The 53,867-nt window shown below is 64.5% G+C and carries 58 protein-coding genes (2 of these 58 running past the window's edge); 18 read left to right on the top strand and 40 right to left on the bottom strand.

Annotated elements, in window-relative coordinates:
* Together nrdR and ACTJKQ_RS14670 are read left to right on the top strand one after the other, a co-directional pair.
* On the top strand, nt 1–326 hold the 3' portion of the coding sequence (gene nrdR / locus ACTJKQ_RS14675) for a transcriptional regulator NrdR (RefSeq protein WP_015013541.1). Its footprint begins 124 nt before the window's first position; the window shows 326 of its 450 coding nt (coding positions 125–450); the start codon falls outside the window, past its left edge; it ends in the stop codon at nt 324–326.
* A 270-nt stretch (nt 327–596) separates the two neighbouring features.
* Entirely contained in the window at nt 597–1,499 is a 903-nt protein-coding gene (locus ACTJKQ_RS14670) for a DMT family transporter (protein ID WP_436078500.1), read from the top strand.
* Nucleotides 1,500–1,547: 48 nt separating this feature from the next.
* Here ACTJKQ_RS14670 and ACTJKQ_RS14665 read toward each other — a convergent pair whose 3' ends face one another.
* Together ACTJKQ_RS14665 and aroC are read right to left on the bottom strand one after the other, a co-directional pair.
* Nucleotides 1,548–3,353: a bifunctional metallophosphatase/5'-nucleotidase gene (locus ACTJKQ_RS14665; protein WP_440597279.1), complete on the bottom strand. Its 1,806-nt coding sequence runs from the start codon at nt 3,351–3,353 to the stop codon at nt 1,548–1,550.
* A 36-nt stretch (nt 3,354–3,389) separates the two neighbouring features.
* Entirely contained in the window at nt 3,390–4,487 is a 1,098-nt protein-coding gene (aroC, locus tag ACTJKQ_RS14660; RefSeq protein WP_440597278.1) for a chorismate synthase, read from the bottom strand.
* A gap of 204 nt (nt 4,488–4,691) precedes the next feature.
* On the opposite strand from aroC, the gene ACTJKQ_RS14655 reads away from it, so the two are divergent.
* Nucleotides 4,692–6,929 (top strand): sensor domain-containing protein, encoded by a 2,238-nt coding sequence (locus ACTJKQ_RS14655; protein WP_440597277.1) that lies wholly within the window; start codon nt 4,692–4,694, stop codon nt 6,927–6,929.
* A gap of 63 nt (nt 6,930–6,992) precedes the next feature.
* On the opposite strand, the gene ACTJKQ_RS14650 is transcribed toward ACTJKQ_RS14655, so the two are convergent.
* Entirely contained in the window at nt 6,993–7,442 is a 450-nt protein-coding gene (locus ACTJKQ_RS14650; RefSeq protein WP_440597276.1) for a CBS domain-containing protein, read from the bottom strand.
* Between the two features lie 158 nt (nt 7,443–7,600).
* On the opposite strand from ACTJKQ_RS14650, the gene ACTJKQ_RS14645 reads away from it, so the two are divergent.
* From ACTJKQ_RS14645 to ACTJKQ_RS14635, 3 genes are all read left to right on the top strand, one after another.
* Nucleotides 7,601–8,911, top strand: a complete 1,311-nt coding sequence (locus ACTJKQ_RS14645; RefSeq protein WP_056743725.1) for an O-acetylhomoserine aminocarboxypropyltransferase — start codon at nt 7,601–7,603, stop codon at nt 8,909–8,911.
* 2 nt (nt 8,912–8,913) lie between these two features.
* Nucleotides 8,914–9,732, top strand: coding sequence for an alpha/beta fold hydrolase (locus ACTJKQ_RS14640; protein ID WP_440597332.1), 819 nt, complete (start codon nt 8,914–8,916; stop codon nt 9,730–9,732).
* Between the two features lie 161 nt (nt 9,733–9,893).
* Nucleotides 9,894–10,241 carry an Mpo1-like protein gene (locus ACTJKQ_RS14635; RefSeq protein WP_440597275.1) on the top strand — a complete coding sequence of 116 codons (348 nt, stop codon included), beginning with the start codon at nt 9,894–9,896 and terminating at the stop codon, nt 10,239–10,241.
* A gap of 104 nt (nt 10,242–10,345) precedes the next feature.
* On the opposite strand, the gene ACTJKQ_RS14630 is transcribed toward ACTJKQ_RS14635, so the two are convergent.
* The gene (locus tag ACTJKQ_RS14630) at nt 10,346–11,596 is read right to left on the bottom strand and encodes a YihY family inner membrane protein (RefSeq protein ID WP_056067158.1); all 1,251 of its coding nucleotides are present in this window, start codon (nt 11,594–11,596) and stop codon (nt 10,346–10,348) included.
* A gap of 21 nt (nt 11,597–11,617) precedes the next feature.
* On the opposite strand from ACTJKQ_RS14630, the gene ACTJKQ_RS14625 reads away from it, so the two are divergent.
* From ACTJKQ_RS14625 to ACTJKQ_RS14610, 4 genes are read left to right on the top strand one after another with little or no spacing between them, the layout of a single operon-like run.
* Nucleotides 11,618–12,058, top strand: coding sequence for a DUF2069 domain-containing protein (locus tag ACTJKQ_RS14625; RefSeq protein ID WP_116749480.1), 441 nt, complete (start codon nt 11,618–11,620; stop codon nt 12,056–12,058).
* A gap of 57 nt (nt 12,059–12,115) precedes the next feature.
* Nucleotides 12,116–13,531, top strand: a complete 1,416-nt coding sequence (locus ACTJKQ_RS14620) for an FAD-binding oxidoreductase (protein WP_440597274.1) — start codon at nt 12,116–12,118, stop codon at nt 13,529–13,531.
* Nucleotides 13,532–13,550: 19 nt separating this feature from the next.
* The gene (locus tag ACTJKQ_RS14615) at nt 13,551–14,018 is read left to right on the top strand and encodes a GNAT family N-acetyltransferase (RefSeq protein ID WP_056067153.1); all 468 of its coding nucleotides are present in this window, start codon (nt 13,551–13,553) and stop codon (nt 14,016–14,018) included.
* Between the two features lie 20 nt (nt 14,019–14,038).
* Nucleotides 14,039–14,659 (top strand): hypothetical protein, encoded by a 621-nt coding sequence (locus ACTJKQ_RS14610; protein ID WP_440597273.1) that lies wholly within the window; start codon nt 14,039–14,041, stop codon nt 14,657–14,659.
* Nucleotides 14,660–14,803: 144 nt separating this feature from the next.
* On the opposite strand, the gene ACTJKQ_RS14605 is transcribed toward ACTJKQ_RS14610, so the two are convergent.
* The 11 genes from ACTJKQ_RS14605 to ACTJKQ_RS14555 form a co-directional block, all read right to left on the bottom strand.
* A complete protein-coding gene (locus ACTJKQ_RS14605) occupies nt 14,804–15,292 on the bottom strand; it encodes a GNAT family N-acetyltransferase (protein WP_440597272.1) in 489 nt (162 codons plus the stop codon).
* Nucleotides 15,289–15,564: a hypothetical protein gene (locus ACTJKQ_RS14600; RefSeq protein ID WP_440597271.1), complete on the bottom strand. Its 276-nt coding sequence runs from the start codon at nt 15,562–15,564 to the stop codon at nt 15,289–15,291. Before ACTJKQ_RS14600 ends, ACTJKQ_RS14605 begins: the two co-directional genes overlap by 4 nt.
* Nucleotides 15,565–15,594: 30 nt before the next feature.
* Complete coding sequence (locus ACTJKQ_RS14595) at nt 15,595–16,671, bottom strand: PfkB family carbohydrate kinase (RefSeq protein WP_440597270.1); 1,077 nt, start codon at nt 16,669–16,671, stop codon at nt 15,595–15,597.
* A gap of 28 nt (nt 16,672–16,699) precedes the next feature.
* Nucleotides 16,700–18,184 (bottom strand): xylulokinase, encoded by a 1,485-nt coding sequence (gene xylB, locus ACTJKQ_RS14590; protein WP_440597269.1) that lies wholly within the window; start codon nt 18,182–18,184, stop codon nt 16,700–16,702.
* A gap of 126 nt (nt 18,185–18,310) precedes the next feature.
* Nucleotides 18,311–19,246 carry an AraC family transcriptional regulator gene (locus ACTJKQ_RS14585; protein WP_440597268.1) on the bottom strand — a complete coding sequence of 312 codons (936 nt, stop codon included), beginning with the start codon at nt 19,244–19,246 and terminating at the stop codon, nt 18,311–18,313.
* A 29-nt stretch (nt 19,247–19,275) separates the two neighbouring features.
* Nucleotides 19,276–20,679, bottom strand: a complete 1,404-nt coding sequence (gene dalD / locus ACTJKQ_RS14580) for a D-arabinitol 4-dehydrogenase (protein WP_440597267.1) — start codon at nt 20,677–20,679, stop codon at nt 19,276–19,278.
* Between the two features lie 19 nt (nt 20,680–20,698).
* A complete protein-coding gene (locus tag ACTJKQ_RS14575) occupies nt 20,699–21,433 on the bottom strand; it encodes an SDR family oxidoreductase (RefSeq protein ID WP_440597266.1) in 735 nt (244 codons plus the stop codon).
* Nucleotides 21,434–21,450: 17 nt separating this feature from the next.
* Nucleotides 21,451–22,494, bottom strand: coding sequence for an ABC transporter ATP-binding protein (locus tag ACTJKQ_RS14570; protein ID WP_440597265.1), 1,044 nt, complete (start codon nt 22,492–22,494; stop codon nt 21,451–21,453).
* Nucleotides 22,495–22,543: 49 nt separating this feature from the next.
* Nucleotides 22,544–23,389: a carbohydrate ABC transporter permease gene (locus ACTJKQ_RS14565; protein ID WP_436075461.1), complete on the bottom strand. Its 846-nt coding sequence runs from the start codon at nt 23,387–23,389 to the stop codon at nt 22,544–22,546.
* Between the two features lie 15 nt (nt 23,390–23,404).
* A complete protein-coding gene (locus ACTJKQ_RS14560) occupies nt 23,405–24,268 on the bottom strand; it encodes a carbohydrate ABC transporter permease (protein ID WP_056743676.1) in 864 nt (287 codons plus the stop codon).
* A 157-nt stretch (nt 24,269–24,425) separates the two neighbouring features.
* Entirely contained in the window at nt 24,426–25,757 is a 1,332-nt protein-coding gene (locus ACTJKQ_RS14555; protein ID WP_436075462.1) for an ABC transporter substrate-binding protein, read from the bottom strand.
* Between the two features lie 438 nt (nt 25,758–26,195).
* On the opposite strand from ACTJKQ_RS14555, the gene ACTJKQ_RS14550 reads away from it, so the two are divergent.
* Together ACTJKQ_RS14550 and ACTJKQ_RS14545 are read left to right on the top strand one after the other, a co-directional pair.
* Nucleotides 26,196–26,489 (top strand): DUF4148 domain-containing protein, encoded by a 294-nt coding sequence (locus ACTJKQ_RS14550; RefSeq protein ID WP_099729858.1) that lies wholly within the window; start codon nt 26,196–26,198, stop codon nt 26,487–26,489.
* A gap of 56 nt (nt 26,490–26,545) precedes the next feature.
* On the top strand, nt 26,546–26,839 hold the full coding sequence (locus ACTJKQ_RS14545; protein ID WP_056067132.1) for a hypothetical protein: 294 nt from the start codon (nt 26,546–26,548) through the stop codon (nt 26,837–26,839).
* 106 nt (nt 26,840–26,945) lie between these two features.
* Here the strand turns inward: ACTJKQ_RS14545 and ACTJKQ_RS14540 are convergent, their stop codons facing one another.
* On the bottom strand, nt 26,946–27,458 hold the full coding sequence (locus tag ACTJKQ_RS14540; RefSeq protein WP_440597264.1) for an N-acetyltransferase family protein: 513 nt from the start codon (nt 27,456–27,458) through the stop codon (nt 26,946–26,948).
* A 112-nt stretch (nt 27,459–27,570) separates the two neighbouring features.
* Here ACTJKQ_RS14540 and ACTJKQ_RS14535 point away from each other — a divergent pair, with 112 nt between their 5' ends.
* The 5 genes from ACTJKQ_RS14535 (at nt 27,571) to ACTJKQ_RS14515 (ending at nt 31,562) form a co-directional block, all read left to right on the top strand.
* Nucleotides 27,571–28,440 carry a thymidylate synthase gene (locus ACTJKQ_RS14535; RefSeq protein WP_108498839.1) on the top strand — a complete coding sequence of 290 codons (870 nt, stop codon included), beginning with the start codon at nt 27,571–27,573 and terminating at the stop codon, nt 28,438–28,440.
* Between the two features lie 74 nt (nt 28,441–28,514).
* Complete coding sequence (locus tag ACTJKQ_RS14530; protein ID WP_056743682.1) at nt 28,515–29,123, top strand: DUF4337 domain-containing protein; 609 nt, start codon at nt 28,515–28,517, stop codon at nt 29,121–29,123.
* Nucleotides 29,124–29,155: 32 nt separating this feature from the next.
* Nucleotides 29,156–29,644, top strand: coding sequence for a dihydrofolate reductase (locus tag ACTJKQ_RS14525; protein ID WP_108498840.1), 489 nt, complete (start codon nt 29,156–29,158; stop codon nt 29,642–29,644).
* 269 nt (nt 29,645–29,913) lie between these two features.
* On the top strand, nt 29,914–31,191 hold the full coding sequence (locus ACTJKQ_RS14520; RefSeq protein ID WP_440597263.1) for a tyrosine-type recombinase/integrase: 1,278 nt from the start codon (nt 29,914–29,916) through the stop codon (nt 31,189–31,191).
* 104 nt (nt 31,192–31,295) lie between these two features.
* Nucleotides 31,296–31,562: a hypothetical protein gene (locus ACTJKQ_RS14515; RefSeq protein WP_440597262.1), complete on the top strand. Its 267-nt coding sequence runs from the start codon at nt 31,296–31,298 to the stop codon at nt 31,560–31,562.
* Nucleotides 31,563–31,635: 73 nt separating this feature from the next.
* On the opposite strand, the gene ACTJKQ_RS14510 is transcribed toward ACTJKQ_RS14515, so the two are convergent.
* The 14 genes from ACTJKQ_RS14510 to ACTJKQ_RS14445 form a co-directional block, all read right to left on the bottom strand.
* Entirely contained in the window at nt 31,636–31,911 is a 276-nt protein-coding gene (locus ACTJKQ_RS14510) for a hypothetical protein (protein ID WP_440597261.1), read from the bottom strand.
* Nucleotides 31,912–32,042: 131 nt separating this feature from the next.
* Nucleotides 32,043–32,885, bottom strand: coding sequence for a Gp49 family protein (locus ACTJKQ_RS14505; RefSeq protein WP_440597260.1), 843 nt, complete (start codon nt 32,883–32,885; stop codon nt 32,043–32,045).
* Nucleotides 32,886–32,892: 7 nt separating this feature from the next.
* The gene (locus ACTJKQ_RS14500; RefSeq protein ID WP_440597259.1) at nt 32,893–33,438 is read right to left on the bottom strand and encodes a DUF2514 family protein; all 546 of its coding nucleotides are present in this window, start codon (nt 33,436–33,438) and stop codon (nt 32,893–32,895) included.
* On the bottom strand, nt 33,435–33,632 hold the full coding sequence (locus tag ACTJKQ_RS14495) for a hypothetical protein (protein WP_440597258.1): 198 nt from the start codon (nt 33,630–33,632) through the stop codon (nt 33,435–33,437). The genes ACTJKQ_RS14500 and ACTJKQ_RS14495 overlap by 4 nt, the downstream gene beginning before the upstream one ends.
* Entirely contained in the window at nt 33,632–33,847 is a 216-nt protein-coding gene (locus ACTJKQ_RS14490; protein WP_440597257.1) for a hypothetical protein, read from the bottom strand. Before ACTJKQ_RS14490 ends, ACTJKQ_RS14495 begins: the two co-directional genes overlap by 1 nt.
* Nucleotides 33,844–34,482, bottom strand: a complete 639-nt coding sequence (locus tag ACTJKQ_RS14485) for a glycoside hydrolase family protein (protein ID WP_440597256.1) — start codon at nt 34,480–34,482, stop codon at nt 33,844–33,846. Before ACTJKQ_RS14485 ends, ACTJKQ_RS14490 begins: the two co-directional genes overlap by 4 nt.
* Nucleotides 34,479–34,778 carry a holin gene (locus ACTJKQ_RS14480; protein ID WP_015013505.1) on the bottom strand — a complete coding sequence of 100 codons (300 nt, stop codon included), beginning with the start codon at nt 34,776–34,778 and terminating at the stop codon, nt 34,479–34,481. Before ACTJKQ_RS14480 ends, ACTJKQ_RS14485 begins: the two co-directional genes overlap by 4 nt.
* 71 nt (nt 34,779–34,849) lie before the next feature.
* Complete coding sequence (locus ACTJKQ_RS14475) at nt 34,850–35,317, bottom strand: hypothetical protein (protein ID WP_440597255.1); 468 nt, start codon at nt 35,315–35,317, stop codon at nt 34,850–34,852.
* Between the two features lie 467 nt (nt 35,318–35,784).
* Nucleotides 35,785–36,666 (bottom strand): LamG-like jellyroll fold domain-containing protein, encoded by an 882-nt coding sequence (locus tag ACTJKQ_RS14470; protein WP_440597254.1) that lies wholly within the window; start codon nt 36,664–36,666, stop codon nt 35,785–35,787.
* Between the two features lie 12 nt (nt 36,667–36,678).
* On the bottom strand, nt 36,679–37,059 hold the full coding sequence (locus ACTJKQ_RS14465; RefSeq protein ID WP_440597253.1) for a hypothetical protein: 381 nt from the start codon (nt 37,057–37,059) through the stop codon (nt 36,679–36,681).
* 9 nt (nt 37,060–37,068) lie between these two features.
* Nucleotides 37,069–37,341, bottom strand: coding sequence for a phage fiber-tail adaptor protein (locus tag ACTJKQ_RS14460; protein ID WP_440597252.1), 273 nt, complete (start codon nt 37,339–37,341; stop codon nt 37,069–37,071).
* Nucleotides 37,342–37,550: 209 nt separating this feature from the next.
* The gene (locus ACTJKQ_RS14455) at nt 37,551–38,426 is read right to left on the bottom strand and encodes a hypothetical protein (RefSeq protein ID WP_440597251.1); all 876 of its coding nucleotides are present in this window, start codon (nt 38,424–38,426) and stop codon (nt 37,551–37,553) included.
* A gap of 88 nt (nt 38,427–38,514) precedes the next feature.
* Nucleotides 38,515–39,006: a YbjN domain-containing protein gene (locus ACTJKQ_RS14450; protein WP_440597250.1), complete on the bottom strand. Its 492-nt coding sequence runs from the start codon at nt 39,004–39,006 to the stop codon at nt 38,515–38,517.
* Nucleotides 38,999–39,799 (bottom strand): hypothetical protein, encoded by an 801-nt coding sequence (locus ACTJKQ_RS14445; protein ID WP_440597249.1) that lies wholly within the window; start codon nt 39,797–39,799, stop codon nt 38,999–39,001. The genes ACTJKQ_RS14450 and ACTJKQ_RS14445 overlap by 8 nt, the downstream gene beginning before the upstream one ends.
* A 612-nt stretch (nt 39,800–40,411) precedes the next feature.
* On the opposite strand from ACTJKQ_RS14445, the gene ACTJKQ_RS14440 reads away from it, so the two are divergent.
* Entirely contained in the window at nt 40,412–40,639 is a 228-nt protein-coding gene (locus ACTJKQ_RS14440; RefSeq protein WP_440597248.1) for a hypothetical protein, read from the top strand.
* Nucleotide 40,640: 1 nt separating this feature from the next.
* On the opposite strand, the gene ACTJKQ_RS14435 is transcribed toward ACTJKQ_RS14440, so the two are convergent.
* The 10 genes from ACTJKQ_RS14435 to ACTJKQ_RS14390 form a co-directional block, all read right to left on the bottom strand.
* A complete protein-coding gene (locus tag ACTJKQ_RS14435; protein ID WP_440597247.1) occupies nt 40,641–42,740 on the bottom strand; it encodes a hypothetical protein in 2,100 nt (699 codons plus the stop codon).
* A complete protein-coding gene (locus tag ACTJKQ_RS14430) occupies nt 42,740–45,151 on the bottom strand; it encodes a hypothetical protein (RefSeq protein ID WP_440597246.1) in 2,412 nt (803 codons plus the stop codon). The genes ACTJKQ_RS14435 and ACTJKQ_RS14430 overlap by 1 nt, the downstream gene beginning before the upstream one ends.
* A 73-nt stretch (nt 45,152–45,224) precedes the next feature.
* A complete protein-coding gene (locus ACTJKQ_RS14425) occupies nt 45,225–46,658 on the bottom strand; it encodes a hypothetical protein (RefSeq protein ID WP_440597245.1) in 1,434 nt (477 codons plus the stop codon).
* Between the two features lie 2 nt (nt 46,659–46,660).
* Nucleotides 46,661–48,685, bottom strand: a complete 2,025-nt coding sequence (locus ACTJKQ_RS14420; RefSeq protein WP_440597244.1) for a hypothetical protein — start codon at nt 48,683–48,685, stop codon at nt 46,661–46,663.
* A 1-nt stretch (nt 48,686) separates the two neighbouring features.
* Nucleotides 48,687–50,648 (bottom strand): hypothetical protein, encoded by a 1,962-nt coding sequence (locus ACTJKQ_RS14415; protein ID WP_440597243.1) that lies wholly within the window; start codon nt 50,646–50,648, stop codon nt 48,687–48,689.
* Between the two features lie 5 nt (nt 50,649–50,653).
* On the bottom strand, nt 50,654–51,097 hold the full coding sequence (locus ACTJKQ_RS14410; protein WP_440597242.1) for a hypothetical protein: 444 nt from the start codon (nt 51,095–51,097) through the stop codon (nt 50,654–50,656).
* Between the two features lie 13 nt (nt 51,098–51,110).
* Nucleotides 51,111–51,632: a hypothetical protein gene (locus ACTJKQ_RS14405; RefSeq protein WP_440597241.1), complete on the bottom strand. Its 522-nt coding sequence runs from the start codon at nt 51,630–51,632 to the stop codon at nt 51,111–51,113.
* Entirely contained in the window at nt 51,629–52,882 is a 1,254-nt protein-coding gene (locus tag ACTJKQ_RS14400) for a hypothetical protein (RefSeq protein ID WP_440597240.1), read from the bottom strand. The genes ACTJKQ_RS14405 and ACTJKQ_RS14400 overlap by 4 nt, the downstream gene beginning before the upstream one ends.
* Entirely contained in the window at nt 52,882–53,544 is a 663-nt protein-coding gene (locus tag ACTJKQ_RS14395) for a hypothetical protein (protein ID WP_440597239.1), read from the bottom strand. Before ACTJKQ_RS14395 ends, ACTJKQ_RS14400 begins: the two co-directional genes overlap by 1 nt.
* Nucleotides 53,545–53,593: 49 nt before the next feature.
* On the bottom strand, nt 53,594–53,867 hold the end of the coding sequence (locus tag ACTJKQ_RS14390; RefSeq protein ID WP_440597238.1) for a phage adaptor protein. 398 nt of this gene lie beyond the right edge of the window; 274 of the gene's 672 nt are visible here — the last part of the coding sequence; the start codon falls outside the window, past its right edge; the stop codon is at nt 53,594–53,596.

The following is a 53,867-nucleotide window of genomic DNA, read 5'->3' as shown; positions in this document are numbered from 1 at the left end:
AGCGGCCGGAAGTGAACTTCCCGGCCATCGTCAAAAAAGACGGCCGGCGCATTGAATACGACCGCAGCAAGCTGCTGGGCTCTTTCAACCTGGCGTTGCGCAAGCGCCCGGTCAGCACCGACCAGATCGACAGCGCCATCGAGCGCATCGAAGAAAAGCTGCTCAACCTGGGCCAGCGCGAAGTGATCTCCAGCCGCATTGGCGAGCTGGTGATGCGCGAGCTCAAGAAGCTCGACAAGGTGGCTTACATCCGCTTTGCCAGCGTGTACCGCAGCTTTGAAGACATCGACGACTTTCGCGCCATGGTGGATGAGGTGCGCAAGTAGCCACGCCCCCCAGGGTGGCCGTCACGCGGATGACCGCCCCTTTGCAGCCCCCGCCCCTGCTACCTCGTCTGGCCAATGCAGAGCGCGGCACCGTTGGCATACATTGCGCACTCCCAAGTTCTGCCATGGCCCCTGCGCATGTCGCGCAAGCTACTGTGCAATTGCTACTAATTTGATAGCTATCGCAGTATGATGGACTGGCGCTTCAAGCAGTTTTTGCATCAAAACTGCCATCCCACACTCCGGCAAGCACTGCGCAGGTGCCTGACAATGCGCGCGGTGAAAACCCGCCATTTCCTGCAGCTGGTGCTGCTGTCTGCCCTGTGGGGCGCTTCCTTTTTGTTCATCCGCATCGCCAGCCCGGTACTGGGTCCGAATGTGATGGCCGCGCTGCGCATTGGGCTGGCCACTCTCACGCTGATCGGCATCATGCGCTGGGTGGGTGAGCCCTGGCCCTGGCGCCACTGGCGGGAGCTGCTGGGGCTGGGTGTGCTGACGGTGGCAGTGCCTTTTCTGCTGTACGCCTGGGCGGCCCTGCACCTGCCTGCGGGCTACAGCTCTCTGCTCAACACCATGGCCGTGCCGTTTGGCGTGATCGCCGCCGCCTGGATGAAGGAAGACACGCTGAGCACGCGCAAATGGGCGGGCTGCCTCTGCGGCTTTGCAGGAGTCGCGCTGATCGTGAAGCTGGGGCCTGTGGCGCCCACCTCGGCGGTACTGCTTGCGGCAGGCGCGTGCGTGACCGCTGCGGCGTGCTACGGCCTGTCTCTCACCTGGATGAAGCGGGCGACCACCCGCATGTCACCGCTGTCGATCGCGGCCGGCATCCACGCCGCTGCCCTGGTGCTGCTGCTGCCCGGGGCGGCCTGGACATTGCCCACCGCACGTTTCACTCCCGAGGCGCTGGCTGCCGTGGCCGTGATGGGCATCGTGACCTCGGGGCTCGCCTACTGGCTCAACCTGCGGGTCCTCAAACATGTCTCGCCCGTGGCCGCCATGAGTTCCGCCTTCATGATCCCGCTGTTCGGCGTGGCCTGGGGCCATATCTTTCTGGGCGAGGCACTGGGGCCGGGCATGCTCTGGGGCGGCGCGCTGGTGCTGGTGGCGACCGGGCTGGTCACCGGCTTCAACCCGCTGCAATGGCTGGGTGCGCTGCGCCGCACAGACGACTAAGCGGCGGACTCCCCCAAGGCAGCGTGCACCCAACGCCTTTGGTGCTCCTCAGCGCGCGGCAGGCGCAACGCGGGTGATGCGGTGGGTAGCGGGTGGTGCCACCGGGCTCTGCAGCCGGAAGTACGCCTCCAGCGCATCCAGGTCCAGCTCACCCACGCGCCGGTCCTGGCCTTGCGTCAGCACCGTGAAGTTGTCACCACCGCTGTCCAGAAAGCTGCTCATCACCACACGCACGGACTGCATGTCTGTCACCGGCGCACCATTCAGCACCATGTGGCTGATGCGCGCCCCGGCGGGCTGGCTCAGGTCGTAGCGGTAACTGAACCCGCCGGACACCGACAACACCCGGGGCCGCTGCACCGTGTTGCCCCCGCTGGCGAACTGCTGCTCCAGCACCGCGCGGATCTGCGCACCCGTGAAGGTCTTGATCACCAGCTGGTTGCCAAAAGGCTGCACCGCATACAGCTGGCCGTAACGCACCAGCCCTTGCTCATCCGGCACCAGGTCAGCGCGCAGGCCGCCCGGGTTCATGAAGGACAGCTGCGCACCACCATCCGCAGGCGCTCGTGTAGCCAGCAGCTGGGCGTCCGCCACCAGATTGCCCAGCACGCTCTCCAGCGCCGCGTTGGGCTGGCGGCGCATGGCCCCTTGGGCCTGCCCCACTGGACGCCGGGCCAGCGGAATGGCGGCAGCGCGGTAGGTGTCGATGATCTTTTGCACGCCGGGATCCGCAGGGAACGTCGGCACGGCCGTGGTCAGCGGCACCGGCCCCTGGGCGCCCGTGAAGGCCTCGCCCTGCACCACCACATTGCGCGCCGTCTTGCTCACCACACGGCGGGTCTGCGTATCCACGCGCAGCTGGATGTCGGTGAGCAGCGTGCCGTACTGGCCTGCGCTGGTCAGCAAAAACGGCTTGGCCGGGTTCACGCGGCTGTAGTCGCACACATAGGCCTGGTGCGTGTGGCCCGAGACCACCACATCCACGGCCGGGTCCAGGCGCTCCAGGATGGGCACGATGTCGCCCGACAGACCTGCGCAGCTGGTCTCCTGCACGCCCGCCGTGGTGCCCCCGCCTTCATGGATGGCCACCACAATCACATCGGCGCCTTGGGCCTTGAGCTGAGGGATCAGCGCGTTGGCCGTGGCCGCCTCGTCCTCAAAACGCAGCCCAGCGACCCCGGACGGGCTGACCATGGTCGGTGTGGCCTGCAGCGTGAGGCCGATAAACCCCATGGTGACGGTGACACCGCCTTCGGTAAACCGCTTGAGCCCTGTGGCGGGCAGCAGGGTGCGCCCGTCTTCACGCACCGTGTTGGCCGCCAGCAGGCCAAATTGGGCGCCCTCAAAAGGCTTGCTGATGCGGCAAGGCTCGCGCGAGGTGAATTTCTCGCAGCCACCGTTCTGCAGCCGCAGCAGCTCGCGCCAGCCCCGATCGAACTCGTGGTTGCCGACCGCGTTGAAGTCGATCTGCATGCGGTTGACGGCTTCAATGGTGGGCTCGTCCAGGAACAGCGACGACACCAGCGGCGAGGCACCCACCATGTCACCCGCCGACACCACCGCATGGTGCGGCGACTGGGCCTTGAGGGCTGCCATGGCGCTGGCGAAATACGCCATGCCCCCGGCAGGTGCCAGCACCGGGCCTGTGGGCCCCTGCACCCGATGCGCCATGTGGGGCGGCTCCAGGTTGCCGTGCAGGTCGTTGAAGCCGATGAGGGTGATGTCGATGTGGGCCAGCGCGCTACCCACCGCAGGGGCGGTGGACGCAATGCCGCTACAGCCAGCCAGCCACAGCGGCACCGCCAAGGCGGCCAGCGCCCTGCGGTAAAAGGCCCGGAACAAGCGGTTGCTCATACGGAGGCACCGCCCCAGGGACGGTGGGATTTGGTGTTACAGAAACGAGGCCTGGATCGGCGGCACAGGCGGCACCACATCGCCGCACTGGGCACGGTGGCGCAGCGCGTGCTCCATCACCACCAGCGCCAGCAGCGCCTCAGCAATCGGCGCGGCGCGAATGCCCACGCAGGGGTCGTGGCGGCCCTTGGTGATGACCTCGGTGCTGTTGCCATGCACATCGATCGATTCACGCGGGCTGATGATGGAACTGGTGGGCTTGATCGCAATGCTCACTTCCAGGTCCTGCCCGGTGCTGATGCCGCCCAGCACACCACCGGCGTTGTTGGTGCGAAAGCCCTGGGGCGTCATCGAATCACCGTGCATGGTGCCCCGATGGGCCACGCTGGCAAACCCAGCGCCGATTTCCACGCCCTTGACAGCATTGAGGCCCATCATGGCGTGGGCGATGTCGGCGTCGAGCTTGTCATACAGCGGCTCGCCCAGGCCCACCGGCACGCCCGTGGCCTGCACACGGATGCGGGCGCCGCACGAGTCACCGGCCTTGCGCAGGGCGTCCATGTAGTCCTCATACTGCTGCACGTCGGCCACGGGGGCAAAGAAGGGGTTGGCGCGTACGTGATCCCAGCTCTCGAAAGGGATGGGCAGCTCGCCCAGCTGCGTCATGCAGGCGCGGAACTGGGCGCCATACTGCTGTGCCAGCCACTTCTTGGCCACGGCGCCTGCGGCCACCGTGGGCGCCGTCAGGCGGGCCGACGAGCGGCCGCCACCGCGCGGGTCGCGGATGCCGTACTTGTGCCAGTAGGTGTAGTCGGCATGGCCGGGGCGAAAGCTCTCGGCGATGTTGCTGTAGTCCTTACTGCGCTGGTCGGTGTTGCGGATCAGCAGGGCGATGGGGGTGCCGGTGGTCTTGCCCTCGTACACGCCAGAGAGGATCTCCACCGCGTCGGGCTCGTTGCGCTGCGTGACGTGGCGGCTGGTGCCAGGGCGGCGCCGGTCCAGGTCGGCCTGGATGTCAGCCTCGGTGAGCGGCATGCCGGGCGGGCAGCCGTCGATCACGCAGCCAATGGCCGGGCCGTGGGATTCACCAAAGTTGGTGACTGCGAATAGGGTACCGATGGTGTTGCCGCTCATGGGGCGGGATTATCCCAGAGCCCCGGGTGCCCGACGCACGGCCACACCGGTTTGCTGTGGTGTACTCCCCAACAGCTCCTACGTCACCTCACACCCGAGGTACCAAACGCCCGATACGTGGCGCCTTTGCACAGGCATGACATATCCTGCTTGGCAGGGTTCTGGACGCTTGTTAGCATGTAAACATCGATTTTTGGGATCTCCATGCCCGCCCTCGCGCCACCCTCTCCGGGTCCGACATCACCTTCCCGCACCCTTCTGACTGCCGCCCTGGCAGATGCTCCCCTTCGCCGCGCACTGGACGCCAGCGACAACGCTGTGGTAATGACCAACAGCTCCAAGTGTGTCGTCTATATCAACGAAGGGTTCACGCGGTTGTTTGGTTACCAGCCCGCCGAAGTGCTGGGCCGGCACCTGAGCGAGGTCTTGCTGGGCCCCCACTCTGATCCGGACCTGCTCGAAAGCATCCGGGGCAATGTGCTGGCCAAAGGCAGTTTTCGTACGGACACCCTGCTTTACAGCAAGGCGGGGCAGCCCCGCTGGGTGTCCCTGGTGATCAATGCGTCCGACGAAAGCTCCGGCGGACCGGGGGGCAGCATTTCGATCCTGACCGACATCACGCTCACCAAGATGCACGAGGTCCTGCAGACGCATGTGCTGGAGGGCATGGTCAACGAGTTACCCCTTCCCGAGCTGATGGCCCTGGTCTGCCGCGAGGTCGAACGCATCGCGCCCGAGGTCACCGCCTCCATCCTGGCGGTAGATGCACAAGGCCGGTTGCACCCGCTGGCAGCGCCCAGCCTGCCAGCCACCATCAGCCGCGCGCTGGACGGACTGGCGATTGGCCCCAAGGTAGGGTCGTGTGGCACCGCCGCCTTCCGCAACGCGCCCGTGGTGGTCACCGACATGGCCACAGACCCCCTCTGGGCTGACTACCAGGAATTGTTTGCCCCGAGCGGCATGCGCGCCTGCTGGTCCAGCCCCATTCGCGACCACCGGGGCCAGCCGATTGGCACCTTTGCGTTTTACTTCCGCGAACCGCGCGCACCCGACGCGCTGCATCAGCGCCTTGTCGATGTATGCCTGCACCTGTGTGCGCTGGCCATCGAACGCAACAGCACGCACGAGCGTATCCACCAGCTCGCGTTTTTTGATGTGCTGACCGGGCTGCCCAACCGGGCCCTCTTTCGCAGCAGCGGAGAGCGGGCGCTGGCCGACCTGCAGCGAGGGCGCCATACCGGCGCGCTGCTGTTCCTCGATCTGGACCGGTTCAAGCAGGTCAACGACACCCAGGGGCACGCCGCAGGCGATGCGCTGCTGAGCGAGGTGGCCCAGCGCCTGACCCAAGGCCTGCGTGCGCGTGACCTGATCGCGCGCCTGTCGGGCGATGAATTTGTGCTGTTGCTCTCCGAATGCACCACCGAACAGGCCGTGCAAAGCGCCCAGCGCGTGCTGCACGACATTGCCCAGCCGCTGGACATCTTCGGGCAGACCCATGTGCCCCACGCGAGCATCGGCATTGCGATGTTTCCGAACGATGGAGACACCATCGACACCCTGCTGCGCCATGCCGACCAGGCCATGCACCAGGCCAAAAGCGACCATCGCCACAGCCTGCAGCTGTTCAGCGCCGAGATGAACCGCCGTGCCCAGGAGCGCGCCTCGCTGGAGCGCGCGCTGCAGCAGGCGCTGTCCGACCGCAGCCTCACGCTGCACTACCAGCCGCAGGTTCTCAGCAGTTCCCCCGGCACCTTGCACGGTGTGGAGGCTCTGGCGCGCTGGAACCACCCGCAGTGGGGCATGGTGCCGCCGTCGCAGTTCATCCCCGTGGCCGAGGACGCCGGGCTGATCCATGAACTGACCCTGTGGCTGCTGGACGAAGCCTGCCGCCAGCTGGCGGCCTGGCGTGCTGCAGGCCACGACGTGCCCTGCGTGGCCATCAACCTGTCGGGCCGCAGCTTCCACCGGCCGGAGTTTGCGCAGGAGATCAGCGATGCACTGCAGCGCCATGGCCTGCGCGCCAGCGATGTGCTGCTGGAGATCACAGAGAGTGTGATGATGGATGCGCGGCCCGTCACGCTGCAGAACATCGAGGCCCTGCACCACCAGGGTTTCAAGCTGTCGCTGGATGACTTCGGCACCGGCTATTCCAGCCTGAGCTACCTGCACCGCCTGCCCATCAGCGAGCTCAAGCTCGACATGGCTTTTGTGCAGGACCTCACCACCAGCGCCACGGCGCGCGCCCTCACGGTGTCGGTGCTGAGCATTGCGCACAGCCTGGGCATGGTGGTGGTGGCTGAGGGGGTGGAGACCACCGGCCAGCAGCAGTGGCTGCAGGCCCACGGCTGCCCGGTCATGCAGGGCTACCTGTTCGGCAAGCCGCTACCACCCGATGAGATCGAGGCCTGGCTGTGCGCCCAGGCGCCTCGCCCCTATCGCTGACCTGGCTAGAGGCACATCTGTGCCGTCACGCTGGGGCGCGGGCCTCGCGCCCCGCCCACAACCTCAGCTACGGGGTTCTTCTTCCGGCCAGTCGCGGATGTAGGCCTTGAGCATTTTGTTCTCGAAGTTCTGGCTGTCCACCACGGCCTTGGCCACGTCATAGAAGCTGATCACGCCCATCAGCATGCGGCGGTCCATCACGGGCATGTAGCGTGCGTGGCGGTCCAGCATCATGCGGCGCACTTCGTCCATGTCGGTTTCGAGGGTGCAGGTCAGGGGTGCATCGTCCATGGCCGTGCGCACCAGCATCGTACCCACGCTGCCGCCGTTCTTGACCAGCGCCTGGATCACTTCGCGGAAGGTGAGCATGCCCACCAGGTCGCCATGCTCCATCACCACCAGCGAGCCAATGTCGCGCTCTGCCATCAGGCTCACGGCACCCGCCAGCGGCTCGTCCGGCGATGCGGTGTAGAGGGTGTTGCCTTTGACGCGAAGGATGTCGCTGACTTTCATGGTGCGGAGTCTCCGGGGGATCGGGAAGAATCGGAAAGAGTATGTGTGGGCCCGCACACACCAGCACATCCGCTGGGGTTGCCCAGGTGCTGCAGGCTGTTTGTCAGCAAATATAGCCCACAATGCCCGCCTGCATTGACAACATGGGAGACACACAGATGCCCGGTTACTCCGACCCCGGCTTTGACACGCTGGCGCTGCACGCAGGCGCCAGCCCCGACCCCGCCACCGGCGCGCGCGCCGTGCCCATCCACCTGACCACCTCGTTCGTCTTCGAGTCGAGCGACCACGCCGCGTCCCTCTTCAACCTGGAGCGCGGCGGCCATGTGTACAGCCGCATCAGCAACCCCACCAATGCGGTACTGGAGCAGCGCGTGGCCGCCCTGGAAGGCGGCGTGGGCGCGATCGCCACCGCCAGCGGCCAGGCTGCACTGCACCTGGCGATTGCCACGCTGATGGGCGCAGGCAGCCACATCGTCGCCAGCACGGCGCTGTATGGCGGTTCGCAGAACCTGCTGCACTACACGCTGTCGCGTTTCGGAATCGAGACCACCTTCGTCAAACCCGGCGACATCGACGGCTGGCGCGCCGCTGTGCGCCCCAACACCAAGCTGTTTTTTGGCGAGACTGTGGGCAACCCTGGCCTCGACGTGCTGGACATCCCCACCGTATCCTCCATCGCGCACGAGGCCGGCGTGCCGCTGCTGGTGGACTCCACCCTCACCTCGCCCTGGCTCATCAAGCCCTTCGAGCATGGCGCCGACCTGGTCTACCACTCGGCCACCAAATTCCTCTCGGGCCACGGCACCGTCGTGGGCGGCATCGTGGTGGACGGCGGCAGCTTTGACTGGGACGGTCCAAAGTCGGCCGGCAAATTTGCCGAGCTGACGCAGCCCTACGACGGCTTTCACAACATGGTGTTCACCGAAGAGAGCACCGTGGGCGCCTTTCTGCTGCGCGCGCGGCGCGAGGGCCTGCGCGACTTTGGCGCCTGCATGAGCCCGCACACCGCCTGGCTCATCCTGCAAGGCATCGAGACCCTGCCGCTGCGCATGGCACAGCACATGCGCAACACCGAGAAGGTGGTCGAATTTTTGGCCGCGCAGCCGTTTGTGTCGCGCGTGGGCCACCCGTTGCTGGAGTCTCACCCCAGCCATGCCTTGGCGCAAAAGCTGCTGCCACGCGGTGCGGGCTCGGTGTTCAGCTTTGACCTCAAGGGCAACCGCGAGCAGGGCAAGAAATTCATCGAAACCCTCAAGGTCTTCAGCCACCTGGCCAACGTGGGCGACTGCCGCAGCCTGGTGATCCACCCGGCCAGCACCACGCATTTCCGCATGAGCGACGAAGCGCTGGCGGGCGCAGGCATCAGCCAGGGCACGATCCGCCTGTCCATCGGACTCGAAGATGCCGACGACCTCATTGACGACCTGAAACGCGCGCTCAAAGCCGCAGAAAAGGCGGGGGCATGACCATGCACATCCAAGTCAACGGCGCCGCCATCTACTGCTACACCGGCGGCAAGGCATTTGATGCCGCCAAACCGACCGTGGTGTTCATCCATGGCGTGCTCAACGACCACAGCGTGTGGGCCCTGCAAAGCCGCTACATGGCCAACCACGGCTGGAACGTTCTGGCCATCGACCTGCCCGGCCACTGCCGCAGTGGCGGCGATGCCCCCGCCACGGTGGAGCAAGGCGCGGACTTCATCGGCGCGCTGCTCGATGCCGCGGGCGTGCAGCGCGCGGCGCTGGTGGGCCACAGCTGGGGTTCACTCATTGCCATGGAGGCGGCCGCGCGCCTGAAAGACCGCATCAGTCACCTGGTGCTGGTGGGCACCGCCTTCCCGATGAAGGTGTCGCCCGCACTCATCGAGGCCTCGCAGACCGACCCGGAGAAGGCGATGCGCATGGTCAACGTTTTCTCGCGCAGCACCCTGTCTGCGCCCCCGTCGGCCCTGGGCCCGGGCACCTGGGTGTTTGGTGCAGGCATGGCGCTGGGGCGCAAGGTGCTGCGTAGCAACACGGCAGTCAACGTGTTCCACCGGGGATTTGTGGCCTGTGACAGCTATGCCGGTGGCGAAGCGGCCATGGCGCAACTGACCTGCCCCGTGCTGTTTGCGCTGGGCAGCCAGGACCAGATGACGGCGCCCAAGGCGGCACAGGGTCTCGTCAAGGCTGCCCAGGCGGCGGGCAAGCAGGTGCAGATCACCCACCTGCCCGTGGGCCACAACCAGATGACCGAGGCGCCGGAAGAAACACTGGCCGCCATCCGCGACTTCCTGGCCCGGTGAGCCCCCAAACCCCGGCGCGCAGGCAGCCCGCCGGGGTTTCAATAGCCGGTTCAGGGTGGCAGACCCGTTGGCGACAGCACACCCGCACTGCCCCGCTGGTGCGCACCAGGGTCACGGCGTATAACGCGGGCAGAGCCCCAACGCCGCCCGGAGACAACGCCATGACCACCCAGACTGCCACCCCGCAACCAGCGCCCAGCACGGACCCTCGGGCCTTCAAGCGCTTCGCGGGCTTCTACCCGTTCTACCTGAGCGAACACAGCAACCGCACATGCCGCCGCCTGCATTTTGTGGGCTCCACGCTCACGCTGGTCTGCCTGGCCATGCTGGTGGCCACGGGCAAGCCCCAGTACCTGCTGTACGGCCTGCTCTGCGGCTACGGCTTTGCCTGGGTGGGGCACTTCGGCTTTGAAAAGAACAAGCCCGCCAGCTTCAAGCGCCCGCTGTACAGCTTCATGGGCGACTGGGTCATGTACAAGGACATCTGGACGGGTAAAGTACCCCTGTGAGATGACTTGGAGCCCCAGAGGCTGGAAGCGCTAGTGCAACATGCCTTTTTAGCTATTATTTGTATAGCAATGAGCCGCTATTTGAAGGCAGTCATTCACCCCGGTCAACGCGCCTGCAGCACATCCGCCATGTGCAAGCTTTCGAGCCTGGCGTTGACCCACAGCGGCCCGAGGCTGTCCACGCGCTGCAGCAGCAAGCGCTGCACCAGGGGCGCAAGCAAGGTACTTTCCGGGTCGGCCAGCAGCACATAGCGGGACTCGGGCACGTCGGCCGCACTCACCGCAGCATCGGCCACCTGTCCGACCCAGTCCAGCGCGGTCAGGGCTTCCAGCACGGGCTCCAGCTGCAATCCATCGACCCGCAGCAACTGGGCCAGCTGGCTGGGGCGCAGGCCCTTGATGGGCTGCTGGCGCGCACGGTGCAGCGCCTGCAGCACCTCCACCGCCAGCTGAAACGTCCAGCCCGCCACCGTGCCGCGCCGCGCCACCCCCGCCAGCAGGCTGGGCAGGTACGCGGTCACCACAGCACCCAGCAGCACGATGACCCAGGCCACATAGATCCAGACCAGCAAGATGGGCAGCGTGGCAAACGCGCCGTACACCACCGAGTAGGTGGGCACCTTGCCCAGGTACACCGCCAGCACCTTCTTGGCCAGCTCGATGCACACCGCGACAAAAAAGCCGCCCGTCCAGGCGTGCCGCCATTTCACCGGCGTGTTGGGCACATAGTGGTACAGCGACGCCATGCCGCCCGCCAGCACCACAAACTGGATCGAATCGAACAGCAACTGCACGCCATCCGGCAGGCGCTTGACCAGCCCGCCGGAGGCCGACATCACATACGAAGTGAGGGCCAAGCTCGCGCCCATCAGCAACGGGCCGAGCGTGATGGCCGCCCAGTAGATCAGCACACGCTGTCCCAGCGGCCGCAGGCGCTGCACGCGCCAGATGTCGTTGAGCGTACGGTCGATGGTCAGGATCAGTGCCAGCGCCGTGGCCAGCAGGATGCTGAACCCCGCCACCCCCAGGCTGCTGGCCTTGGCCGCAAACTGCGTGAGGTAGCCCAACACCTGCCGCGAGATGCTGTCGGGCACCAGGCTGCTGACCAGCCAGCCCTGCAGCGCGTCCTGCAGCTTGCCGAAGATGGGAAATGCGGTGAACACCGCCAGCGCCACCGTAAAAAACGGCACCAGCGCCAGGATGGTGGTGAAGGTGAGGCTGCTGGCCGTGAGGCCCAGGTGGTCCTCACGAAAGCGCTCACGCAGCGTCTGGGCCGTGGTCTTCCATGGGAAGTGCGACAGCTCATTGATCAACGCCTCGGTGCGCGACGCTACTGTCTGTATGGAAAAAGGCATGGCCGATATGATGCCACCCCAATGACCGACTCTCCCACCGCCCCTGCCTCCCCTCTCACACCGTCCGACAACGGCGTTGCCGCCACACGCTGGGTAGCCACCGGCAGCCTGCTCGCCCTGATTGTTCTGTGCCTGGCCTGGGAACTGGTGCTGGCCCCCTTGCGCCCAGGCGGCACCTGGCTGGCGATCAAGGCCCTGCCGCTGTGCATCCCGCTGGCAGGCATCCTGAAAAACCGCATGTACACCTACCGCTGGGTCAGCCTGGTGATCTGGCTGTACTTCACCGAAGGCGTGGTGCGCGGCTGGGGCGACAAGCCCCCATCGCAATGGCTGGCCTGGGGCGAAGTGGCCTTGTGCCTCGTGCTGTTCACCGCCTGCACGCTGCATGTGCGCGTGCGCCAGCGCAACGCCAAGGCAGCCGCCGCTGCGGCGGAAGCCAGCGCAGCGCCACCCGCCCCCTGATGCCCATGTCGCAGCCCTCCGCTACCCGATCAACCCACTGAACCCGTCGCTTCACCCATGACCACCTTGCTCGACACCCTGCGCACCATCGTCGGCCCCGCCCATGTGCTCAACGAAGGCGATCTCACCGCCTGGGAACAGGACTGGCGCCGCCGCGTGCGCGGCAAGGCCCTGGCCGTGGTGCGCCCCGCCAACACGCAAGAGGTGGCCGCTGTGGTCAAGGCCTGCGCAGCGGCGGGCACCGCCATCGTGCCCCAGGGCGGCAACACCGGCCTGGCCGTGGGCTCCACGCCCGACGACTCGGGCACGCAGATCGTGCTGAGCCTCACGCGCATGAACACGGTGCGCAGCGTGGACACCGACAACCTGACCATGACGGTGGAAGCCGGCTGCATCCTGCAGAACCTGCAGGATGTGGCGCAGAACGCGGGCGTGCTGTTCCCCCTGAGCCTCGCGGCCGAGGGCAGCTGCACCATCGGCGGCAACCTGGGCACCAACGCAGGCGGCACGCAGGTGGTGCGCTATGGCAATGCGCGCGACCTGTGCCTGGGCCTCGAAGTGGTCACCGCCCAGGGCGAGGTGTGGGATGGCCTCAAGGGCCTGCGCAAGGACAACACGGGCTACGACCTGCGCGACCTGTTCATCGGCAGCGAAGGCACGCTGGGCATCATCACCGCTGCGACGATGAAGCTCTACCCCCAGCCCGCCGCCAACCTCACGGCCTGGGCCGCCGTGCCGTCGATGGAACACGCCGTGGCCTTGCTGGGCTTGGCGCACAAGCAGCTGGGTGCGGGCCTCACGGGCTTCGAGGTGATGGGCCAGTTTGCGCTGAGCCTGGTGGGCAAACACATGCCGCAGCTGCGCGTGCCGTTTCTGGGCGACGACAACGCACCCTGGTGCGTGCTGCTGGAAAACTCCGACAGCGAATCCGAAGAACACGCGCGTGCACGGTTTGAGTCGCTGCTGGAGACCGCGTTTGAAATGGGCTGCGTGACCGACGCCGTGGTGGCAGAGAATCTCACGCAGGCCCACCAGCTGTGGCACATCCGCGAGAGCATTCCGCTCGCCCAGGCCGAAGAGGGCCTGAACATCAAGCACGACATCTCGGTGCAGATCTCGCGCATCCCCGCCTTTGTGGCCCACACCGACGCGGTGCTGCAGCGCGAGATCCCCGGCGTGCGCCTGGTCAACTTCGGCCACCTGGGCGACGGCAACCTGCACTACAACGTGCAGGCGCCCGCCGAGGGCGACCCCAAGGCCTTTCTGCGCGAGCACGAAGCCCATGTGAACCACCTCGTCTATGAGGCCGTGGCCGAGTTCGGCGGCTCATTCTCGGCCGAGCATGGCATTGGCGAACTCAAGGCCGACAAGCTCGCCAAGTACCAGTCGCCCGTGGCGCTTGGCATGATGCGCGCCATCAAGCAGGCGCTGGACCCGCAGGGCATCATGAACCCGAAGCGCGTGCTGCAGTAAACCCACAGAAAGCTGACCCATGACCGCTGCCGTGACTGTGCGCCCGGTTCAACCCGAAGACTACGCCGCCTGGCGACCGCTCTGGGACGGCTACAACGCGTTCTACGGCCGCTTTGGCGCCACCGCGCTGCCTGAGCACATCACGCAAGCCACCTGGCAGCGGTTTCATGACGCGGCAGAGCCCATGTTCTGCCTGGTGGCGCAGGACGATGCCACCGGCGAACTCCTGGGCCTCACGCACTATCTGTTTCACCGCAGCATGACGCGCATCGAGCCCGTGTGCTACCTCAGCGACCTGTTCACCCGCGAAGCCGCGCGCGGCCGGGGCGTGGGACGGGCGCTGATCGAAGCGGTGTACGGCGCAGCGCGCGCCGCCCGATCTTCCCGCGTGTACTGGCAAACCCACGAGACCAATGCCGCCGGGCGCCAGCTATATGACAAGCTGGCCAAGCACCATGGTTTCATCGTGTACGCACAAGAACTTTGACAGCCACACAATGTCCGCCCATGACACTGCCTGATCTGCACTGCGCCATCGCCGAACACAAAGGCACGTTCTCCTGTGAGCGCATCAACAAGCCGCAAGAGACCAAAACGGTGAATTTTCAGCACCACATCCAGCCCCCCGCTGCGCTGGATGCCCCCCTGCCCGGTGTGGGCCAGCTCGCCGCTTTCTACGCCACGTTCGGCGGCGTGCTGCTGTACCACGATGCCGACTCGGGCGACGCCGCCCGCTACATCGCCCCACCCGCTGAATGGCCCACGCTGCAAGAGGCGTTTGAGGGCTGGACAGAACACCTGAGCGACGAAGAACGCGAAGAGATCCTGCCCGACTGGATCGAGCACTGCCAAGTGATTGGCGAGACACCCCATTCGGGCAACTACATCCTGATGGCGACCGATGGCGAGTGCGCCGGCCAGGTGTTCGAGTTCGACCACGACGGTTTTGAATTCACCCACGTGGCTGACGACCTGGTGGACTATGTGCAGCGCCTGCTCCACCTCGACAGCCCCACGCTGGCCAACATCGCTTCGCACATGCGCTTCATCGACAAGAACACGGGGGCACAGTGGTGGATTCTGGAAATGAGCGACAACCAGGGCCACCGGGTGCGTACCGACGTGTGAACTGCGACAGAGGTGAGAGCACCCATCGCTATAAAAAGAAGAGCTTTCAGCGCATATAAATTGGGCGCCAGAGGCCATTTTTACTAGAACATTCGCCCTCCCGTCCGTGACACGAAGGGCGACGCCACGGCAGAAAAGGTGAAGTCACAACACCTTGCGCATTGGCTGTGCCTGTAGCCCCGCCCAGGTTTGCACTGCTCCATGCGGCGCATAGCCATGGCGGCGATAAAAGGCCTCTGCAGTGCGCGTGCTCTCCAACCCCAAAGCTGCGAGCCCCACCTCGCGTGCATGGGCCTCGACGTGCTGCAGCAGGCCCCGCCCCACCCCTTGGTGCAAGGCCTCTGGCACCACATAGCAAAGCGCCAGCGTGGGCCGCGCCAGCAGCGCAAAGCCCACCATCGTGTCGCCTCGGTATGCCCCCCATGCTGCAGCGCCCGGCGCGGAGATCCACGCAGTCAGGTTCTCGGGCGTCTTGTTGGCCAGCCAGGCCATCAGGATGGTGGGGTCATGGCCGTGGTCAAGTGCGCAGCAGTGGGTGATGGATTGGCGGATGACCGTGCAGGCGGCTTCTGCGGCATCGGGGCCCACAGGGGTGATGCGGAGGGCTTCGGAGGCTGCGTTGTCGGGCCTCATGCCGATGCGGGCCGCGACAAGCCCATCAGCAACACCGCCAGCAATACGTAGAACAAAGATCCGGCGATGTACAGGCCGCTCGCAGTCACCACGCGTTGACCCTCGCGCCGAAACGACAACGCTCCGGCGGGAGCAAACATGCGGGCTTCCTTGTGGCGCACATGCTCTGTGCGCCAGCGACCCAGGCTGAGCACACGCACCACCAATGCGCCAGTGAATATCAGCAGCGCATCGACGGCTGACCACAGCACCGCAACCACAAGATCAGTCATTGGCATCCCCAGCGAATCGGCGACGTTGGATCATAGACGGCCCGCCTCCAAGGGTGCGGGCGCAACCCCATGTCGGCGCGGGTCTTGGGCTGCGGGATGCTGCTGGCTCCATGCGCGGGCAGCCTCCCAGCCCGGCGGCACGCAGCCTTGCTCCATCACGCACAAACTGGCGCTGGCCAGCGCATGGCACAGCGCCTGCTGGCACGCATCGGCCGCCAGCGCTTCGACAAACCGCACAAAGCTCGCACTACCGGCAGCCTGCAATTGCCGCAGCAAATGCGTCAGCAGCCCGGCCAGAAAGCTGTCGCCCGCGCCCACGGTGTCCACCACTGGCAGCGGCTGGGCCTCTTTGGCAAAACGCTGCACGCCGTTGCGGTGCAGCAGCCAGGCGCCTTCCGCGCCCAGCGTGAGCGCCAGCAGATGGGCCTGTGGGTTGGCGGCCAGCAGGTGCTGTGCGCGGGCCAGGGCATCCACACCAGGCACGGCCAGATGCTCCAGGTCTTCGTCGCTGGCCTTGATGATGTGGGCGTGGGCCAGCGCGGCGTGCACCGTGGTGCGGTAGGCCGGCAGGTCGGGCATGACGGAGGGGCGCAGATTGGCATCGACCACCACACAGCGGCCTGCGGCGCGCTGGGCGGCCAGCCACGGCAGGTAGATGGCAGTGTCACGCGCGTCGAGCGCCAGCGCGCCGGTGCACACCAACTGCAGCCCGGGCAAGGCGGCGCAGCTATCGCCCAGACCTGCGGCGGACACGGCGCGGTCGGCCACGCCTTCACGGTAGAAGGCGTAGTCGGGGTGGCCATATGCGTCGAGGTTGACCACGGCCAGTGATGTGACCTGCTGCACGGGCTCGGGCTGTGCCAGCACCACGCCGTCAGCCACCAGTTGCGCAGCCAGTTCACGCCCAAAACGGTCGCGCGACAGGGGGTTGAGGTACTGGGTGCCCACACCCTGTCGCGCCAGCGCGCGGCACAGGTTGTAGAGCGCGCCGCCGAGGCACGGCAGGTAGCTGCCATCGGGGCGGCGGATCAGGTCGATGAGGGCCTCGCCGGCAATGGCGGCGTGGATGGGCGCTGTGCCGTTGGAAATCGTGGATGCGGAAGTCATGGATGTTTGGGAGGAAGCAGACAGTGCGTCAGAACTGCGATTGCAGCGCGGGGTACAGCGCGACAAAGCGGGCATAGCGTTCGGCCAGCTGGGCTTGTTGTGCGGGCTGTGGCATGAAGGTGTCGTCAGCGGGCAGGGGATGGCACCAGTGGGCTTCGTCACCACCGCAGGCCATGGCCGCCAGGCGCGCGGCCCCCAGGGCGGCTGCGGCGTGTGCTCCCTGCGGGCGCTGCAGCGGGGTGCCCAACGCGCTGGCCAAGAGCTGCGCCCAGGGGTTGCTGCGGGCACCGCCACCGACCAAGGCAAGGCCTACGTCATCCCGGCGGGCAGCGCCGCCCTGCCCGGCCCCGGTGGCACGCATGGCATTGAGGCCATCCAGCAGGCCAAAGCCCACGCCTTCCATCACCGCATAGGCCAGGTCGGCCGCTTCGTGCTCGGCCCGCAGGCCCATGAATACGCCGGAGGCAGCCGCGTTGTTGTGCGGTGTGCGCTCGCCACTCAGGTACGGCAAAAACAGCGGCGCCTGCGCCTGGCGGGTGGTGTTGAGGACGCTGACGGCGTCAGACAGTTGCGCCTCGTCGCCACGCCCTGTGAGCCGGGTGACCCAGCCAAACGCACTCGCTGCACTGAGCATGACCGACATGTGGTGCCAGCGCTGCGGCAGCGCATGGGCAAAAGCATGCACGGCGCGCTCGGTGGCAGGCGCAAAAGCGTCGGTCACGCGAAAGACCACACCCGAGGTGCCCAGCGACACAAAGCCCTGCCCCGCAGTGCGGGCGCCCACGCCCACGGCACTGGCGGCGTTGTCGCCCGCGCCAGCAGCCACGACGATGCTGTCACCGAGCCCCCAGCGGCGTGCCACATCGCTGCGCAGTGTGCCGGTGGGCGCACTGCCCTCGGCCAGCGTCGGCATGTGCGAAACATCGAGCCCACAGGCTTGCAACATGGCCGGGCTCCAGGCGCGCGCCTGCACGTCCAGCCACAGCGTGCCCGATGCGTCGGACATGTCGCTCACCATATCGCCAGTGAGTTGCAGGCGCAGCCAGTCCTTGGGCAGCAGCACGGTGCGGATCTGGTCAAACACGGCGGGCTCGTGCGTGCGCAGCCACAGCAGCTTGGGCGCGGTGAAGCCGGGCATGGCGAGATTGCCGGTGATCTGGCGCGAGGTGGGCACGGCCGATTCCAGCTGCGCACATTCGGCGCTGGCACGGCCGTCGTTCCACAAGATGGCCGGGCGCAGCACCTGGCCCTGCGCGCCCAGTACCACCGCGCCGTGCATGTGGCCCGAGAGGCCGATGCCCCGCACCTGCGCCCACGCTGCGGGAGCCTGCGCGCGCAACTGCGCCACAGCACTCTCCACGGCGGCCCACCAGTCGGCGGGGTACTGCTCGCTCCAGGTGGGCTGGGGGCGCAGCTGGGGCACGGCGGCATCTGCCGTAGCGACCACAGTATGCGCATCGTCCAGCAGCAGGAGCTTGACACCCGAGGTGCCTAAATCGATTCCGAGGTACATGGGTGATGGACAGATGTCAGTGATTCACAGTGAAAGCCATGGCCCGGCCTTTGCCTTTGGCGGGCTGCGTGCAGGGGTCACGCAACAAGGGCCTCCCCCCTCTCGGGGTGCAGATCCGGCTGGGGATCAGGAAGTCTTTCCAAACCTTCCAGCGCCCTGCTTGCGGTACTCGCTGGGCGTCATGCCCTTGATATCCAGAAAGCGGCGGTTGAAGTTGGCCATGTTGTTGAAGCCCACGTCATAAGCAATGTGCGTGATGTAGCGCTCGGTCTCCATCAGCAGCTGGCACGCGCGGTTCACGCGCACCAGGTTCACGAAGTCGGTGAAGGTATTGCCCGTGGCGCGGCGGAAGAAGCGTGAGAAGCGGCTCTCCGTCATGCCCAGCTCTTGCGCCAGGTGGGCCGCCGACAGCGGGTCGGCCAGGTGGTCGGTGATGCGGCTCACGATGGCGTTGATCTGGTCGAGCTGGGTATCGTTGTCCTCGCTTTGCAGCTGCGTGCTCGACAGCAGGCGAAAGTCGGTGCAGCGCGCCAGGTCGCTCATGAATTCGCAGAACGCGCCGAACCGGGCCAACCCCTGGCGCGCCTTGATGCGGTGCCAATGCTCTTGTGCCTGCGCTTCCATGCCAAAGAACTCCACGCCGTGGCGCGCGCGCTCCAGCAGAGGCAGCACCTCCCGCAGCTCGGGGATGGTCTCGCTGCTGGCCACCAGCGGCGCGTGCGAGAACTGGATCACCAGGTCGCGCAGCGGCACGCCGCCTTCGGGCAGGTCCATGCTGATCCAGTTGTGCGGCAGGCGCGGCCCGGTCAGCACCAGGTGGCCGGGCTGGAACTGACCGATCCAGTCCCCCACAAACACCTTGCCAGAGGTGGCCGTGATCAGGTGCAGCTCGTACTCGTCGTGGTAATGCCAGCGCGCCAGCGGCGTGGGAAACCCGTGCGACAGGCAGCGGATGAAGCCCGCCGTCTCGGGCGACTCGTAGCCCAGCGCGGGCGAGCGCACATAGTCGTGCTCCAGCTCTGGCTTGGTCTGGCGCGGGGCGATGGGCATCTTCACGGTCATGGCGGTAGTGGACTCAAATTACACCAGCATCAGGCGCCTGTCCGCTCCGCCACAAAAGCCAGCACGCGGGCATAGGCTTTGCGCAACGCGTCTACGAGTCGGGGGTGGCCGGCCATCTCGCCCCACAGGGTCGTGTCGGCCGCAAAGGCCGTCACGGGGTCAGCGGCATCGCAGATGGCATGGGCCACGGCGGGATCCATGGCCTGGTCCTGGTAGCTGTAGGGGATCTGCCCCGCGTGCCAGCGCTGCAGGTAGGCCAGGAACAGCGCGGGCAGCATGGCCACGCTGTCGAACGAAGCGTTGCGCGCCAGTCGGTCGCGGATAGTGGGCGCAATCATGCCGGGGATCTTGGAGAACGCATCCATGGCCACGCGCTGGTTGGTGTCGGCGATGGCAGGGTTGCCGAAGCGGTCCAGCACCACGTCGCGGTACTGCTCCAGGTTGATGGGGCATGGCTGCTCTGGGGTGTGGAGCACCGGGATCGCGTCGTCGGTGACGTAGTCGTAGGCCATCTGGCGAATGGCCGCGTCGTGTGTGCCTTGGTGGATGTACTGGTAACCCGCCAGCGTGCCCGCCCAGGCAATGCAGCTGTGGGTGGCGTTGAGCAGGCGGATCTTGGCCTCTTCGTGCGCCTGCACCGACTGCACCATCTCGACACCGACCGTTTCCCACGAGGGGCGGCCTGCGATGAAGTCGTCTTCGATGACCCACTGGATAAAGCTTTCACCCATGAGTGCGGCCTTGTCGCCCCAACCCGTTGCAGCCTTCACGCGCTCGGCCACATCGGGCGTGGGGCGCGGCGTGATGCGGTCCACCATGGCGTTGGGGCTGGTGGTGTTCTGCTCTACCCACTCTTTCAGTGGCGCATCGCCCAGCGCCTCGATGAACTGCAGCAGCCCGCCGCGCGATCGGTCGCCGTTGTGGCGCAGGTTGTCGCAGTTCATCAGCGTCACAGCGCCCGCACCGGCTGCCCTGCGCGCGCGCAGGATGCTGACCAGGCCGCCGTAGATCGTGTGGCCTGCCTGGCCGGCCTTCACGGCCGCCAGGTCGGCGCGCAGGTCGGCAAACGTGGGCCAGTCGAGCTGGTTCTGGGCATCCAGGTAGTAGCCCGCCTCGGTCACCGTGAAGCTGATGATGCGCGTGGCGGGGTCGGCGCCCATGGCAATCAGCGGGGCCAGGTCGTCCTGGTAGGGGATCACCCGCTGGATCGACTCGATGACGGTGTAGCTGCGCTCGCCTTGGGGGGTGACGGTTTCGAGCGTGTAGCGCCCATCCTGCGCTTGCAGCGCCGCGATGGTGTCGGCCATGTCGGGGCGCAGGTTGCCGCCTGCGATGGCCCAGCCAGTGTCGCCCTGCTGGCGCAATGCGTGAACGTAAACGGCCTGGTGGGCGCGGTGGAACGAGCCCAGGCCCAGGTGCAGGATGAAATTCATGGTGCGTGACTGCGGGTTTCTAGAGATCAAAGTTCGTGGGCATCATCACGACGTCGCGGATGGTCATGCCGCGCGGGCGGGTGAGCATGAAAAGCACCACGTCGGCCACTTCGGAGGCCTCGATGAGGCTGCCGCTGGCCTTGGCCTCGGCGAGCTTTTCCGCGGGCCAGTCGGCCAGCAGCGAAGTGATGACAGGCCCGGGCGAAATGGAGCCCACGCGGATGCCGTGCTTGAAGACCTGGCGGCGCACGGTCTGTACGAAGCAGTTGACGGCCCACTTGGACGATGCGTAGACGGGCTCCCACGGCGTGGGGAAGTGCGCGGCCAGCGAGCTCGTGACGATGATGTCGCCCGTGCCGCGCTCGATCATGTGGGGCAGCACGTTGTGCACGTTCTTCATCACCACGTTGACGTTCAGGTTCAGCATGCGGTCGATGGCGTCGGGGTCGGCATCCACCAAGTCGCCGCCCACATACAGCCCGGCGTTGGCGTGGAAGATGTCGAGCTGGCCCGCGAGCGCCAGCGTGCGCTGCAGCAGGCTGGCGCATTGCCTGGCATCGAGCAGGTCCAGCACCAGCGGCAAGGCGCCGGCGCCAATCGCTGCACAGGCCTTGGCCAGCGCGGCCTCGTCGCGATCGATGAGCACCACGCGCGCGCCAGCGTGGGCCATGGCTTGGGCACTGGCAAAGCCGATGCCCGATGCGGCGCCGGTAACGGCAGCCACCTTGCCTTGAAGTTCTTGTCCGGGGGGCATGGAAGCAGTCATGGCGGTCATACGGTCTGGCGGGCCACCACGCGTCCGTTCGGGTCGAACCAATGGGCTTGCGAGGCATCGATGTCCAGGCAAACCGCATCGCCCGCACGCAGGCCTGTGCGGTCGTTCTGGCGCGCCACAAACTGCGCGCCGCTGGGCGTGCTCACGTAGATCAGCGTCTCTGCGCCCAATGCTTCGACCAGGTCCACCTGGCCCGGCACCGGCGTCGCTCCGGTGTTGCGTACCGTGATGTTCTCGGGGCGCAGGCCGATGGCCCCGCCCTCCGCCCCGGCGGGGGCTTGCTGCTGCACGGACGATGGCAGCTGCGGCAAGGGCACCACATTCATCTGCGGCGTGCCAATGAACTGGGCCACGAACTGGTTGGCGGGCTTGTCGTACAGCTGCAGCGGCGTGCCCACCTGCTCGATGACGCCGTCGCGCAGCACCACCACGCGGTCGGCCAGCGTCATGGCCTCCACCTGGTCGTGTGTGACGTAGATGGTGGTGGCCCCGAGGTCGCGGTGCAGCTTGGCGATCTCCACGCGCGTCTGGCCGCGCAGCGCCGCGTCGAGGTTGGACAGTGGCTCGTCAAACAAAAACACCTTGGGCGCACGAACGATGGCTCGGCCGATGGCCACACGCTGGCGCTGCCCACCCGACAGCTCCTTGGGCGTGCGCTGCAGGTAGCTGGTGAGGTTGAGGATGCGCGCGGCGTTCTGCACCTTCTCGTCGACCACCTGCTTGTCCACCTTGGCGAGCTTGAGCGCAAAGCTCATGTTCTCGTACACGCTCATGTGCGGGTACAGCGCATAGCTCTGGAACACCATCGCCAGGTCGCGCTTGCTCGAGGGCTGGTCGGTGATGTCGCGGCCGTCCAGCATCAGGGTGCCACCGTCGATGTTTTCGAGCCCCGCGATCAGCCGCAGCAGCGTGGACTTGCCGCAGCCCGAGGGGCCGACGAAGACGATGAACTCGCCTTGCTGGATGGTGAGGTCGATGCCCTTGATGGCGCGGTGTTCACCAAAGAATTTCTCGATGCCGCGCAGTTGAAGGTAGGCCATGGAATCGGGTTCCTGAAAACTTGATTGCGTTGGATAGGAAAGCTGCGCGTTACTTCACGGCGCCAAACGTCAGGCCCTGCACCAGCTGCTTCTGGCTGAACCAGCCAAAGACCACGATGGGCGCAATGGCCATCAGCGAGGCGGCGGACAACTTGGCCCAGAACAGGCCCTCGGGGCTGGAGTACGACGCGATCAGTGTGGCCAGCGTGCCGGCCTTGGCGGCGCTGAGGTTCAGGCTCCAGAAGGCCTCGTTCCATGACAGCACCAGGCACAACAGGCCGGTGGACGCGAGGCCGCCCATGCCCAGCGGCAGCAGCACCAGGCGCACCTCCTGCCACAGCGTGGCGCCGTCCATGCGCGCGGCTTCCAGAATCTCGCGCGGGATGTCCTTGAAGTGCGAATACAGCATCCAGACCATGATGGGCAGGTTGGACAGCGCGAACACGATGATGAGCGCAAGCTGCGTATCGAGCAGGTGGCTCTTTTGCGCCAGCACATAAATGGGTACCAGCGCGCCCACGGCGGGCATCATCTTGGTCGAGAGCATCCACATGAGGATGTCCTTGGTGTACTTGCCCTTGAAGAAGGCCATGGCGTAGGCCGCAGGCGCAGCCAGCATCAACCCCACCAGGGTAGAGACCACGCTGGTGATGACCGAATTCTTGGCGTACAGCAAGTAGTCGCTGCGCTCCTGCACCTCGTGAAAGTTTTCGAGCGTGGGGACAAAGAACAGCTGCGGCGGCACGGCGATGGCCTGCAACTCGGTCTTGAACGCCATGAGGAACAGCCAACCCAGCGGGAAAAACAGCAGCAGGGCCACGCCCCAGGCAGCGGCGGTGCGCAGGGCCAGCAGGCCGAGCGGGAAGTTGGAGCGGCGTCGTTTTGTCGTTGTCATGAGCGTTGCCCCGTCTTACTTGTCAAGGTTCTTGCCGACCATGCGGATCAGAAACACCGCCGCGATATTGGCCAGCAGCACTGCGAACAGCGCACCTGCCGAGGCCACGCCCGCGTCGAAGTTGAGCAGCGCCTGCTTGAAGATCAGGAAGGTGACGTTGGTGCTCGCATCGCCCGGCCCGCCACCCGTGGTGGTGTAGATCTCGGCAAAGATGCTGAGCAAAAAGATGAGTTCGATCATCACCACCACGGCCACCGAGCGCGCCAGGTGCGGCACATACAGGTAGCGCAGCTGCTGCAGATAGTTAGCGCCGTCCATGCGCGAGGCTTCGAGCTGCTCGTGGTTCATGCTCTGCAATGCCGTCATGAAGATCAGCGTGGCAAACGGCAGCCATTGCCACGACACCATGACGATCACCGAGAACAACGGGTGGTCCGTGAGCCAATCCACCGGCTGTGCGCCAAAGAACATCCACACCTGGGCGAGCACGCCGTAGATGGGATTCATCATCATGTTCTTCCACATCAGCGCGTTCACCGTGGGCATGACGAAAAACGGCGAAATCAACAGCACCCGCACGATGCCCCGGCCCGCAAACGGCTCGTTGATGAGCAGCGCAATCGCAATGCCGAACACCACCGTGATGAGAATGACGCTGCCCAGCAGCAGCAGCGTATTGACCACCGCCGTGCCAAACGACGGGTCGGTGACGAAATACTCAAAATTCTCCAGCCCGGCAAAGCCCGTCTGGTCCGGCTGCATGAGGTTGTAGCGGATGAGCGAGAAGTAGATCGTCATCACCAGCGGCACGATCATCCACAGGAAGAGCGTGGCCATGGCTGGCGTGAGCAGCAGACGGGGTAGCAGGCGGCGGTTCATGGGAATTCCGATACAGACTTACACAGCGCAGTGAGGTAAGCGCCCAGTGGGCGTAGCGAGCGGCCCGAGGTGGGGGTGCTGTACCGCAGTCGTACTCCCGTACGGCGAGGAACACCGCCCCCAGATCGGGCCGCGCAGTAGCCCAATGGGTGCTTGCCTATTTGTAGTAGCCGGCCTTCTTCATTTCGCGGTCAGCCGCCACCTGGCCGGCCTTGAGTGCCGCGTCCACCGTCGTCTTGCCTGCCAGCGCAGAACTCATCTGCTGGCCCACGGCGATGCCGATGGCCTGGAACTCAGGAATGGCCGCGAACTGCACACCCACGTACGGGCTCTTCGGCAGGGTCGAATCCGTCGGGTTGGCCGAGTCGATGGCAGTCTTCTCTGCAGCAGCGAAGCGGGCCGCCTTCTGGAACTCCGGCGCCGCATACGTGCTCTTGCGCGTGCCGGTAGGCACATTGGCCCAGCCGTTCGTCTTGGCCACCAGCTGGATGTAGTCCTTGCTGGTGGACCAGGTGATGAACTTCTGCGCGGCGTCGACCTTTTTCGAACCGGCGGGGATGGCCAGGTTCCACGACCACAGCCAGTTGGCGCCCTTGGGCGTGTTCATGGTGGGAGCCTGGGCAAAGGCCATCTGGTCGGCCACCTTGGACTGCTTGGGGTCGGCCACGAACGATGCGGCGATGGTCGCGTCCACCCACATGCCGCACTTGCCGGAGTTGGTCAGCGCCAGGATCTCGTTGAAGCTGTTGGCCGACGAGCCGGGCGGGCCATAGTTCTTGAGCAGGTCGACGTAGAAGGTGATCGCGTCCTTCCAGGGCTTGGATTCGAGCTGCGGCTTCCACTGCATGTCAAACCACTGGCCGCCGAAGGTGTTGACCAGCGTGGTCAAGAACGCCATGTTGTCACCCCAGCCTGGCTTTCCGCGCAGGCAGATGCCGTACACGCCGTTCTTGGGGTCGTGCATCTTGGCGGCCAGGTCCTTGATCTGCGGCCAGGTGGGACGCTCAGGCACCTGCACGCCGGCCTTGTCGGCCAGGTCCTTGCGGTACATCAGCATGGAGCTTTCGCCATAGAACGGCGCGGCAAACAGCTTGCCGTCCACCGTCAGGCCATTGCGCACGGCGGGCAGCAGGTCATCCACATCGTAGGCAGCATCGGTCTTCAGCTCCTGCAGCCAGCCCTTCTTGCCCCAGATAGGCGCTTCGTACATGCCAATCGTCATCACGTCGAACTGGCCGCCCTTGGTGGCGATGTCGGTCGTCACGCGCTGGCGCAGCACACCTTCTTCGAGCGTGACCCACTTGAGCTTGATGTCGGGGTTCGCCTGCTCGAAATTCTTGCTGAGCTTTTGCATCTCGATCATGTGGCCGTTGTTCACGGTGGCAATCACGAGTTCGGTCTGCGCATGCGCAGCGGTTCCGCACAGCGATGCCGCCAGGGCGGCAACGGCCAGAGCCAGGCGAGTGTGTGGACGAGTGGAACGGGGCATCGGAACGTCTCCTGCGTAGTTGGTATGGATCTGCCATTCAACGCCAGTCGAATCTCGGCATTGATGGGCTGAACGATACCGATGCTCTGATGCTCAGTTGATACTTTGAAAAGCACTACACATACTAAATTTCGCCAGAATCTCAGGATTTATACCTAGTCGCATCAATTGGGTATGTGCATTGTGGGCCTGGGGCGGCCGCCCTGGCGCTGCGGGGTGCTGCACACATTTGACCCAAGGGCGCGCCCTGAGTGGGCCGACTGTTTCCAAAACTGGAACAGTCAGTTTGCGACCCGGTGGTTTTTCTCTGCACCCCACCGGCGTACAGTTCATCCCATCGATGAGCCGAACCCGCAAGGCGACTCACCGAACCCGGTTCAGGAATGGTTTTTGACCCGGCTTTTTGAGACGCTTTTCAACTTCAAGGACTTATCAATCATGAACAACACCGCACGTTTCCTCTCCATCGCCGCTGTCGCCGCTTTCGCTTCTTTTGGTGCCCAGGCTGACGAAGCCGACGCTTCGCAGTTCGCCACCAAGTTTGAAACCAACCGCACCCGCGCTGAAGTGGCTGCCGAAGCCGCTACCGTGGCCCAGACCCGCTCCATCGAACCCGCTGGTTCGCGTGTGGTGACCTACAAGTCCACGGCTGACCGCGCTGCCGTGCGTGCCCAGGCTGCTGAAGCGGTGCGCACTGGCCAGATCCCTTCCGGCGAACTCGGCGCTCTGTAAGCCGTCCCGGAATCAACGGACTTCGCCCCCCCACCCCATCAAGAATCGAGGTCACCATGAACAAGACAACACGTTTCCTGTCCATCGCTGCTGTGGCTGCTTTCTCCGCTTTCGGCGCCCACGCTGACGAAGCCGACAGCTCGCAATTCGCCCTCAAGTTCGACACCAACCGCACCCGTGCCGAAGTGGCTGCTGAAGCCTCTACCGTGGCCCAAACGCGCAGCATCGAACCCGCTGGTTCGCGCGTCGTGACCTACAAGTCGACTGCCGACCGTGCTGCAGTGCGCGCCGCAGCGGCCGAAGCCGTGCGCACCGGCAAGATCCCATCGGGCGAAATCAGCGCGATGTAAGAACGCGGACCTTCCCGGGTGGCGGCCTCTCACTGTTGTGGACATGTGCCCCCGGACTCTCAGAAAGGGCTCCCATGTGGGAGCCCTTTTTGCATTGGCAACAAGCTCAGGCCACCAGTGTCTTGAACATCACATGGGCATCGACATAGCCCAGCGTGTGGTGCCGGAAGGCCCCGGGCAGCGTGCCCACGATCGCAAAGCCCAGGTGCTGCCACAGCCGCACGGCGCGCACGTTGCTGGCTACCACCAGGTTGAACTGCATGGCCCGAAAGCCCATGGCCACAGCCTGCTGCTGGGAGTGCTCACACATCAACGAGGCCACGCCCTGCCCCTGCGCGGTCGGCGCCACCACATAGCCACAATTGCACACATGGGCCCCCAGCCCGGCCTGGTTGGGCTTGATGAAATAGGTACCCCAAATCTCCCCGCCCGCGCCAAGGGCGACAAAGGTTGCGGCAGGCAGCTCTACCCAGGCTTTGTGGATCTCGGCCTCGGTGCTTTCGGGGGCAAAAGCATATGTGTCCCCCGCCTGGAAGGTGGTGCGCAGGATGGACCATACGGCGGGCCAGTCGGCGGCCTGGAAGGGGCGGATGGTGACGGGGGTATCGGAAGTCGTCATGGGAAGTGCAGTGGATGGATGGCGAGTCTGGCATTCTCCCGCTCCGCATAAAATCCGCCGTCGGCAACGGCCACCCCTTGATGGCGGCGCCCTACCCTGAGTGATCCATCCCATGACCCAGCCTTCTGCTGCCCCGGCAGCTTCTGCCTTGCCCGCCCGCCCCGTGCGCTCCCAGTACGAAGATTTCATGCGCCATGTGTTCACCCACGGCGTGGACAAGTCGGACCGCACCGGCACCGGCACCAAGAGCGTGTTCGGCCACCAGATGCGGTTTGACCTGAAGGAAGGTTTTCCGCTGGTCACGACCAAGAAGGTGCACCTCAAGTCCATCATCCAGGAGTTGCTGTGGTTCCTGACCGGATCGAGCAACAACAACTGGCTGAAAGAGCGCGGCGTGACCATCTGGGACGAATGGGCGCGCGAGGACGGCGATCTGGGCCCGGTGTACGGCGTGCAGTGGCGCAGCTGGCCGACGCCGGACGGCGGGCACATCGACCAGATCAGCGACGTCATCCAAACGCTCAAGACCAACCCCGACTCGCGCCGCATCATCGTGAGCGCCTGGAACGTGGCCGAGCTGCACAAGATGGCGCTCATGCCGTGCCACGCTTTCTTTCAGTTTTACGTAGCCCCGGCGCAAGAGCCCGGCGGGCGCGGCACGCTGTCTTGCCAGCTGTACCAGCGCAGTGCAGACATCTTTCTGGGTGTGCCGTTCAACATCGCCAGCTATGCGCTGCTGACCCACATGGTGGCCCAGCAGTGCGATCTGGAGGTGGGCGACTTCGTGTGGACGGGTGGCGACTGCCACATCTACAGCAACCACCACGAGCAAGTGCAGACCCAGCTGGCGCGCACGCCCTACCCCTACCCTGTGCTGAACATCAAACGCAAGCCGGACAGCATCTTCGACTACGAGTACGAAGACTTTGAAGTGGTGGACTACCAGTGCCACCCTGCCATCAAGGCGCCCGTGGCAGTCTGACCTGACCACTGCACCAGCCAGCCTGCGGCACAGGCCCCGCTTTCACCCATAACCAATACAACGAGCTTCTATCTATGTCTTCCGGCGGATTCCACGTACACGGCCCCCACGACCACGCGGTCGAACATGCCACCCACGGCCACGATGCTGCGCACCACGGCGCGGACCATGGCGGCGGCTCGTCCACCAACAAGATCGCCATGTTCACGGCCATCGTGGCCACGGTGGGTGCCATCTTTGCCTACATGGGCGGCGCCACCCAGGCCAATGCGGGCCTGATGAAGAACGACGCGGCCATCAAAAAGACCGAGGCCTCCAACCAGTGGAATTACTTCCAGTCCAAAAGCACCAAACAAAGCCTGGCCGAACTGGCCCGTGACCTGACCCCGGCCGAAGCCGAGAAGGTTAAATACCAGGCCAAGATCGACCGCTACGAAAAAGAGAAGAACGAGATCAAGACCGCGGCCGAAAAGCTGGAGGCCGATGCCCACGCCTTCGATCAGCAAAGCGAGGCCCAGATGCACCAGCACCACCGCTGGGCCCAGGCCACCACCGCGCTGCAGGTGGCGATTGCCCTGGCCGCGATTGCGCTGCTGACCAAGAAGAAGTGGCTGGAATACGGCATGTACGGCGTGGCCGCCGTGGGCCTGGGTGTGGGCGCGCTGGCGTTCCTGCACATCTGATCCCCTCCCCACTCACGCACAGAGCGAGCCCCATGCCCCTGCACCTCATCTACGCCCGCGCGGCCAACGGCGTCATCGGCAAGGACAACCGCCTGCCCTGGCACATCCCCGAGGACATGGCGCACTTCAAGCAGCTCACTCAGGGCTGCCCGGTGGTCATGGGCCGCAAGACCTGGGACTCGCTGCCCGCACGCTTTCGCCCCCTGCCCGGCCGCACCAACATCGTGGTGACGCGGCAGGCCGACTGGCAGGCCGAGGGTGCCCACCGCGCAGGCAGCCTGGCCGAAGCCCTGGCGCTGTGCGACGCAGGCAAAACCGTGTGGATCATTGGCGGCGCGCAGATCTATGCCGAATCCTTGCCCCTGGCGGACTGCTTGGAGGTGACGGAGATCGCCCAGGACTTTGACGGCGATGCCTATGCCCCCGTGCTGGGCGCAGAATGGGTAGAAACCGCCCGCGAGCACCACGTGAGCACCAACGGGCTGCCGTTCAGCTTTGTGACCCGTGTGCGCCGCGCCTGACGCTTCTGCCCCTTTCCTCATCTACTCACATTTTGATAGCTGCCAGCGCATGATCCACTAGCGCTACCGGCCAAAAACCATGCAAATTGCCACCTGGAATTTCAATTAGTGTTTCAGAGTGGATCACAACGTCTCAGCAAGCATCGCAAGCCGTTGTTTTCATTGGGTTTTTTGATTCACACTGTCGCACACTGATTCTCATTGGCGCATGAACTCCGGGTAGCTAGGTGGGTAGCTACACTCCTAGCTACCCAAAAAAAGGACTGCCGATGCCCAAAATCAGTCACACGCTCACCGACATACAGATCAAGCGCTGGATCTCAAAAGGTGAGGCGGTCGCCAAGTCAGATGGCGATGGGCTGACATTCACCCTTTCCACAGGCGGCACCGCCACCTGGGTGCTCCGGTATCGCGTGCAGGGTGGGCGGCGGCGCGAGCTGACCATCGGCAGCTACCCAGACGTGACGCTCGCGGCAGCCCGGGAAAAGGCACGCGCCCTGCGCGCATCCATCGACGGCGGCGCCGACCCGGCGGCGGAGAAGCAGGAGCGCAAATCACGCACCGCTGCGGCATGGACCATGCGCGAACTGGTTGCCGACTATCGAGAAAAGGTGCTCCGCCCCGATGTGTTCGCCGAGGACACCATCTACTACCGCAATGCCGACATCGACCAGGTGATCCTGCCGCGCCTGGGTTCCTGGCAGGTGAACAAGGTAACGAGCATTGATGTCGTGACCGTCCTCAAAGAGAGCGGCCGGACGTGGCTTATGACAAAGCGGCTGCTCACCTCTCTCTCCAAGGTTCTCGACCACGCCTGCGGCCTGACGCTCATTGCGGCCAATCCGTGCACCGGCATCAAGCTGTCCGCGCTCAAAGGCCCTCGCCCCAAGACACGCCAGCGCGTCATGCTGGAGAACAAGGAGCTGCAGTCCCTGCTGCCGGGCATTGACTTCATCGGCCGGGAGAACGCCCTGGCCTTCCGCATCCTGCTGGCCACCTGCGTGCGCGGGGTGGAGCTGGTCAAGGCCAAGAAGGAGCACTTGGACCTGGAGGCCGGCACCTGGTGGGTGCCCGCAGAGTCCGTCAAAACCCGCGCTGGCTTCCTGGTTCCCCTCGCACCGGTCGTCGTTGACTGGTTCCACGAGCTGATCGCCCTGTCTGGCGACTCCGTGTACGTGCTGCCCACTCGCCGCGCCGACCGCTCCAAAGAGCTGGGCGATGTACCTATCGGGCGCACAACCCTTTGGGCTGCGCTGCGTCGCGCGTTTGAGCGCGGTGACATGGACATCCGCAAATTCACCCCGCATGACACACGCAGCACGGCCAAGGGCCACCTGATGAACATGGGGGTGTCGCGTGAAATCTCCGAGATCGCGCTGAACCATACGCTCAAGGGCATGGAGGGGATCTATGACGTGCGGGAGGAAATACCGGAGCGCCGCAGGGCCCTGAAACTCTGGGCCGACTACCTGGTGGGTTGCGAGAACAGCGCCCCACCCGGCCGCGATGGTGAGGCGAATGTGGTCCGGTTGCGCAGGGTGGCGTGAGCTTGGGCACACCAGCTGGACCGTGGACAATCCCCCACCATGACAGCCGAAAATCCAGAAACGTAACAATCCAAGCTGACCGCTATCGCGCGAAGGAAAACGACATGGCACTCAAATTTACTGACGATGCAAAACGCATGGTGCTTGAATCTATTGGCGGCGTCGCAAAAAATGGGGATCTCGCAACTGCGTACATACCTTACGACTCCATTTCGTTGAGCGCTGTAGCCGGCGGTGGGCTGCAGGTCAACTTTGAGCGGAGCGGGGAAACCATCTTTTCCATGGCCGCGCCCAAGGGATGGGAATCATCTGGAACTTTCAGAATATCAGGAGTCCACGGAGAGGTGCCACTGACAGTTTCTGACAACTAACTCATGCAGATTGAAAAGCCCCGCTCGCATCACTGCGGCGGGGCTTTTTCATTGGTGCTGACGAATCAGCAGTTCAGATCGACGGGCACATGCGCCAGGAAGGGTGCACTGTAGGTCGTCGCTTGAGCACGCGCAGCACGAAGGCCTTGGCCGCTACCAGCGCCACGCGCGGTTTCTCCTGGCCCGGGGCCGTGGCCTGCAGCTGAAAGGGCTCCACCCAAGCACTGAGCAGGCGGTCGATGCCATAGCTCACGGCGGAAGCCACACGGTCCACGGCGGCCGACATGGCGGAGGCGGCTGCCATGCAGGCCATGGCAACCAGGGAAACGAAACGGGAGGAACGGTACATGGTGGATCTCCAGATGGGTGATGCCGTGGCTACCGGCGGGGGCCCCTTGCCGTGGCGGGGAATGGGTGTCGGCCTGGCTGGGCGAACCACTTGGCCATCCCGGCGCACCGGGGCGGGCCTTGCCAACGTAATCAGATGGGGCGTGGGGTGCCGGCCAGATCCGCAGCAGCATCTGCATCGGTCAACACCGGGCGGGCCAGCTCGTCGCGCAGGCGGAAGCCCAGCAGGGGCCAGATTTGGCGCTCGGCGTTCTCGCGGGCGATGCGCTCGCCGATTTCCTTGTTGTAGTTCTCCGGGCTGGCGCAGGCGCTGTGGCCCACCACGGTGAAACCGTTGCGCAGGACCAGGACGCAGAATGTCAGGAGTGACAGAGCCGGTGGGGCCTCGAAACTGAACTGCCGAAGCACACCATCAGGGCTCGCCTCGTTGTAAGCCGCGCCAGCCGCCCCATCGAAGCCGGTGAAGAAATGCGCGCTGGCAATTTCATCCTTCAACACAGCGGGCGTCACGCGTGGGCCCTTGTCGGCCTTGGCCTGGATCTCGCGCTCCAGGGAGTCTGGGCCGGGGTCGATGACGGGGAGCTGCAAACTCGCGGAAGTGGTGCCCGCACTTGGCGCACCAATCGGCGGGATCACAATGCCAGATGCCATGGCGGCCGATGCGGGCTCCGCCTTTGCCGCCTGCCCCTGCTGGTAGGGCATCCATTCGGCGTAGAAGCCGGTCGCGGGTGTCGAGTCACCGGGTTGCAGCAGATTGACGCTGGTTGCGATGAACGGGTTGCCGTAGTGATCGAGCACCGACAGGTTCACCATGCGTTCGCTCCACACATAGGTCACGGTGGCGTCCAGCGGTTGCCCATGAAGTTCGTTCAGTCGGCCGCGTTCGGTAGTGCCGGGCTTCTGCAGATCAGTAGTGCCATTGGGGCGAAACCAAACTTTGCGGCCCACGGTGGGCTTGATGACAGTAGAGGTCATGGTGTTCTCAGGGAGTTGGCCCGGCATCCGGCCGGGGCGGCTGGGTCAGCGCGTCGTAGTCGCGCTCGCAGGACTGCCCGGCGATTCGGGCTTTGTCGGCGTACTCAGCCAGGATTCCCGCTCTTTGGTCAGCGCGGCCGAGCACGTCGGCAAGCACTCCGATGGGATCGCCGGTTGCCGCGATTGCGGGCTCAGTGCCGGGATTCGCGGCTGATCGGCGGGCTGCGGCGACAAGGGCATCGATGCGTTGCTGCAGGCGGCCAGAAGCACGGCGAGCGTCGGCAGCATCAGCGTTAGCAGCTTCGATTTTTGTAGCAGTTTCACGAGCGTTCCTTTCTTTGTCAGCGGCCCAGCGGGCTTCTTGCGCACGCACGGCGCGCAGGGCCTTGGCTGTCAGGTCGGCGATGTGCGCCAGAGTCTGGGCGTTCTTGGTGCGGGTGTTTGCGGCGTCGAGCTGGGCTGTGTGCAGCCGTGCGGTCTGCACCACCAGCAGCACCCCAAGCGCCAGGGCGGCGGCAATGGCGCCGTAGGCTTTGAGCTTGTCGAGGATCATTTCCCCTGCCCTCGCTTCTTCCAGGCGACCACCACAAGACCGATCAGCACAGCCGCCGCCAGCGCAAGGCATGCCCAGCCCGCCGGAGTGGCCAGCAGGAACAGCAGTGCCTCGGCCCACCACGGCAGGTAGAAGCCGCTGGCCATGGCGATGCCCGGCAGTAGAGCCAGGACGGCCAGGACAAGGGCGCGCATCAGATCGACCCCTTTTGGCGCTGGATGCCTGCCTTCACACCCAAGCCGTAGAAGTGCTTGGCCAGGCCTTCAAGTTGGCGCTCAGACCAGGGCGTGCAACCCACGGCAGCGCACTCGGCCGCGTCCTCGTCGGACACCTGCAGGCCTTTTGTTGTTGCACAGCCGGTGAGCAGTGCGCTGAGCAAAATCAGAAAAATGAGTACAGCAAGCTTCACGATTGCGCTCCAAGCCACCATGTGCGGCAAATCTCGTCGTTTGAATCGCCGCGCAGCTGCAGGCCTGGCAGCACGGTAGAAACGCCCTGCACCGTCCCACGGTTCCAGCGCGTGTTTTCTCGGCAGGCACCCACCCAGTCCCCAGCATTGGCCTTGCGGCGCATGGTGCTGTCGAAGAAATTGCCCTCGCCCTTGTTGTGCAGGAAGTCGAGGAAGGTGGCTTGCTGGAACGGGTCGTAGCTGGCCCAGTGCGTGAGCAGGCGCTTGGCTTCGACCTCGTAGCCGATGTAGCGGCGCTTCTCCAGCCGGTAGCAGTCGGCGGGGGTGTAGGTGCGCCCCGCCACCACCTCGGGCCCGGTCAGGCCATTGCAGACGGTGAGCGGCTGGCCCTTGCCCAGCTTGTCCACGTAGGGCACGCCGATATGGCGATTGCTGGATTCGTAGAAGCTCGCCATGACCATGGCAATGCGGATGGCATCGGACACCTCGGGGTCTGCGGCCACGGCCTGGATGTAGGCGTTGGTGTTGGCTTCGCGCGTGGCGGCCTCATCCACGTAGTAGACCCCGCCACCGGCGCCCAGCAGCATGACCAGGGCGGCAAGACTGGTGCGCAGTTGGGCGGGGACGCGGCTCACTCGTCGGCTCCCAACTCGCCAAGGTCGGTATTACCTGAAACCACGCGCCCGGTGTTGCGCATGATGTCAATGCGCATCTGGCGCTCCTGCTGGCGCAGGGCATGCTCGGCGGCCAAGCGGCGGTTTGCTTCGCGCTTGTAGTACCAACTCACCAGGGCGCCCAGCAGCGCAATACACACGCCGAACAGCCCGATTGCCTGGGATGAGGCAAGCCAGCCAAGGAACCCAACGACAGCACCGCCGCCGGAGGTGCGACCGCCAGCCGTGGCAAGAGCGTCGATGGTTTCTGTTTTCATGAGCCCGGAGTGTTCCGGGCATGCGCCTGCGGGTCTAACCCTACTGGGGGGGAATCATTTGGCCGCGCACCTCATGCGGACACGAACATCGTTCGATCCTCTGCGACCACGCTCACCACGCGGTCCTCGCGCGCCACTGATACCAGGCGCGTTTCGGTCGCAACTCGCACCAGCCTGTCCTCGATGGGCACCACCAGGGTTCGGCTGGGGTCGAGGGGTGGGGGCGATTCAATGGCCGCGAATGTGTCCTGGCCAGTCTCCAGCGCTGCCAGTACGCCGCCTGCGGCAATCTGCCCGGCGATGGCTGCGGTATCTGCACCAGCCTCAATGGCGGCAAGTAGCGCGCTGACCAGGGCCGCACCGCTCGCTCCCAGGCTGTCAGCTCCAGCCTCTACTGCTGAAAGCGTACCCGCCGACTTGGGCAAACCGCCCTGCCCAGCCATGCTGTCGCTGCCACTCTCAGCGGCGGCCATGGCACCAGCGATCAGGGCACGCACCGAAACGGATGCAGCGTCGAGCCCAGCCTCCACGGCTGACATGGAGGCGGTCAGAGCAGAAGGGCCGCCTGTTGCACTCAGGTCGTCTGCGCCAGACTCGGTTGCGGACAGACTGCCTGCCGCGCGCGGCGCGGTCCCACTTGCCGCTAGAGCATCAGAACCCGATTCAATAGCAGCGAACTCCCCTTGGCGGCCTGCCACACTAGCACCGGCGGCTGCCAACACGTCAGCGCCGGACTCTGTGGCAGCCAGTGCGCCTTGGGCCAAGGCTGCCCCGGCAATGCTGGCAGAGTCAGTGCCGACACCCGTTGCAGCAAGCGAGCCTCCCACCAGGGCGCCACCTGACGCGCTGAGCCCATCTGCACCGGATTCGTTTGCGGTCAACGAGCCGGATGCGGCACCGGTATCAACAAACCATGTGAAGTTCGCAGCGCTACCCGCCGGGGGTGCATAGGATGCGACACCCACCCACGAGAAGTTAGCCGCGTTCCCTGCCGGTGGCGTGTAGCTCATACCGGAATCACACCGCGCAGTGTGAGGGCCGGCAGTGTCTCGCCCCCCGCAGGATAGGCGTTCAGGGTGTGCGCCGTCCCCACGTCCACAGGAATTGTGTATGCGCCTGTGCCTCCATCGCTGGTGACGCTCCCGACTAAAGTCCCCAGGTCTTCGCGGTAGGCACGAACCAGTCGGGCCGCGTTGGCACCAGACGAATCTTTCACCGTGCCAGAGATCGAGTAGACGGTGTACGGCTCAGTCGCTGGGGTGTAGTCAGCGCTGTGGAGCAAGCCACCTTTGAGGATGACGGCCTCATCGATGTAGCCGGTGAATTGCAGTAGCGTGTATTCACCGAGCCCATGTAACCCCAGCGCAGAGGACGACGAATTGACTGCCGACGAAGACGTCGCAGTGGCCGCCGTCACACCATCCACCCGCAGCCTGAAAGTGGTTCCCGAACGGCTGTACTCAACCGTGTACCACGTATCGTTGATGACGGAGGCCGATGACGCACAGGATGCAAATGCCGTGCTTCCGGACACGCAGTAGCCCTCAAACCTATCCGATGCATTGATCTGCAGGATGAAGGACACCGATGCATTCGATCCACTGGAGTCACACTGTGCAATAAGCACCATGCGACCGGAACCGCCAGAGCGCCGCACCCGCAACTCGATAGCAAAGTCCCCCGTGCCCATGTTGAAGTCTGCGTCTGCAGGCGTCGTAAGCTGGGTTCCCGAAGCCCGCAGCAGCGACGACCCACCGAAAACGCTTGCGACAGTGCTGCTGGTTACGCTACCGGCAGTGAGCGTTTTTGTACGCGCGCTGCTATCGACAATGGGCGACGCGCCATGAAGAAGGAGAGATACCTTTGCAGGATCTAGCAGGATGGCCACGCCATGCTCCTATCAAGCGTGCGTGATCGTCGCGGAGTTGATGGTGATGGCCTGCCCGCTCGCCAGCACGTTGTTGTCCAGCACCAGGTCGGTGCCGGAGGTGCCAACGGTCAGGCCGGTAATCACGTCAGCGTCTGCAGAGGTCGTGATGCTGGCTTTCGTGGCCGTGCCCGCAGAGGATGCGGTGGTGCTCAGGATGCCGTCTGCGCCACCGTTGGCGTCAGAGAGCGTCAGCACGGCGCCCGACACGGTTCCAGCAGTCGATGCCAGGTTGAACGTAGCCAGCAGCGCGTCTGCGGCGCTGAACAGCTTGAGCTTGCCCGAAGTGCCGACGGTGGAAACCACGGCGTTCATGCGGGCTGTCTTGGTGGCGGTGGAGTAGGTGACAGACATGGCCGGTCCTCAGCGTTGGGTGATGGCGAAATTGATGGTCCGGTCGTCAATGCGGCCGGCAGCGGTGGTGATGCGGCAGGTCACGAACTCGTCGGCGTCCACAACGCCACCCGAAACAAAGGCAGTGGCGGTGGCGCTGGTGTTCGAGAAGGACTCAACCGTGATGCCCGCGCTGGGCACCCACTCAACGGACACGATCACATCCGCCAGCGGGGCGAGCCAGTCCGACCAATCGACCGTGTAGTCGAGGGTGGCGTCGGGGTCTTTCTTGATTGCTGCCATGCCCTGCAGTTTTCCGGCTGCATGGTCAGGCGTCGAACCCTACTGGGGGGCGTTGCCGCTCCAGTGGAGGGCCAGTACAATTCCGTTACCGCACCGGAGCCCCCGGTCGGCAGTGTTTTTGCAGTCGTGACGGGACAACTCCAGTAGTGGGCATCAAACCCCACCCTGCTGCAAAGACCAGGTAAGCCCCTGATCGCAAGGTCCGGGGCTTATTTTTTGCGCGGCGGCAGCCCATCGGGAACCGCGCTTCGCACACCAAACGCGTCGCCCTGGCTATCCAAAGGCATGCGCGCGTCGTATCGCCTCCCCGTCACTGGATCGCGCATCCCCTCGTTTAGCAAAGATGGCTGTTGCCGTGCCTTGCCGAGGTCCAAATCAACGCGTGATCGCTTGGACATGGCCTGTTCGGCAAATGTCGCAACCTCCGCCGGAGAGTAGCCCTCCTGCACGACCCGTTTGTCGTGAAGGTGCCGGAATGCATCGTCCGTCATGCGCACATCAGTCGTTGCGGCATTCAGACCCACCTTCTCCAGCATGTTCGCCTGACCCTGCGTCACATCCCCCAGTCGGTACGTCCCACTCCCCTTCCCTGCCGTCAGGTCTGCCAGCAACCTAGCTTTCCCTTCTGCCGACATGGCCGCTATGAAGCCCAAGGCAGTTGCAGCCTTTGTTGCCGCGCTGGGCCCGGCCAGGGATCCAAGCAGCTCCGCAGCCGGTCGCCGCTCGGGTGTCACGGCGCCGGCACGCTCCATCTGTTGGCCGATCCACTCAGACCCACCTACCGGTGCTGGGTGCTGGTAGCCCAGACCGCCGAGCGCTGCGGCGGCGAGGTCCACCGGGCCGCCCAGGACGCTCGCCGCGGTGCGGTTTGCCACGTCAGCGAGGCCTCGGGCCACATCGGCACGAAAGCCAGAGTCGGCCACGGCGCCGCCAATGGACTGCAGCCGCTCCGCTGCGGACGGCGCCGATTGCTCGGCCCGAGGTGCACACGGGTAGCCAGTGGTCGGAATCTGGTCGATGAGAGCCAAGCGCGTGGAGGGCTCTTCTTTTGCCGGCGTACGTCGGGCAATGTTGGCGGTTGGCACTGTTCTGGTCCCTTAAGAAGGAAAACAGGTTGCCAAGGTCCGAACGCTTCGTCGAACCCCGCTTGGGAGTATGCCTTTGCGTTGGGCTTTACCCGTTCGAATCGTGCGTCGTGCTCATGAACGCATCTCGAATACCGTCCAACAGCTTCTCTGCCATTTCATATGAATTGTCGATATTCGAAATAGCCACTCCAAGAGCTGTTTTATAAGTAGAAACTATATCGTAGATCCAATAAATGCAGAAAGACAAATCTTCCACACTATCCAAGGAGCCTGACAAAATATAGAATTTAAATGCCAACTCATTCGACTTTGTCACAAAAAAATTCCCAAAGGGAATTTGACGATTTATCGAATTTAAGACCTTGAATAGGGAATCCCCAGCCACCGAGACTGGCAACTTTAAATCAACATGGAAAACAGCAGCATCACCAAGAAGCATTAAATAAACGCTGTATCTTTGGCCATCTTCACCCAACTCCAATGTCAAATCTTCGTTAAGATTTTCAACCAAAGAAACAAGTCGAATACTACGAAGATGCTCTGCAAGCCTGTCGCGAATAGCCAATGCTTCAGTCATTGAGGGCCCTTCGCAGATACGGTCGATGATACGTCGCTGAATCAGCGACAATCGACTCCCGACGCGAGTAGTCGTAAAGCTTCTCTTCAGTTTGCCCTCGTTTCGATTGAAACATCTCCTTGAGTCTTTTTGACGACAAACTCAATGATCCAGCAGAAAAAAAGCTTTCATCCAAAACTGCTTTCGGGAATGGGTGAAGAACCACATCCGCACCTATCAACCCCGCATCATGAACGCTCACAACCCCCACGGAGGAGGACATTTTCAGATCAGTGTGTGACAATTTGGAGAGTTGTTTAAGATGATCCTGCAAAAAAAGACTGCGCAAACTCTCGATGCCTACAATGGCGGAGCTGTAGTTTCCCAAACGCTGCTGGACTCGCTCAGCCTCATCCTTCTCCGACACTGCGCTTTTCCTATACTGAGCACTTAACATCGCGCTTGGCCGAGGCTTGTTGTTGTCCGGAACAGAGGCAAGACCACGCAAACATACTTGCTCCAATAATTCATCTTCAAAAGTTCTATCCACAGCCCAGACATAGAACTTATTCAACACATCATAAACCGATATCTTGCCAAACTTCAGGTTTGCTATCTCTTGAGCGTCCGTAGCAACTACCAAGTATCTGACAGTACGCTTAACAACATCATCATCTGACAAATAAGCAAAAAACCAGCGATCTGATTCTTTGAATGTAAAAATCAGAGCGTTGTCAAACTCATACAGAACCTCTACAGGCTCCATAGTTTTGAATTCAAGGTTTTGCCTGTGTTCAGGCTTAATCTTCCACATGATGTACGATTTCAAATCCCTCTGAACGAGATATACCGGAATAAGGCCACCACGTATGATGTCCTGGAGACCTTGACGGTGTTTCCAGGATCTTTCCGTGATATGCCTGTAAACGAGACTTCGCTACCTTCCTTCCAAGTCGGGGGCAGAGCTCACCATGATTGATGCAATCTTCAAGGCTCCCAAAAACAGACAACCCCATAGACTTGCAAACAGCGCTTTCACTTCCAGGACGTCTCAGCCCCCCGCGCTCATCCAAAGAATGAAAGCCCGAGTCATCATCGGAGACTGCTTCGCATAACAGGAAAACGTCGATGTCGGCGCACGATTTGGCTCCATCAAGCGGACACCCCAATGGGTATCCGTGAAAACTACCGTCAGTGTCTACTTCCATCTTTTAGGTCAGGGCGGAATACTTTTGTTCAACTTGGCGCCCCATCGATCTCCGGGGGCCTAGAGCACCATTGATTAGATGCATGTTAGCTCACTGTACCAATTTTTCATGGAACACCAATGGATGGGCTCAAAGTTGGCTACGAAACACGACAGGAGACGCAGACTGCCCGTTGGCGTAGTATCTGGGGCATGGCCAACGACCATTACAAGCCCCCCATGTCCCTTGCTGAGAGCGAAGAGCTCCTGAATGGCCGCAACCCGGACGCTGAGACTTTCGGGTTCTGGTACGGGCTGGGCAAGGGCCTGTTGAAAGTGTCGATCTGGGTTGCAGTCATTGCAGCCGTGTCCTACCTGTGCGTTGCCGTTCCGGCCATTGGATGGGCCCTCGCCGGCGGCGTCCTTGTGTACGCCATCGTCGAAATCTCCAAGGCCGGGAAAAAGTAGCTCACCGCCGCTGATCCTCGCGAGCGAGCGCAGCCACCCCGGCACCGCCTGCAGCAGGGTTCAACACTGCCTTTTCAGCCAAATTCCGTACGGCCTGTTCTGAAGTCATCTTGCGCGCCAGCACGTTCGCAGTTGCTGGGGCTGCCAGGGCACCGGCAATGACAACCGGATTGCCAGACGCGAGACCGCCGATCAAAGTGCTGGCCCAGGCGCCCAGACCGATCTGCCGAGCAGTCCCCGAAGGATTCGAGAACACCTGCGCCCCCTCGCGCCGGTTGGCGGCCATCCGCCCCATAGTCATCACCTTCTCTTCCAGCCCAGGGAACCCAGAATTGGAGAACAGCGCGCGCCGCGCTGGCAATGACATGGCCGCAAGGTTGGTCAGGAACGTCTCGCTGCTGAATGCGTCGCCCATCTCGTTCTGCGCGGAGTTCTTGGCCCGGCCCAGCCGCTGCAGAACTGCGGCGGCCACTTCGCGGCGGTTTTCCTCGGGCATGGACTTCATCAGCCGGTTGATCTGGGTGCCACCATCGGACAGACCACTGGTGGCGGCTTTGAAAACGCGTTCGGGAGCCTCCCGGTTCACGATGGTTTCCAGCTGATCCAGCCGCTGGATGCTGGCCTTGGTGTACTGATTGGCTCGGCTCCAGGCCTGCTGCGCCTGTGGGCCCGCCTGTTCTGCTGCCGTGCCCAGGTCATCGCTCAGGGCCGCGTAAAGAGCGCGCCACTTGCTGCGGGGGACGTCGGAGGTCAGGGAGTTCTCGGAAATCTCCTGGCCCACCAGCGTGCGCAGCTTCTGGATTGCTTGGTATGGCAGTTGGCCAGCAGTCGGGGCAACACCCGTCGAAGACATGCCGGGAGCGATGTTTGCCAGCGTGGCGCCTTCCACGTCCTTGAGCATGGCACGCTCGATATTTCCGATCTTGGCATTGCGGAAGAACTGGGACAGGTTCGGTGCACCGTCGATGCCTTCGTTCAGCGCCTTCAGCGCCTCCTGCGTGCGATTCACGCTCACCGGCGTGGTGGGCGGGATGAAGTTGTCCAGCTTGCCGTACAACTCCTTCTGCGTGGTCTTCACACTGTCCTTGAAGGCGTTCACGCCTTTCGTGATGGCCTCCCCTGCGCCCCAGCCGGTGGCATTGGGGGCCAGCTGCTGCGACAGGCTTTGCACAGAGTCCTCCAGCGCCTTGGCCTGAGCCTCGCCACGCCGGGCCATGATTCCAGACCCGCCGATCACGTTGGAAAGGCCAGTTTCTGCAGCCTGCAGCGTGCGCGACTGCGTGGCCTGGCCCATGGTGGGCACTGTGCCAGATGCCGCTTCAAAGGTGGCGATGTTGTCGGCAACCCGCTGGCGGCCTGCTTCACCTCCACGCAGGGCCCCGCGCACAGCGGTTTGCGTTGCGAAAGGAATCACCGAAGGCGCCAGAGAGCCAGCCACGTTGGCCACGAGCTGCGCGCCCTCGCCTCCGCCGCTCTCTCGGGTGACTGCAGCGGCACCCTGCCCTGCTGCGCCGCTGGCCACCTGCGTGAGGGGCGCGGCGGCCATGGTCTTGCCTACGGCCTGCGTCAAGGCTCCTGCAGCGTTCGAAAGTCCGGCGCCAGTGGCAATACCGCCAACTGCAGAGGCCCCGCCACGGTTGATGTCCTGCACCACGCGCTCCGAAGCGGTCTCTGCAACCGGCAGCCCAGCCTTGGTCAGCAGGTCGTTGGTGGAGTCGCCCAGCATCTTCAGCCGCGGACCATTGCCCTCGCCCATGACGGCATTCAGGCCCGCATTGATGGGCTTCGCCACCAGGTTGTCGGTGAGCGTTGCGGGGAGGTCTGTCAGGCCCTGAACCACGCCGCGCACTCCGATGCCGAAGCCGCGCGCCGCGCTATCGCTCAAAGAGCGCTGCTGGCCGCCAGAGGCCGGAGCAGCTTCAGGCGCTGCCGATTTGGTCGGCGCGGGCGAGCCAGGCGCGGGGCGCACGATCTCGTCCTTGTCCCAAGGGTTTCCCGTGGGCGCAGATACCGCAGGGGCCGCTACAGCGGCAGGTGATGGAGCCGGAGCGCCACCGCCTGCTGGCCGGACCATCTCGTCGTTGTCCCAAGGATTGGCCATTACGGTTTCCTCCGCACATCACCGGTGGGCGTCTTGTAGTACGAACCGGACGGGACCGACTGATACCCTGCCGCGTCAGTCACTGCAGGCAGGTACTTGATGTTCAGGCTCTCGATGGTGTCCATCGCTGCGCGCCGCTGCTCAACGGGGATCGTTGGATCTCCGATCTGACCGGCCATCTGCTTGTAGAGCAGCACGTCCTTGTCGGACTGCGGGCCGGACATCTTGGGCATCTTGGACACCAGGGCACCTTCCAGCGCCTTGAGCTGGGCCGAGGCTTTCGCGCCCTCTGTTGCCACGCCGAAAGTCTGAGCCGCCTTGTCCAGCGCCACGCCTGCATAGCTGCCCGTGGTCTTGTCCATCAGGGGCCGGGCCTCGTTCAGGATCGAGAAAATATCCTGCGTGTCCTTGCCCTGTTGCACGCCTTCCTTGTTCTGCTTCAGGTCGGCGGGGCCGCCTGGGATGGCCTCCATGTTCCCGCCTGCCGTGTAACGGTATCCGGGTGGCGCCTTGCCGTCCTGCAGCGCCTTCAGGCGCGCAGCCTCCGTAACACCCTGCGCAGCGATGCCGGCGCGAGTGTTGTTGCCCCGCTCGGTGATCAAGGTGCGGTCCAGCGCGTTGCTGTTTTGCGCATCCGCGATGGCTGCGCTGCTGCGAGCCTGCATCTGCGCGCGCATGTTGCCAGCGTTCTCGCGCATGGCCGCTGCATCAACGCCGGGTTGGGCCTGCTGCAAGGCCGCATCCGTCGCCTGGGCCTGGGCCAGCGCCTGGCGGTCTTGCGACTTGTCGCCCTCTCCGCCCCAGCGCGCATCATTGGTGATGCTTGAAGCAGCGGTTGCCAGATTCTCCAGCTGCTTGCGTGCTGCCCAGTCGTTGGTGCTGTTCCTGATGGTGGGTGCACGCATCTCGGTTTGTGGAGCGTTCGGCATCTGCGCCAGTGCGTCAGCTGCCTGTCGGCGCTGCATGCCTTGGGCGGCGTCTTCACTGCGGGTGCTGGGGTCTGCGGCGGGCAACGTGCCCATCGCGGCGACGGCAGGCGCAACAGGTGCCGGGGCTGGCGCCATCGATGCGGCACGCGACAGCGCTCCAGTCGGAGCTGGTGCTGCCGGAGGTGGCGCAGGAGCGACAGCCACTGGCGCAGGCGCTGAGGCGGCGGGAGCAGATGCGCCACCACCGGTCCAGCCAGGAGGGCCGCCGACAGGAATCTGGGCCAAGCGCTGCGCCCGCTCTTCATCCTGCACCGTACCGCCGTCTGCATACCGGCGCGGCTGAAAGCCCTGGGGCGCAGCCAACTTTGCTGCATTGCTGGCCGCATACGGGTTGGGGTCATACAGGGAGCTGCGCGGGTCGGAATAGGCTCCCAGGCGCTGGGTAGCCGACTGGAAACCTGCAGGCGCGGGGAGCGGTGCCAGCGCGGCCTGGGCCGCCGTACGCTCTGGGCTGTCTTGAATGGAACTGGCTGTAACCTGGGTGTTGCGAAGCGCGGTGCGTTCGGCCCAGCCCATGGGGGCCGCCGGCGCAGGAGCAGGCGACGCAGCAGACATGGCAGATGCTGCGGGCGCTGCAACAGGTGCAGGAGACGCGGCGGGCGCAGCGGGTGCCGGGGTACTCCAAGGAACGGAGCTGAAAGTCCCAGCGCCCGGTTGACCGTTGAACGACACATCGCCGCCGACATTGCCGCCGCTGTAGCTGTTGCCCACCCTGGTGACGTTGTTGTCGATCAGGCCGCCATCGGCAAACATCATGGGCGGCATCTGGGCCATTCGGTCGGCAGGGCGGTAGCCCATGCCTTCTTCGGCGTCGTCCCCTTCCTCGGCATCGTCTTCCTTGCCGCCGGGCATGGCCTCGGCCATTTCGTGTCCAGCGCCCTCGCCCGTTTCGTCATCAGGCTGACCGCCGTCTTCGCCGTTCACCGGCTTGTGCGTGGTGTCCTTGAGCAGTTTGAGCACTGCTGCGCCCACAGCCATAACCTGCTCGGGTGGGAATTCAAACTCGCCATTGCTGAGCTTCACCGGCACGGTGGCCAGCTTCTCCAAAGCGTTCGCGCCGATGGCCTTGGTGCTGTCGGCCGGCATGATGAAAGTGCCGGGCTGGGCCTCGGTTTCAATGGAATCGCTGGTGCCGGTGCCAGGGCCGCGCACCACGCCACCCCGGGCAAGGTACTGGGGCTGCTGCTTGTAGCCCATGGCCTCCACCTGGGGAATCATGGCCCGGAGGCGTTCGGCCGCCGATGGAGCAGCCGGGGCCGGAGCGGCTTGCTGGTAGCCCATCGCCTGCATCTTGGGGATCATGTCGCGCAGGCCTGCAACGCCACGGGCGCCAAACGGGACCACGCCGCCGTCAGCCATCTGCGGCTCAGGGGCTGGCATTTGCGCCAGGCGGCGCGCGGCATGGGACTGGAAGCCGTACATGGGGAGACCTTTCGAGATTCGCTCTCTTGAGTCTCCGCATGTGGCGGCTTTTGGTCGAACCCTACTGGGGGCGTCAGCGCTGCACGTAGCTGGTGTTCGTGTTGTTGCCCACCGAGGTGTTCACGTTCAGGTTGTTCAGCGCAGCCGATGCCTGCGTGGCCACCTGCTGGGCCGCAGCCACCGCCGCCTTCACCTTCTCGCTCACCATGGCCAGCTTCGCCTTGAGGTTGGAATCGGCCACGTTGAAGTCGATGCCCGCCTTCTTGAACACCGCATCCAATGGCACCTGAGCCACCTGGGCGTCGGTGGAATACAGGCGGGTCATGGCGTCCACCAGCGTGCGGTAGGCGTCAGCCTCGGCGCTGGTGACGGCCCGGTACACATCCGCATCGGCGGTCACACCAGCGCGCCAGCCGTCCACCTGGGCACGGTACAGGTCGCTCTTGGCACCCGCCTCGGCCTTGAAAAAGTCGCTCTGTGCACCGGTAATGGTCTTGTAAACGTCCGACTCCACCCCGGCCACGGCCCGGTAAATGTCGGTCTTGGCGCCCGTCACCGTGCGGAACAGGTCGGCGCGCGCAGAAGCAATGCGGGTCTGGCCGTCGATCTGGGCTGTGGCCAGCGTGGTGGCAATCTGCGGGGCCACGGCCAGCGCCTGCATGTAGTTGATGGCCGCCGACATGGCCGCGCCGCGCAGGCTGATGGCCTGCTGCACCGCCAGACGGGCATTGTCCAGCTCGTCCTGGTGCGCCTTGATGGCAATGTCGCGGGATTGCTGGCTCAGGGCATTGGTCAGGCCCTGGCGAATGGTGAGCACTCCATGCACCAGAGATCCGGGGGGCAACACGTAGCCGCGGCTGGCAAACGCCGTCATTGCCTCGTCCTCTGCGCGGGCAGCCTCGGCCGCCAGGCGTGCGCGGTCGCGCTCCCACAGTGCGTTTTCCACATCGGTATTGATGCTGGTGCCGCCCTCGCCCAGCGCGCGCTCCAGCCAGGCGGTGGCCTTCTCGAAATAGGTGCCGGCCGGGAACCACTCGGCCATGTAGTCGCTGAACGCCGCCTTGAGCATTTCCATGATCTCGGCGCGGTTCTCCCAGTACAGGTTTTGCAGCTGGGTCACATCCAGCTCGCCCAGGTCGGGCGGTGCATCCAGGCCAGGCGGCAGCGGAATGACCGGTGCGGGGCCCATGGTGGGCACGGCCGGCAGGTCCAGCGGGTCGATCTTGGCCGGCACCACGGGCGCCGTGCGCTTCTCGGGCGCCGATGGAAGATCAGGACGCGCCACGTTCTCCTTGAACGTGGTGATGGCTTCGCTGATGGCGTTGCTCAGGTCGGGCGAGCTGATGCTGTAGTCGCCATCGGCCAAGTCAATGGCCTCTTGGGTCTTGGCGTCAGCCAGCGCCGATTTGGTCTGCACGATGCCCCACAGGGCATTGATAAGGGCCTCAGCAAAGACAATCGAGTACAGCCCGTTGTCGTCTACATCCACAAGGTCGGTGGTTGCCATGGTCAGATTCTCCGTTTCAGTTCGTTGACGACAAACTCCATGCGCTCCAGCGTGAAGTCGGCCCCCTCTTGGTTGTAGATTTCCAGCTCCAGATAGTGGGCGCGCAGGCCCTTGCCGAAGTCGGCGCGCTGCGTGGCCATGAAAGCGTCGGCGCTGCGGGTCTGATACAGATAGGACTTGCCTTCGGGTGTGGTCACGCGCACCACCATCTGGCCTGTGCTCTTGACGCCCAGATAGGCGTAGCTGATGCCCTTGAGCGCCGGGCTGCCGAAATCCCGCTTGCCCAGGTTGATGGACGCACGGATGGGGGTTCCCGCGTCGTCATCGCCCACCAGCTCAAAGATCCCGGCCTCGGAGGCGCCATAGTTGCGCCCGCCGATGCGCGCGAAACTGTTGAACGGGAAGTTCTCGTAGGCGGCACTGCCGCTCTCGGGGTTCACAGACCACACCGACAGGTTTTTGCCGGGCTCGCCCAGGGCCACACCGCCGTACACCACCGCATCGATGGCTGCGCTGATGAACTGCTGCGCGTCGTAGCCCGCCACGGCCTGCGCCCCGGCTGTCAGCTGCTCGGTGAAGGTGCGCTGTGTCTCGATGGTGGCGCTGGCCACCAGGGGCGTGGGCAAGCTGGCGGTGATGACCAGGATGCCTGTCAGGTTGGCAGCCGTGTTGCCGGTGCTTACCAGCGCCACGTCCACCACGCGCTGTGCATTCCAGGTCACGCCCATGCGGCCAAGGGTGGCGAACTCCATGATCCAGCTTTGCGAGCCGCGCATGGAAGTAGCCACCCTGCCCCGGGCCTCATGGCGCACAGCTGGCGACACCGAGGCGTCGAAGCCTGCGGACACCTGGCCCACGGTGTAGATGCCGCGATGCGGGTAAGTGGCCAGGCCCTCGGCCCAGAGATCCACGCCACGGGCGAATCCGATCAGCTCTGCGCCGTAGTCGTTGCCGTCAGCGTTGGCGCCCAGCATCATTTCTGCCGCGCCGAAGGCGTAGGCGTAGTCCCCGCCGATGGCATCCAGGCGGAAGATGGGGGCGGCGCCCTCGCCGGTTTCGCCGGTGTAGCCATAGCCCACGGCGTCCAAGCCGCCCAGCTGGGCCAGGCCGTTGCCCTCGTCGCGGTCGGAGCCGTAGGCCCACAGCGTACCCAGGCCAGCAAGGCTCTCGCGCTGCTCACCCGTGGCGCCCAGGTACAGATCGGCCGCGCCAAACGCATAGCCGTAGTCGCCGCCCAGGGCCGAAAGCTGAAACGCCGCAGCGCCACTGCCAGTTGCATCCAGCGCTTCCAGCATCGGGTCGGTCAGCTCATCGTCGGCCGCGTAGATGGCCGCCGACAGGCGTGCAGCGCTACCTCCCAGGTAGGAAGGCGACTCGGCCACCAGCACGTCTTGGATGTAGTACCGCACACGCCCCGCGATCAGCGTGATCTTGCATTCATGACCCGGGCTGACGGGCGAGGAATTCACCAGGTACACAGTTTCGCCAGGAGCGGGAGGAACCCCGGCCGGTGGGCTGATGTGCACGTAGGCCAGCCCCTTTTCGATCTTGAACCCGTGGACGACGTGGCTTTGCGCCGTGTCGGCGGTGGGCGCGGAGATTGCCAGGCCGGCCACCACGCCATCGGTCACGCCAGCGCCCACCTTGAAGGTGGTCTGCAGCGGGTCGGTGAACGCACGCCCAGACCAGGCGGTGGCATCCCAGGCGGGAGGAACAGGCGTGCTCACCGCCGGCGGCGGGGCGGGCGGGTAGATGGTTTCCGTTGCGGTTTCGTACACCGTCACGACGCCTGCTGCCACCCGTTTCCAGTAGATCGTCTGCTGGGTGGGGAAAACGCGCCCATCAGCGAGCGTGACGTAGTTGATGATGTTCTGCGAGAAATCAGCCTGAGTGGCCGTCGCCACCTGCACCAGCTTGGTCTGCGGATACGTGCGTGCCACCTTGTAGGTGCGCACGATGGGCGCAGATGCCGGAGCTGGCGGCGGCGGCGCGGTGAAGCGCTGGATCTTCTCCAGGGTGTTTGCCATGTCAGCGTTCCTCAAATTCAGGGTGGGCCGGGTCCACGTCGTCCGGGTACAGCAGGCTGCCAACATCCCCGGTGTAGTGCAGCTCCGGGCTGCGCCACAGGACGTTGAGCAGCTGCGGGTCAAGGTTGGACGGGCCGGAGAAATCCACCACGCGGCGCATGGTGGTCACATCGCCGCTGGTCGCACACACGCTGGTCGGCACCTGCCAGCCCTCGTACAGCGCCACCAGCTCGGGCGGGACAGCAGCATTGGCACCTTCTGCGGGCTTTGAGGGAGCCGACATGCCCAGCATGAAGCGGGTGAGCACCGTGGCGTCGCTAACTGCAAACCCGTCACCCGACTCCAGGCCCTTGGCAGCCTTGTACTCGGCCAAGTTGTCCACCATGGGCATGCACTCAGCGGGCAGGCGCTGTCCGGTCCAGGTATCGCCGTAGTCGTTGGTCATCCACACCGTCACCGGATAGGCGTCGGGATAGGTGCCCCAGGTCTTTTCTGGGTAGGTCACAGCCGTGCTCACCGCGGCGACGGTGAAATTGCCGGGGCCCATGGAATACCGGTGTCCGGGCAGCTTCTGCGGGAAGAACAGCGGCCATTCCTGGGCATAGGTGCCTGGCGCGGTGTAGTCGCGGAAGGAGATGCAGGCCCACATGGAATCCATGGGCCAGTCCTTGCGCACAAAGTTCTCGCCGTTGGCGTCGGACACAAAAAAGCGCAGCGCGCGCTGCACCGCTTGGCGCCGCGTGTGCAGTGCCAGATCCTCGTCGGTCGGAGGAACGGCAGGACGACCGTAGGCGGCGATGGCCACGCGCCCACCACCCATTGGGGCCGCGATGAAGCCTGAATGCCACGACACCGGCTGAAACGGATAGTCGTAGGTCACATCGCTGCCCGTGCCAGGGTAGTCGTCGGTGAGCTCCACCGTGTCCTCTGGCATGTCCTCCACCAGAAACTCGGCGCGCTCCACCGTCCAGCTTTCCCCGAAATCACGGGTGCGCACCAGGTGCGGCGCGGAGCCGACAGGCAGCCGCAGCGGGTGCGCACTGTATTCCGCCACCCCCTCAATGCGCCCCACTTCCGTGCGCTCCTGCGGCACCAGAAGCGCCACCATGTGGCCCTTGCCCACCGCGTACAGCTTGGCCGGCCCTTGGTCGTTGTCCAGGAATCCAGCCGGTGATGCAGACAGGGTTTCGATACCCCACCAGGCGGTTTCGTAGCTGGGCGCGCCCGATGGACCGTTGGGATACAGCGGGTGTGCCGAATCGGGCAAGGTGGGCAGGTCCACCCGGCGTAACTTGCGCGTCGCTGTGTTGCCCACATACGCCACGTACTTGGAGCTGTAGCGCGAACTCTCCGAAGGCAGCAGGCCGAAGATGCAGAACACGTACCGGTCGGTTTCATCCTTCCAGCCACAGGCGCAAAAGGTGGGGTGCACGAACCCGAAGATGGTTTCGGCTACCAGCAAGGGCTCCACGTTGTCCAGCGCCACATTCGCGCCAGCCACGTTCAGCGGCGACTCGGCGGGCACGATGGCGCCCTCCAGGTTGTCGATGCTGCGCAGGCGCGGGAAGCTGGCGCCCTGTAGCAGGCCCGCGGTCGATACGTCGTAGCTCACGCACATATCGAGGAAATACCCGTCGCCCACATACACCCCGTTGTTCGCGGAGCGGATGGCGGGCGTGGTGGTTTCGATGGCCTCGTCAATGGCCGCGTCGCCGGGGTCCAGCCCGATGCGGCGCAGGATGTCCGACTCGGCGCCCGACTCCACCCACGGCCCGGACCAGAGCAGGTACGGGGGCGGCGGCGCGGCATTGTCGTCCTTGCGGATCAGCAGATCGCCGTTGCGCTTGTGGATGACCTGCGAGCCCTGGCGCGTCTTGCTGAAAGGCGCGGTTGGGGACTGGTCGAACTGGTTGGCCCTGACCAGGGCGCCCGTGGCGCCATTGGGGCGGTCAGGGAACTTCATGCCGATCAGCCGCCCAGCAGCGACACCACGTAGCTGGTCAGTCCTTGGGGAGCGCCGCTGACCAGGGCAACGCTCGACAGGTTCATGTTGGCGTCGATCACGCCCACAGTGCCCTGCACGCGCGGCGCAGAAGTGGATGCAGCGCCCGTGTCTGCGGACAGCACCAGGCGGTAGAACGTCGCGGTGCCGCTGGCCACGTTGGTGCCGGACCAGGTTTCACCGGCGGGCTTGATGAGCGTGCCGGGCGCCGTGGTTTCGTCGAAGCTCACGCCGCTGCCGCCATTTTTGATGGTGCAAAGCAGCGTGGCGGCGCCAATGCTGTCATTGGCGTGGGCTGGGACGATGCCTGCGTACAGGCGGAACTCCGCGCCGTCCATGGTTTCCTTGAAACCTCCGGCGTTGAGCAGGGCGGCCTTGAGGCCGGTGGATGCGATGACTGGTGCGACCATGGTGGTGTGCTCCTTATGCCGACACGATGGACAGCGAGGCGGTGACGCGCAGCACGTCGTCCACCTGCACGTTCTTGGCGGTGGCGAAGCGCGCGGCCGACAGCAGCGTGCCGGTCACAGCGCCCTTGGCCTGGCCCGACGCCATGAAGGCGCCATACACCGTCTTGGCCGATGTGAAGGTGAATTCCGCGCGGTTGGCCGTGTTGTCGACGGAACCAGCCACGACGGCGCCCTCGTTGAACTCCACGCGGGTGCTGGGCGCGTAGGCCGTGCACTCGGTGGCTGCAGCGGGGAAGCCGGCGGCGGTGTCGGCATCGACAGGCGTGTAATTGCCCTCGAACAGGCCGATGTACCAGGTGGGAACCTGCGTCACGCCCTTGATGGTCACGCCCACGACGTGGTTGCGGCCCTGCTCGGGCATGAGGTTGTGGGTCACCTCGCGCTCGATGACCTGGCCCTTGCGGACCAGCTCCAGGGTGTAGGTCACACCAGAGGCCGCCAGTGCGGCCATTTCCTGCTTCGTTGTAGCGGTCATAGCACCACTCCTTTCCTGACGATCTCTGCGTCGAAATAGCTGCTCGCCGCAGCGGTTGTTTGCATGGGGTCACGCACTGCGGTCAGGATGTGGGTCAGCCCCTCCTGCTCGCGGTACAGGGTTGCGCCCGCAGCACCACCGGCCAGGGCCAGCTGCTTTTCTTGGGCATTGCGCACGGAGCCATCGGCGCCGCCGAAAACCAGGCCGCGCGTGGAAATCCAGAACACCGTGTTGCTGTCGGTGGGGCCAGATCCACCCGAATGCGGCACGGCGCCGTAGGGCAGCTTCTCGATCAGGCTGGCCGCTGCCAGGTCGCCGTCCAGCCAATAGGTCTTGTCGGCCACCACGAACAAGCCACCGCCGCAGGGCTCCACCACCGTGACGGGCGCCGCAAACGGGATGTAGTTCTTGCTTGGCCGAAACAGGCCATTGGCGAAGGGCTCGCTGTAGCAAAGCAGGTTGCCCACGGCGACCAGCAAGCGGCCGTTTGAGTGGCGCACGATGGACCCGGCGGGCATGGGCTCCAGCAGCAGGGTTTGGCAGCGCGCGCCCAGCTCGGGCGGGGCAACAATCTCCGCAACACCGGCAGACACCTGCAGGTCCACGCGGCCGAAAACCTCGCCATTGGCGCTGGTCATGTACGCGCGCAGCGTAGTTCCAGAGGCAGCCGGTGGAATGGAGCTGATGCGGATGCCGCCACCAGCAGGAAGGTCGATCACCTGCGGCACCGTGGCCGCCGACTCACCAGCCACGCCCATCTGCGTAAAGCAAAATTGATAGCGTCCAGCGCTCAATGCGCCTTGGATTGCGCTCAATACAGGCGTGATGTTCAGGCGGTGCGTGAAGTCAATCCGCACGCCATCGCGCACCATGCCAATGTGGCCGGAGCCGGTGTAGTAGTAGGTGCCGCCCGCCTCGCAGTACGACATGGGCTGGCCTGGGGCCAGGTCGTCGCGCACCAGTTTGGCCACCACACCAGGGCCGCTCTCGCGCAGCTGGTACAGGCCTGAGCCTGCAGCGTAGAACCCCGTGTTCCCGTCGCCCCACAGCGAATGGCATCCGTCCTGCACAATGGCCTGGGTGAAGCCTGGGCGGCGGCGCACCTTACCCTCGTCGGTCAGGTCCACATTCGTGGCGCTGCGCAGCAGGTCGATGCTGCCGCGCTGCACGGGCTGGCGCAGGTCGTGGTCGTCGCGGCGGTTGTTGACGCCCAGCGGGAATGGACCGATGGTGGGAAGCTTGCTGGCCATCAAGCCACCTCCCGCGTGTTGCGATGCCGCGTCCAGAAGATGGGCGTGCCGGTGGCGTTGACGGTGGCGTTCTTGAGCGAATGCGGGCCCAGCAGCTTGAACGACAAAGCCACATCCACACCCGGTGGCATGGCTGCATTGCCCGACAGCATGACCACCCCATCCAGCTCCACCACTTGCACGCCATTGCTCATGGCCAGGCGCAGGGTGCGAGTGACGCCCTCCACAGGGGCTGCGACCACCACATCCGTGGAGTCGAAACCGTCGTAGTTGGGCAGCTTGTCGGTGAAGCTCTGGAAGCGTGGGGGGTTGTAGAAACCGCTGGTGTAGGAGTAGTAGTAGCCACCCACCACCGTGCCCGCTCCAGCTCCATCCGTGATGGCCATCTTGGCGCCAAATTCGGTGTTCGAGGAAGCAGCACCTGCGTCGCCCACAAACTCGAAAATGGCCTCGAAGGTGGGGAAGTCGCCCCCAATGGGCGCCGTGTAATCGACATAGACCACCGTGTAGCCGCCCGACAGAGAGGCCTTGCCACTGGCTACGGCAGTCGCGGCCGCCGGGTATACATCGGTGTCCTGATACCACGCACCCACGCCAATGTCCGGTGCGCGGCCGTGCACGCTACCGGAACCATTGAAGGCGTCGAGGAAGATGGTTGCCATGGGGCCGATGATTCCGGGGTCAGGCGTTTAGCGCGAACCCTACTGGGGGTCACCAGTTGACGCGCACGACAGGTGGCCGTTTGTCCCTGCGCTTGCGCTGCACGTTAGCGTCTGGGCGCTCTCCGAAGGCCTGTACGAACAGGGCGTACGACTCGGCTGCTTTCTTGGGATCGAAGGTGTCCGCGTCCTGCTTCATGTACGCGCGATGTAGCACCCAGTCCATCAGGCGCTCGTGAAATCGCTCGGGGATTTCAGGCTTTGCGGTATCCAGGTCAGCGCTCAGAGGCTTGAGGGCGCCACGGCAGACAGTCATCGCGATGGAG

The organism is Acidovorax sp. 22279 (genome assembly GCF_052045435.1).
Taxonomy (GTDB): Bacteria; Pseudomonadota; Gammaproteobacteria; order Burkholderiales; family Burkholderiaceae_C; genus Acidovorax; species Acidovorax delafieldii.
Note: the sequence above shows the minus strand (reverse complement) of the source record. Positions and strands in the feature narration are given on the sequence as shown.

What these genes read in the sequence shown, in the direction of transcription:
- ACTJKQ_RS14670 (WP_436078500.1), top strand. Translation starts at nt 597, where the DNA reads ATGCGCGCGGTGAAAACCCGCCATTTCCTGCAGCTGGTGCTGCTGTCT.
- ACTJKQ_RS14665 (WP_440597279.1), bottom strand. Translation starts at nt 3,353, where the DNA reads ATGAGCAACCGCTTGTTCCGGGCCTTTTACCGCAGGGCGCTGGCCGCC.
- aroC (WP_440597278.1), bottom strand. Translation starts at nt 4,487, where the DNA reads ATGAGCGGCAACACCATCGGTACCCTATTCGCAGTCACCAACTTTGGT.
- ACTJKQ_RS14655 (WP_440597277.1), top strand. Translation starts at nt 4,692, where the DNA reads ATGCCCGCCCTCGCGCCACCCTCTCCGGGTCCGACATCACCTTCCCGC.
- ACTJKQ_RS14650 (WP_440597276.1), bottom strand. Translation starts at nt 7,442, where the DNA reads ATGAAAGTCAGCGACATCCTTCGCGTCAAAGGCAACACCCTCTACACC.
- ACTJKQ_RS14645 (WP_056743725.1), top strand. Translation starts at nt 7,601, where the DNA reads ATGCCCGGTTACTCCGACCCCGGCTTTGACACGCTGGCGCTGCACGCA.
- ACTJKQ_RS14640 (WP_440597332.1), top strand. Translation starts at nt 8,914, where the DNA reads ATGCACATCCAAGTCAACGGCGCCGCCATCTACTGCTACACCGGCGGC.
- ACTJKQ_RS14635 (WP_440597275.1), top strand. Translation starts at nt 9,894, where the DNA reads ATGACCACCCAGACTGCCACCCCGCAACCAGCGCCCAGCACGGACCCT.
- ACTJKQ_RS14630 (WP_056067158.1), bottom strand. Translation starts at nt 11,596, where the DNA reads ATGCCTTTTTCCATACAGACAGTAGCGTCGCGCACCGAGGCGTTGATC.
- ACTJKQ_RS14625 (WP_116749480.1), top strand. Translation starts at nt 11,618, where the DNA reads ATGACCGACTCTCCCACCGCCCCTGCCTCCCCTCTCACACCGTCCGAC.
- ACTJKQ_RS14620 (WP_440597274.1), top strand. Translation starts at nt 12,116, where the DNA reads ATGACCACCTTGCTCGACACCCTGCGCACCATCGTCGGCCCCGCCCAT.
- ACTJKQ_RS14615 (WP_056067153.1), top strand. Translation starts at nt 13,551, where the DNA reads ATGACCGCTGCCGTGACTGTGCGCCCGGTTCAACCCGAAGACTACGCC.
- ACTJKQ_RS14610 (WP_440597273.1), top strand. Translation starts at nt 14,039, where the DNA reads ATGACACTGCCTGATCTGCACTGCGCCATCGCCGAACACAAAGGCACG.
- ACTJKQ_RS14605 (WP_440597272.1), bottom strand. Translation starts at nt 15,292, where the DNA reads ATGAGGCCCGACAACGCAGCCTCCGAAGCCCTCCGCATCACCCCTGTG.
- ACTJKQ_RS14600 (WP_440597271.1), bottom strand. Translation starts at nt 15,564, where the DNA reads ATGACTGATCTTGTGGTTGCGGTGCTGTGGTCAGCCGTCGATGCGCTG.
- ACTJKQ_RS14595 (WP_440597270.1), bottom strand. Translation starts at nt 16,671, where the DNA reads ATGACTTCCGCATCCACGATTTCCAACGGCACAGCGCCCATCCACGCC.
- xylB (WP_440597269.1), bottom strand. Translation starts at nt 18,184, where the DNA reads ATGTACCTCGGAATCGATTTAGGCACCTCGGGTGTCAAGCTCCTGCTG.
- ACTJKQ_RS14585 (WP_440597268.1), bottom strand. Translation starts at nt 19,246, where the DNA reads ATGACCGTGAAGATGCCCATCGCCCCGCGCCAGACCAAGCCAGAGCTG.
- dalD (WP_440597267.1), bottom strand. Translation starts at nt 20,679, where the DNA reads ATGAATTTCATCCTGCACCTGGGCCTGGGCTCGTTCCACCGCGCCCAC.
- ACTJKQ_RS14575 (WP_440597266.1), bottom strand. Translation starts at nt 21,433, where the DNA reads ATGCCCCCCGGACAAGAACTTCAAGGCAAGGTGGCTGCCGTTACCGGC.
- ACTJKQ_RS14570 (WP_440597265.1), bottom strand. Translation starts at nt 22,494, where the DNA reads ATGGCCTACCTTCAACTGCGCGGCATCGAGAAATTCTTTGGTGAACAC.
- ACTJKQ_RS14565 (WP_436075461.1), bottom strand. Translation starts at nt 23,389, where the DNA reads ATGACAACGACAAAACGACGCCGCTCCAACTTCCCGCTCGGCCTGCTG.
- ACTJKQ_RS14560 (WP_056743676.1), bottom strand. Translation starts at nt 24,268, where the DNA reads ATGAACCGCCGCCTGCTACCCCGTCTGCTGCTCACGCCAGCCATGGCC.
- ACTJKQ_RS14555 (WP_436075462.1), bottom strand. Translation starts at nt 25,757, where the DNA reads ATGCCCCGTTCCACTCGTCCACACACTCGCCTGGCTCTGGCCGTTGCC.
- ACTJKQ_RS14550 (WP_099729858.1), top strand. Translation starts at nt 26,196, where the DNA reads ATGAACAACACCGCACGTTTCCTCTCCATCGCCGCTGTCGCCGCTTTC.
- ACTJKQ_RS14545 (WP_056067132.1), top strand. Translation starts at nt 26,546, where the DNA reads ATGAACAAGACAACACGTTTCCTGTCCATCGCTGCTGTGGCTGCTTTC.
- ACTJKQ_RS14540 (WP_440597264.1), bottom strand. Translation starts at nt 27,458, where the DNA reads ATGACGACTTCCGATACCCCCGTCACCATCCGCCCCTTCCAGGCCGCC.
- ACTJKQ_RS14535 (WP_108498839.1), top strand. Translation starts at nt 27,571, where the DNA reads ATGACCCAGCCTTCTGCTGCCCCGGCAGCTTCTGCCTTGCCCGCCCGC.
- ACTJKQ_RS14530 (WP_056743682.1), top strand. Translation starts at nt 28,515, where the DNA reads ATGTCTTCCGGCGGATTCCACGTACACGGCCCCCACGACCACGCGGTC.
- ACTJKQ_RS14525 (WP_108498840.1), top strand. Translation starts at nt 29,156, where the DNA reads ATGCCCCTGCACCTCATCTACGCCCGCGCGGCCAACGGCGTCATCGGC.
- ACTJKQ_RS14520 (WP_440597263.1), top strand. Translation starts at nt 29,914, where the DNA reads ATGCCCAAAATCAGTCACACGCTCACCGACATACAGATCAAGCGCTGG.
- ACTJKQ_RS14515 (WP_440597262.1), top strand. Translation starts at nt 31,296, where the DNA reads ATGGCACTCAAATTTACTGACGATGCAAAACGCATGGTGCTTGAATCT.
- ACTJKQ_RS14510 (WP_440597261.1), bottom strand. Translation starts at nt 31,911, where the DNA reads ATGTACCGTTCCTCCCGTTTCGTTTCCCTGGTTGCCATGGCCTGCATG.
- ACTJKQ_RS14505 (WP_440597260.1), bottom strand. Translation starts at nt 32,885, where the DNA reads ATGACCTCTACTGTCATCAAGCCCACCGTGGGCCGCAAAGTTTGGTTT.
- ACTJKQ_RS14500 (WP_440597259.1), bottom strand. Translation starts at nt 33,438, where the DNA reads ATGATCCTCGACAAGCTCAAAGCCTACGGCGCCATTGCCGCCGCCCTG.
- ACTJKQ_RS14495 (WP_440597258.1), bottom strand. Translation starts at nt 33,632, where the DNA reads ATGCGCGCCCTTGTCCTGGCCGTCCTGGCTCTACTGCCGGGCATCGCC.
- ACTJKQ_RS14480 (WP_015013505.1), bottom strand. Translation starts at nt 34,778, where the DNA reads ATGAAAACAGAAACCATCGACGCTCTTGCCACGGCTGGCGGTCGCACC.
- ACTJKQ_RS14475 (WP_440597255.1), bottom strand. Translation starts at nt 35,317, where the DNA reads ATGTCAGCCGTGGAGGCTGGGCTCGACGCTGCATCCGTTTCGGTGCGT.
- ACTJKQ_RS14465 (WP_440597253.1), bottom strand. Translation starts at nt 37,059, where the DNA reads ATGTCTGTCACCTACTCCACCGCCACCAAGACAGCCCGCATGAACGCC.
- ACTJKQ_RS14460 (WP_440597252.1), bottom strand. Translation starts at nt 37,341, where the DNA reads ATGGCAGCAATCAAGAAAGACCCCGACGCCACCCTCGACTACACGGTC.
- ACTJKQ_RS14450 (WP_440597250.1), bottom strand. Translation starts at nt 39,006, where the DNA reads ATGACTGAAGCATTGGCTATTCGCGACAGGCTTGCAGAGCATCTTCGT.
- ACTJKQ_RS14445 (WP_440597249.1), bottom strand. Translation starts at nt 39,799, where the DNA reads ATGTGGAAGATTAAGCCTGAACACAGGCAAAACCTTGAATTCAAAACT.
- ACTJKQ_RS14440 (WP_440597248.1), top strand. Translation starts at nt 40,412, where the DNA reads ATGTCCCTTGCTGAGAGCGAAGAGCTCCTGAATGGCCGCAACCCGGAC.
- ACTJKQ_RS14435 (WP_440597247.1), bottom strand. Translation starts at nt 42,740, where the DNA reads ATGGCCAATCCTTGGGACAACGACGAGATGGTCCGGCCAGCAGGCGGT.
- ACTJKQ_RS14430 (WP_440597246.1), bottom strand. Translation starts at nt 45,151, where the DNA reads ATGTACGGCTTCCAGTCCCATGCCGCGCGCCGCCTGGCGCAAATGCCA.
- ACTJKQ_RS14425 (WP_440597245.1), bottom strand. Translation starts at nt 46,658, where the DNA reads ATGGCAACCACCGACCTTGTGGATGTAGACGACAACGGGCTGTACTCG.
- ACTJKQ_RS14420 (WP_440597244.1), bottom strand. Translation starts at nt 48,685, where the DNA reads ATGGCAAACACCCTGGAGAAGATCCAGCGCTTCACCGCGCCGCCGCCG.
- ACTJKQ_RS14415 (WP_440597243.1), bottom strand. Translation starts at nt 50,648, where the DNA reads ATGAAGTTCCCTGACCGCCCCAATGGCGCCACGGGCGCCCTGGTCAGG.
- ACTJKQ_RS14410 (WP_440597242.1), bottom strand. Translation starts at nt 51,097, where the DNA reads ATGGTCGCACCAGTCATCGCATCCACCGGCCTCAAGGCCGCCCTGCTC.
- ACTJKQ_RS14405 (WP_440597241.1), bottom strand. Translation starts at nt 51,632, where the DNA reads ATGACCGCTACAACGAAGCAGGAAATGGCCGCACTGGCGGCCTCTGGT.
- ACTJKQ_RS14400 (WP_440597240.1), bottom strand. Translation starts at nt 52,882, where the DNA reads ATGGCCAGCAAGCTTCCCACCATCGGTCCATTCCCGCTGGGCGTCAAC.
- ACTJKQ_RS14395 (WP_440597239.1), bottom strand. Translation starts at nt 53,544, where the DNA reads ATGGCAACCATCTTCCTCGACGCCTTCAATGGTTCCGGTAGCGTGCAC.